The sequence below is a fragment of the Chryseobacterium rhizoplanae genome, assembly GCF_900182655.1.
Lineage (GTDB): Bacteria > Bacteroidota > Bacteroidia > Flavobacteriales > Weeksellaceae > Chryseobacterium > Chryseobacterium rhizoplanae.
In genome coordinates, this window is sequence record NZ_FXTC01000013.1 from 57672 (window position 1) to 115342 (window position 57671).

The 57671-nt window shown below is 37.2% G+C and carries 50 protein-coding genes and 1 tRNA gene (2 of these 51 cut by a window edge); 14 read left to right on the forward strand and 37 right to left on the reverse strand.

Translation table 11 applies throughout. The features are described 5' to 3' along the window. From FN817_RS20875 to FN817_RS20895, 5 genes are all read left to right on the forward strand, one after another. A protein-coding gene (locus FN817_RS20875) for a DUF4919 domain-containing protein (RefSeq protein ID WP_142719621.1) crosses the window boundary here: on the forward strand, positions 1–595 show its 3' portion. The gene continues 80 nt to the left of window position 1, outside the view; the window shows 595 of its 675 coding nt (coding positions 81–675); the start codon falls outside the window, past its left edge; it ends in the stop codon at positions 593–595. A gap of 202 nt (positions 596–797) precedes the next feature. Then, entirely contained in the window at positions 798–1649 is an 852-nt protein-coding gene (locus FN817_RS20880; protein WP_142719622.1) for an alpha/beta fold hydrolase, read from the forward strand. Next, positions 1649–2119, forward strand: a complete 471-nt coding sequence (locus tag FN817_RS20885) for an RNA polymerase sigma factor (protein WP_142719623.1) — start codon at positions 1649–1651, stop codon at positions 2117–2119. The genes FN817_RS20880 and FN817_RS20885 overlap by 1 nt, the downstream gene beginning before the upstream one ends. Continuing rightward, a complete protein-coding gene (locus FN817_RS20890; RefSeq protein ID WP_142719624.1) occupies positions 2109–2702 on the forward strand; it encodes a hypothetical protein in 594 nt (197 codons plus the stop codon). The genes FN817_RS20885 and FN817_RS20890 overlap by 11 nt, the downstream gene beginning before the upstream one ends. Then, a complete protein-coding gene (locus tag FN817_RS20895; protein ID WP_142719625.1) occupies positions 2699–3313 on the forward strand; it encodes a class I SAM-dependent methyltransferase in 615 nt (204 codons plus the stop codon). Before FN817_RS20890 ends, FN817_RS20895 begins: the two co-directional genes overlap by 4 nt. A gap of 69 nt (positions 3314–3382) precedes the next feature. Here FN817_RS20895 and FN817_RS20900 read toward each other — a convergent pair whose 3' ends face one another. Together FN817_RS20900 and truA are read right to left on the reverse strand one after the other, a co-directional pair. Beyond that, the gene (locus tag FN817_RS20900) at positions 3383–5140 is read right to left on the reverse strand and encodes an ABC transporter ATP-binding protein (RefSeq protein ID WP_142719626.1); all 1758 of its coding nucleotides are present in this window, start codon (positions 5138–5140) and stop codon (positions 3383–3385) included. A 265-nt stretch (positions 5141–5405) separates the two neighbouring features. Continuing rightward, the gene (gene truA, locus FN817_RS20905; protein ID WP_228451625.1) at positions 5406–6158 is read right to left on the reverse strand and encodes a tRNA pseudouridine(38-40) synthase TruA; all 753 of its coding nucleotides are present in this window, start codon (positions 6156–6158) and stop codon (positions 5406–5408) included. Between the two features lie 88 nt (positions 6159–6246). Here truA and lpxK point away from each other — a divergent pair, with 88 nt between their 5' ends. The 6 genes from lpxK to FN817_RS20935 all read left to right on the forward strand — a co-directional run bounded on the left by lpxK (position 6247) and on the right by FN817_RS20935 (position 12136). Further along, the gene (gene lpxK, locus FN817_RS20910; RefSeq protein WP_142719627.1) at positions 6247–7272 is read left to right on the forward strand and encodes a tetraacyldisaccharide 4'-kinase; all 1026 of its coding nucleotides are present in this window, start codon (positions 6247–6249) and stop codon (positions 7270–7272) included. Beyond that, positions 7256–8071, forward strand: a complete 816-nt coding sequence (locus tag FN817_RS20915) for a purine-nucleoside phosphorylase (protein ID WP_142719628.1) — start codon at positions 7256–7258, stop codon at positions 8069–8071. Before lpxK ends, FN817_RS20915 begins: the two co-directional genes overlap by 17 nt. Before the next feature lie 209 nt (positions 8072–8280). Next, the gene (locus FN817_RS20920; RefSeq protein WP_047425629.1) at positions 8281–8796 is read left to right on the forward strand and encodes a TlpA family protein disulfide reductase; all 516 of its coding nucleotides are present in this window, start codon (positions 8281–8283) and stop codon (positions 8794–8796) included. An 86-nt stretch (positions 8797–8882) separates the two neighbouring features. After that, complete coding sequence (locus FN817_RS20925) at positions 8883–9338, forward strand: GNAT family N-acetyltransferase (RefSeq protein ID WP_142719629.1); 456 nt, start codon at positions 8883–8885, stop codon at positions 9336–9338. 183 nt (positions 9339–9521) lie between these two features. Continuing rightward, a complete protein-coding gene (gene dinB, locus FN817_RS20930; protein ID WP_047425633.1) occupies positions 9522–10619 on the forward strand; it encodes a DNA polymerase IV in 1098 nt (365 codons plus the stop codon). A 44-nt stretch (positions 10620–10663) separates the two neighbouring features. After that, the gene (locus tag FN817_RS20935; RefSeq protein ID WP_142719630.1) at positions 10664–12136 is read left to right on the forward strand and encodes an alpha-amylase; all 1473 of its coding nucleotides are present in this window, start codon (positions 10664–10666) and stop codon (positions 12134–12136) included. A gap of 456 nt (positions 12137–12592) precedes the next feature. Here FN817_RS20935 and FN817_RS20940 read toward each other — a convergent pair whose 3' ends face one another. Both FN817_RS20940 and FN817_RS20945 read right to left on the reverse strand, forming a co-directional pair. Next, positions 12593–13930 carry a carboxylesterase family protein gene (locus FN817_RS20940; protein WP_142719631.1) on the reverse strand — a complete coding sequence of 446 codons (1338 nt, stop codon included), beginning with the start codon at positions 13928–13930 and terminating at the stop codon, positions 12593–12595. Between the two features lie 505 nt (positions 13931–14435). Further along, positions 14436–15338, reverse strand: coding sequence for a helix-turn-helix domain-containing protein (locus FN817_RS20945; protein WP_142719632.1), 903 nt, complete (start codon positions 15336–15338; stop codon positions 14436–14438). A 245-nt stretch (positions 15339–15583) separates the two neighbouring features. Here FN817_RS20945 and FN817_RS20950 point away from each other — a divergent pair, with 245 nt between their 5' ends. Next, entirely contained in the window at positions 15584–16639 is a 1056-nt protein-coding gene (locus tag FN817_RS20950) for an NAD(P)-dependent alcohol dehydrogenase (RefSeq protein WP_142719633.1), read from the forward strand. A gap of 53 nt (positions 16640–16692) precedes the next feature. Here FN817_RS20950 and FN817_RS20955 read toward each other — a convergent pair whose 3' ends face one another. Beyond that, on the reverse strand, positions 16693–17121 hold the full coding sequence (locus FN817_RS20955) for a winged helix-turn-helix transcriptional regulator (protein ID WP_142719634.1): 429 nt from the start codon (positions 17119–17121) through the stop codon (positions 16693–16695). An 82-nt stretch (positions 17122–17203) separates the two neighbouring features. Here FN817_RS20955 and FN817_RS20960 point away from each other — a divergent pair, with 82 nt between their 5' ends. Then, the gene (locus FN817_RS20960; RefSeq protein WP_142719635.1) at positions 17204–18082 is read left to right on the forward strand and encodes an NAD(P)H-binding protein; all 879 of its coding nucleotides are present in this window, start codon (positions 17204–17206) and stop codon (positions 18080–18082) included. Positions 18083–18166: 84 nt separating this feature from the next. Here FN817_RS20960 and FN817_RS20965 read toward each other — a convergent pair whose 3' ends face one another. The 30 genes from FN817_RS20965 to tuf form a co-directional block, all read right to left on the reverse strand. Continuing rightward, entirely contained in the window at positions 18167–19450 is a 1284-nt protein-coding gene (locus FN817_RS20965; RefSeq protein ID WP_142719636.1) for an alkaline phosphatase family protein, read from the reverse strand. A 107-nt stretch (positions 19451–19557) separates the two neighbouring features. Then, a complete protein-coding gene (locus tag FN817_RS20970; protein WP_142719637.1) occupies positions 19558–20403 on the reverse strand; it encodes a GNAT family N-acetyltransferase in 846 nt (281 codons plus the stop codon). A 22-nt stretch (positions 20404–20425) separates the two neighbouring features. Then, a complete protein-coding gene (locus tag FN817_RS20975; RefSeq protein WP_142719638.1) occupies positions 20426–21031 on the reverse strand; it encodes a GrpB family protein in 606 nt (201 codons plus the stop codon). Between the two features lie 133 nt (positions 21032–21164). Then, entirely contained in the window at positions 21165–21944 is a 780-nt protein-coding gene (locus tag FN817_RS20980; RefSeq protein ID WP_142719639.1) for a T9SS type A sorting domain-containing protein, read from the reverse strand. A gap of 4 nt (positions 21945–21948) precedes the next feature. Beyond that, positions 21949–22473, reverse strand: coding sequence for an ankyrin repeat domain-containing protein (locus tag FN817_RS20985; protein ID WP_142719640.1), 525 nt, complete (start codon positions 22471–22473; stop codon positions 21949–21951). Beyond that, complete coding sequence (locus tag FN817_RS20990) at positions 22470–23015, reverse strand: YceI family protein (protein WP_142719641.1); 546 nt, start codon at positions 23013–23015, stop codon at positions 22470–22472. The genes FN817_RS20985 and FN817_RS20990 overlap by 4 nt, the downstream gene beginning before the upstream one ends. A gap of 10 nt (positions 23016–23025) precedes the next feature. Beyond that, positions 23026–23373, reverse strand: a complete 348-nt coding sequence (locus FN817_RS20995) for a hypothetical protein (RefSeq protein ID WP_228451626.1) — start codon at positions 23371–23373, stop codon at positions 23026–23028. Between the two features lies 1 nt (position 23374). Then, the gene (locus tag FN817_RS21000) at positions 23375–24217 is read right to left on the reverse strand and encodes a DUF5777 family beta-barrel protein (RefSeq protein WP_142719643.1); all 843 of its coding nucleotides are present in this window, start codon (positions 24215–24217) and stop codon (positions 23375–23377) included. Positions 24218–24342: 125 nt separating this feature from the next. Beyond that, complete coding sequence (locus FN817_RS21005; RefSeq protein ID WP_142719644.1) at positions 24343–24993, reverse strand: Crp/Fnr family transcriptional regulator; 651 nt, start codon at positions 24991–24993, stop codon at positions 24343–24345. A 210-nt stretch (positions 24994–25203) separates the two neighbouring features. Continuing rightward, on the reverse strand, positions 25204–27360 hold the full coding sequence (locus FN817_RS21010) for a TonB-dependent receptor (protein ID WP_142719645.1): 2157 nt from the start codon (positions 27358–27360) through the stop codon (positions 25204–25206). A 24-nt stretch (positions 27361–27384) separates the two neighbouring features. Then, positions 27385–27948, reverse strand: a complete 564-nt coding sequence (locus FN817_RS21015) for a hypothetical protein (RefSeq protein WP_142719646.1) — start codon at positions 27946–27948, stop codon at positions 27385–27387. 14 nt (positions 27949–27962) lie between these two features. Further along, positions 27963–28433, reverse strand: coding sequence for a hypothetical protein (locus FN817_RS21020; RefSeq protein ID WP_142719647.1), 471 nt, complete (start codon positions 28431–28433; stop codon positions 27963–27965). A gap of 3 nt (positions 28434–28436) precedes the next feature. Then, on the reverse strand, positions 28437–31271 hold the full coding sequence (locus tag FN817_RS21025) for a T9SS type A sorting domain-containing protein (RefSeq protein WP_142719648.1): 2835 nt from the start codon (positions 31269–31271) through the stop codon (positions 28437–28439). Between the two features lie 255 nt (positions 31272–31526). Beyond that, the gene (locus tag FN817_RS21030; protein WP_002976436.1) at positions 31527–31832 is read right to left on the reverse strand and encodes a DUF3467 domain-containing protein; all 306 of its coding nucleotides are present in this window, start codon (positions 31830–31832) and stop codon (positions 31527–31529) included. Positions 31833–31919: 87 nt separating this feature from the next. Continuing rightward, complete coding sequence (gene rpoC / locus FN817_RS21035) at positions 31920–36185, reverse strand: DNA-directed RNA polymerase subunit beta' (protein ID WP_142719649.1); 4266 nt, start codon at positions 36183–36185, stop codon at positions 31920–31922. Between the two features lie 80 nt (positions 36186–36265). Next, positions 36266–40087 (reverse strand): DNA-directed RNA polymerase subunit beta, encoded by a 3822-nt coding sequence (rpoB, locus tag FN817_RS21040; RefSeq protein ID WP_047425671.1) that lies wholly within the window; start codon positions 40085–40087, stop codon positions 36266–36268. A gap of 442 nt (positions 40088–40529) precedes the next feature. Further along, positions 40530–43127 carry a T9SS type A sorting domain-containing protein gene (locus tag FN817_RS21045; RefSeq protein WP_142719650.1) on the reverse strand — a complete coding sequence of 866 codons (2598 nt, stop codon included), beginning with the start codon at positions 43125–43127 and terminating at the stop codon, positions 40530–40532. A 37-nt stretch (positions 43128–43164) separates the two neighbouring features. Beyond that, positions 43165–44298, reverse strand: coding sequence for a hypothetical protein (locus FN817_RS21050; RefSeq protein WP_142719651.1), 1134 nt, complete (start codon positions 44296–44298; stop codon positions 43165–43167). 130 nt (positions 44299–44428) lie between these two features. Further along, positions 44429–44866, reverse strand: a complete 438-nt coding sequence (locus tag FN817_RS21055; protein WP_142719652.1) for a hypothetical protein — start codon at positions 44864–44866, stop codon at positions 44429–44431. Between the two features lie 325 nt (positions 44867–45191). Beyond that, positions 45192–45557, reverse strand: a complete 366-nt coding sequence (gene rplL / locus FN817_RS21060; protein WP_007845452.1) for a 50S ribosomal protein L7/L12 — start codon at positions 45555–45557, stop codon at positions 45192–45194. A gap of 46 nt (positions 45558–45603) precedes the next feature. Further along, the gene (gene rplJ, locus FN817_RS21065; RefSeq protein ID WP_047379247.1) at positions 45604–46191 is read right to left on the reverse strand and encodes a 50S ribosomal protein L10; all 588 of its coding nucleotides are present in this window, start codon (positions 46189–46191) and stop codon (positions 45604–45606) included. Between the two features lie 17 nt (positions 46192–46208). After that, complete coding sequence (gene rplA / locus FN817_RS21070) at positions 46209–46901, reverse strand: 50S ribosomal protein L1 (RefSeq protein WP_047099699.1); 693 nt, start codon at positions 46899–46901, stop codon at positions 46209–46211. Positions 46902–46912: 11 nt separating this feature from the next. Then, on the reverse strand, positions 46913–47356 hold the full coding sequence (gene rplK, locus FN817_RS21075; RefSeq protein ID WP_047425684.1) for a 50S ribosomal protein L11: 444 nt from the start codon (positions 47354–47356) through the stop codon (positions 46913–46915). A 317-nt stretch (positions 47357–47673) separates the two neighbouring features. Then, positions 47674–48342, reverse strand: a complete 669-nt coding sequence (locus FN817_RS21080) for a hypothetical protein (RefSeq protein ID WP_142719653.1) — start codon at positions 48340–48342, stop codon at positions 47674–47676. Between the two features lie 7 nt (positions 48343–48349). Continuing rightward, positions 48350–48997, reverse strand: coding sequence for a hypothetical protein (locus FN817_RS21085; RefSeq protein ID WP_142719654.1), 648 nt, complete (start codon positions 48995–48997; stop codon positions 48350–48352). 12 nt (positions 48998–49009) lie between these two features. Continuing rightward, positions 49010–49630, reverse strand: coding sequence for a hypothetical protein (locus tag FN817_RS21090; RefSeq protein WP_142719655.1), 621 nt, complete (start codon positions 49628–49630; stop codon positions 49010–49012). 512 nt (positions 49631–50142) lie between these two features. Further along, on the reverse strand, positions 50143–50685 hold the full coding sequence (nusG, locus tag FN817_RS21095) for a transcription termination/antitermination protein NusG (protein WP_047379257.1): 543 nt from the start codon (positions 50683–50685) through the stop codon (positions 50143–50145). Between the two features lie 19 nt (positions 50686–50704). Next, complete coding sequence (secE, locus tag FN817_RS21100; protein WP_045501119.1) at positions 50705–50911, reverse strand: preprotein translocase subunit SecE; 207 nt, start codon at positions 50909–50911, stop codon at positions 50705–50707. 12 nt (positions 50912–50923) lie between these two features. After that, a tRNA-Trp gene (locus FN817_RS21105) sits at positions 50924–50994 on the reverse strand. 54 nt (positions 50995–51048) lie between these two features. Then, on the reverse strand, positions 51049–52260 hold the full coding sequence (gene tuf, locus FN817_RS21110; protein WP_034687396.1) for an elongation factor Tu: 1212 nt from the start codon (positions 52258–52260) through the stop codon (positions 51049–51051). Positions 52261–52584: 324 nt separating this feature from the next. On the opposite strand from tuf, the gene FN817_RS21115 reads away from it, so the two are divergent. After that, complete coding sequence (locus FN817_RS21115; protein WP_142719656.1) at positions 52585–54087, forward strand: DUF4394 domain-containing protein; 1503 nt, start codon at positions 52585–52587, stop codon at positions 54085–54087. A gap of 89 nt (positions 54088–54176) precedes the next feature. Here FN817_RS21115 and FN817_RS21120 read toward each other — a convergent pair whose 3' ends face one another. After that, positions 54177–57275, reverse strand: a complete 3099-nt coding sequence (locus FN817_RS21120; RefSeq protein WP_142719657.1) for an efflux RND transporter permease subunit — start codon at positions 57273–57275, stop codon at positions 54177–54179. Positions 57276–57343: 68 nt separating this feature from the next. Continuing rightward, positions 57344–57671 carry the 3' portion of an efflux RND transporter periplasmic adaptor subunit gene (locus FN817_RS21125; RefSeq protein ID WP_142719658.1) on the reverse strand. The gene runs 758 nt beyond the window's last position, so 328 of the gene's 1086 nt are visible here — the last part of the coding sequence; the start codon falls outside the window, past its right edge; it ends in the stop codon at positions 57344–57346.

Below are 57671 nucleotides of genomic sequence, written 5' to 3' on the forward strand. Positions count from 1 at the left end.
ACCTGATTATTCTTTAATTCAAAAAAATATTGAAGATAAAAACTCGGAATTGTATTATCCGAAGCTTTTAAAAAGATTAAAACAGAATGATACGCTTCTTACAAGCAGTCAATACCGCCATCTTTACTTCGGCTACACCTTTCAAAAAGACTATCAACCCTATAAAACAGGCAAGAAGGCTGAAGAAGTGGCCAAATATTATCGTGGGGAAGGTATTTCACAAAAAGATCTTTCCAAGGGAATCCAGCTGTTTCTGGATGCACTGGATGAAAACCCGCTGGATCTGCGTGCCATGAACTATCTTGCTTATTTATATCATTTAAATAATGATGAGGCTACTGCTGAAAAAATTGCAGGAAATTTTCATGGGTTATTAAATGCTATTCTTACTTCTGGTGACGGATTGAAATGTGAGACAGGATTTCACGTTATTTCTGTCACAGATGAATATGTACTCTTAAACAGGTTTCAAATGGAAACCAAGGCACAAAGCCACAATGGAAAATGCGATTATCAGGAATTTGAAAAAGGTAAATATAAAATTCCGGGGTTTTATTTTGATATCAGCAGGTTTTATGGGAAAATATTAGATTAATTTTTTCAATATTATATTCAAAAATTCACTAAAGTTTATCATTTAAGAATAAATTACTAAAATATTTTCATATAATTTTCCCCTAATGAAAGGGGTTTCGGAGTAAGGAGGAATATTTTTTTCAAAAAAATTTAAAATCTAGTGTAACATTTTTTTGAAGTTCGTCTCTAAAAGGCAAATAAACCTTAAAACTTTAGAAATCATGAAAAAATTTACATTCCTTCTTATCATCATGTTATTTTTCTTAGCGGTATGCAATATTTTCGGTCAGGAAACAGCATATCCGTTTGAAGTAAAGAAAACCGGAAAAGGAAATCAGTCTTTATTATTCATTCCGGGATTTGCCTCTTCCGGAGACGTATGGAACGAAACGACTGCAAAATTTGAAAAAAACTTCACCTGTTATACTTTAACGATGGCAGGATTTGCCGGAACAAAACCACAGGCAGATGCCAGCTTTAAAGACTGGGAAAAAGGAATTGCTGCTTATATAAAGAATAATAAAATTGACAAACCTATTATCATCGGACACAGCATGGGAGGTGGCTTTGCCCTCGCCATTGCCGCAGATTATCCTGAGCTGGTAGGGAAAATCGTTATTGTAGACACACTTCCTTGCCTGGCTGCCATATCTGATCCTAATTTTACCTCTAAAGAAAATAATGACTGTTCCTCTACCATTACTCAATTAACAGCGATGAGTGATGATCAGTTCCGCAAAATGCAGACACAGATGATGCCGCGTCTTCTGGCAGATACTTCTATGCAGGAAACTGTAATCGGCTGGAGCATGAAATCTGACCGAAAAACATTCGCTAAAATGTACTGTGATTTTTCCAATACCGATCTGAGAGATACAATAAAAAATATACAGTGTCCTTCTCTTATCCTTTTGGAATCGTTTTTTACCAACCTGAAACCAACTATCGAAGGTCAGTACAAAAATTTAAAAAATGCCAATATGCAGTATGCTTCAAAAGGATTGCATTTCATTATGTATGATGATAAAGATTGGTACTTTAATCAGCTTACTCACTTTTTATCTTCGAAATAATGGCTTTTGAAGAGATATACGAACTCTACTGGCAAAGGATATTCCGTCTGTGTATGGGATATGTGAATGATACTGACCTCGCCCAGGATCTTGCCCAGGAAACATTTATCATTGTATGGCAGCATCTTCCGAAATTCAGAAATGAATCCAGCGTAGGAACATGGATCTTCAGAATAGCTTCTAATAACTGTCTGCGGCAGATTGAAAAGGAAAAGAAGTTTACAAAAACAGATCTGCCTGTTAATCTGGAAGAAAAAAAGCAGGAATCTATGGAGCCTCAGATACAAATGTTGTATCAGTTTATTTCGGAGCTGCCGGAAACAGACAGAATTATTATTTCATTGGAGCTGGAAGAGGTAAAACAGGCTGAGATAGCACATATCGTAGGACTTTCAGAATCCAACATACGGGTAAAGATTCACAGGATAAAAGAAAAATTAACACAAAAGTTTAGAGAAAATGGATTCTAATATCGATTTCAAAAATATATGGAAGCAGCAAACTTCCAGCAAACCCAATCTGGAAGAGCTTATTGGTAAGTTGAAAAAATTCCGAAATCAAAATCTGCGTAAGCTGATTCTGGCCAATATTGGATTAATCACCACCTCATTATTTATCATTTATATCTGGTATCGTTTCCAGCCTCAGATGATGACTACAAAAATCGGGATTGTGCTTGTCATTCTGGCCATGGTGATGTTCCTTTTTGCTTATAATAAAATGTTTATGGTTTTTTACAAAATTGACCAGACCCAATCGAACAATGAATATCTCCAGAGTTTATATGTGGTAAAAAGTAAGCAGAAATTTATGCAGACCACTATTCTCAACTTATATTTTATTATGCTTTTTCTGGGAATATGCTTTTATATGTATGAATACACTTCAAGAATGACAATAGGCGCAGCGATTCTGACCTATACAGTAACATTAGCATGGATTGCTTTCAATTGGTTTTATTTAAGACCTAAAACAATAAAGAAACAACAGGGGAAACTTGATGAATTAATTAATAAATTTGAAGAAATAAACAATCAATTAAAAGAATCATGAGTTCTTCCGACAACAAAAACCATTGGGAAAACGTATACGAAACCAAAAATCCTGATCAGGTAAGCTGGACCCAGAAAAAGCCACAGACTTCCCTTGACTTTATCAAATCTTCCGGATTGGGAAAAGAGGCCAAGATTATTGATATTGGTGGCGGCGACAGTAACCTTGTTGATTTTCTTCTTGAAGAAGGTTATGAGAATATTACCGTCCTTGATATTTCTGCCAACGCTTTGGAAAAAGCACAGAAAAGACTCGGAAATTTAGCTGATAAAGTAAAATGGATCGCAACCGATATTACTGCTTTCCAACCAACGGAAACTTACGACATCTGGCATGACAGAGCTGCTTTTCACTTCCTGACAACTCCGGAACAGGTTTCAAAATATATTGATATTGCAGAAAGGAATGTAAATAACTTTATGATCCTTGGAACTTTTTCCAAAAACGGACCTACGAAATGCAGTGGATTGGATATTCAACAGTATGATGAGGAATCATTGTATGAAAAATTTGAAAAAAGTTTTACAAAAATAAAGTGTATTACTGAAGATCATATCACCCCTTTTGAAACTGTTCAGAATTTTGTTTTCTGTAGTTTTAAAAAGCATTAATGAATTCTACATATTTAAATAAAAAAGAGAGTCACTGACTCTCTTTTGCTTATTATATTTCCTTATGGATTATGATTCTTTTCCTTCTTCCATTTCCACTTCATGGCGCAGCTGGGCTTTGTAAAGAGTAGAATAATATCCGTTCTTATCCAGAAGCTCAAGGTGCTTCCCTTCTTCTACAATTTTACCATGCTCCATCACAATAATCTTATCTGCTTTCTCAATCGTGGAAAGCCTGTGGGCAATAATAATGGAGGTTCTGTTTTTGGTAATTTTTTCGGTGGCTCTCTGAATCAGCTTTTCACTTTCATGGTCAATGGAGGACGTTGCTTCATCCAGAATTAAAATTTTCGGATCTGATAAATAGGCTCTCAGGAAAGACAGCAATTGTCTCTGGCCTAAAGAGATTGACGAACCTCTTTCGCTCACTACATAATCATATCCGCCAGGAAGCTGCTGGATAAACTGGTCTACCTCAATTTCTCTGGCACCTGCTTTTATTTTATCTAAAGTTATACCGTCATCTCCAAAAGAAAGATTTTCAAAAATACTTCCATGGAAAAGGAAAACATCCTGCAAAACAACTCCGATGTGGCTTCTCAGATTATAAAGCTCATAATCTTTTAAATTCACATCATCAATCAGAATATTTCCGGAGTTGATATCATATAATCTTGTGATCAGACTGATAATGGTAGATTTTCCGGCACCTGTTGCCCCTACAATAGCGACTGTTTCTCCCGGATTTACTTTAAAATCAATTCCTTTCAGAACTTCCTGCTTTTCATCATAGGCAAAATGTACTTTCTGGAATTCAATTTTTCCGGCAAAATGGTCTTTCTTCACCGTACCGTTATTCGGCATTGAATTTTCTTCATCCATTAATCCCAATACTCTTTCTGCTCCCACAATCCCTCGCTGAATATTGTTGAAACGATCTGCAATCTGTCTTAAAGGACGGATCAGCATTGAAATATACTGAATAAATGCAATCACGACTCCGGCACTGATGGTAATATATCCTCCATAGAAAAGGATAAATCCTATGAATAACGAAGAAATAAGTTCTACCACAGGAAAGAACAATGAGAAAATGAATACCGTTCTCAGCAATGCACTTTTCAGGGTAATATTGATGTCATCAAATTTTTTGAATTCAGCTTCCTGTCTGTTGAATACCTGAATGATAGACATTCCTGCCAGTCTTTCCTGAACAAAAGAGTTCTGATTGGCAGTCCAGTTTCTCTCGTCCCCAAAAGCTTTCTTCAGTCTTTTCTGGAAAAATCGCGTAATGACTACCATTAAAGGCAAAATAGCCAGCGTAATGTAACTCAGGTGAACATTGGTACTGAACATCATAACCAATACAAACAGGATTCTCAGAATATCCCCGAAAACCATCAGGAAACCATCCGTATATACAGTGGCAATTGTTTCCACATCTCCTACCGCACGTGTTACCAGCTGTCCTATAGGTGTTTTATCAAAAAATGAAGTCTTGAAATAAATCAGTTTAGCATATAAACGCTCTCTGATATCCCTGATCACATTCTGTGAGATAAAATTTGAAAAATAAACCAGGAAAAAGTTTAAAATCGTTTCAGCAAACACCAATCCTACAAGGATATAGATATGTTTCATCATCAAAGCCTTATCATGAAGCTTTGTAATATCATTATCCACCACCTGCATAGTAAGATATGGCCTGTAAGTAGAAACAATGGAAAGGAATATAGAAATTATAAGCGTAAGGATGAACCATGAACGGAACTTCATTCCGATAAAGAACAGCCTTTTTATAATCCCCCAGGTATCTTGTTTTTTCATTGTACGAATCGAAAGAAAGAATTAAAATAAAAATTCTATGCAAAAATAAGACTTTATAACCGGACTGCCTTTACAACTTTTGCAAATCGTCATAGAAAATTTCAGATACCTACCATTTACAATATGAATATATTAAGCATTCTTTTCTTCGCCTGTTTCTCCATTAATAACATAAGAGCCAAAAACACCATCAACAATAAAACTCTTCAGACAATCTGAAATCTTCTTGAAATTAAACTATTTCTATGATGAATTGATGATAATTTTAAAATTCGTATCCCACATCTACCAGATACAACCCATGTCCTGGGGCTGAAGTTCCGGCAGCGTTGCGGTTTTTATCTTCAATTACTGTACGAAGATCTTCCGGTTTCAGTTTTCCGGTTCCTATTTCTACCATTGTTCCAACGATAGCACGAACCATATTTCTCAAAAACCGGTTAGCTGAAACAGTAAATTTCAGTTCTGAGCCATTCTGCTCCCACTCTGCTTTGTAAATTTTGCAGATATTGGTTTTGTTGTCTGTCTTTAATTTGGCAAAACTGGTAAAATCCTCGTATTCAAAAAGAATTTTGCAGGCTTCATTCATAGCATCAATATCCAGAGTTCTTTTCCAGTGTTGCCAGGCCGATTCCTGAGTGAACGGATTTTTTTCCAGTGAGATATAATACTCATAGGTTCTGTATGTAGCATCAAAACGAGCGTGGAAATCATCTTTTACCGGAAAAATCCTTTTAATGGAAATATCAGGCGGGAGAAAACTGTTCAGTCTGCGTGGAAGCTGATCGTTTACTTCCTTTTCCGTATCAAAATGAGCAAATATTTTTTTGGCATGAACCCCTGTATCGGTTCTTCCTGCACCTGTAGTTTTAATCTCTTCCCTTAAAATTGTGGAAAGTGCTTTTTCCAGTTCTTCCTGTACAGAAATGGCATCCGGCTGTATCTGGTAGCCGAAATAATTCTTTCCGTTGTAAGAAAATTCTATAAAGTATCTCAATGTATTGTAATAACTCCACAAAAATACTTTAATTTAACGAAATATTTGTTGAAAAGTCTTTGAGAATAATATACCAAATGCTTACGAAAATTCCTATTTTTGCAATCGTATGAAAAGATGGTACCTTTATCCTTTTTCCCTTGGTTATCATTTGGTAACGGGTATCCGGAACACAATGTATGATCTGGGAATTTTAAAATCGACAAAATTCAAAACACCGATAATCAATGTCGGGAACCTTTCTGTGGGCGGAAGCGGAAAGTCACCCATGGTGATGTATCTTGCCCAATATCTATCCAAACATTACAGAACCGGAGTACTTTCACGAGGCTATGGAAGGCTGACAAAAGGCTATGAAGTAACCAATTATGAAAGTAATTACAAAATGGTGGGTGATGAGGCGATGCAGCTTTTTGAACGTTTTAAAAATCGTTTTGTTATTGCTGTTTCTGAAGAACGTGTTCCCGGAGCCAAAAAAGTAATTGAAGATATGGACCTTGAGGTTCTGGTATTGGATGATGCCATGCAGCACAGAGCCATCAAGGCAGGATTCAATATTCTGATGACCGATTTTAATGATCCATTTTTTAAGGATTATCTTCTTCCGGCAGGAGATCTGAGAGAATCCAGAACAGGATACAAAAGAGCCAACATCATTATGGTCAGTAAATGTCCTGATGAACTGACTGAGGAAACAAAAAGGTATTATATCTCAAGAATAAGACCTTCTTACGGACAGAAAGTTTTCTTTTCATCCATTGGTTATGACGAAAATGTATACGGAAAAGATAAAATGCTTCCGGATAACAACCTGAATTATTATGATATTTTACTGATCACCGGAATTGCAAATCCAAAACCGCTTCTGGAGCATCTGGCAAAATTTTCAAAAAGGGTAAAACATTTAAAGTTCAGGGATCATCACAATTTCACGGATGATGATATTAAAAAAATCCTTGCCGAGTATAAAAAATTAGGGGAATATAAACTGATATTAACCACAGAGAAAGACTATGTACGTCTGAAAACTTTTGACTATCTTAGAGAAATTGTTTACTACTGGCCTATCAATGTACTGATTGATAAGAAAGAAGAATTCAATCAAATCATCTTAGATTATGTTAGAAAAAATTAAAGAGACCGCAGATTTTATTAAAAATATTATTCAGGAATCCCCTGATTTTGCGGTTGTTTTAGGATCCGGATTGGGGAAATTACAAAATGAAGTAGAACCGATCCATATTTTAGAGTACAAAGACATTCCTCATTTTCCACAAACTACAGTAGCAGGGCATACCGGAAAACTGATTTATGGATTCCTGGAAGGAAAAAAAGTCCTGATGATGAGCGGACGTTTCCATTACTACGAAGGACATTCGATGGAAACTGTAACTTTTCCTGTGAGAGTTTTTCACTTACTGGGTATTCAAAACCTGATTCTTTCCAATGCATGCGGCGGCGTAAATCCTGCTTACAGTGTTGCAGATATTGTTATTCTGAAAGATCACATCAATATGATGCCTGAGCATCCGCTTCGGGGAAAAAATATCGATGAGCTCGGACCACGATTTGTGGATATGAGTGAGCCTTATAACAAAAAAATGATTGCCGCAGCGGAAAAGGCTGCTGCAGATCACCAGATAAAAATCCATCAGGGAGTTTATGTAGCACTACAAGGACCAACTTTTGAAACTCCGGCCGAATACGGCATGATTAAAGCCATCGGCGGGGATATGGTAGGAATGAGTACCGTTCCGGAAGTCATTGTCGCCAAACATATGGGAATGGATGTTTTCTGTGTCTCCGTAATCACGGATCTTGGCGGACCGGATGTAGCTTTTGCCGTTTCTCATGAAGAAGTTTTAAATGCAGCCAATAAGGCAATGCCCAATGTAATTGCCCTTGTGAAAGGCTTGATTAAAAACTACCAGTAAAAATAATCCTAATATTACAACTGAAGACGTAACATTCCCCTCCCGCGGAGGGGTGGCGAAAATTCAAAGAATTTTTGACGGGGTGGTTCCACATTTTCACTCTCCTACCCCATAGAATCCATCAATATTATAAATTTTTCCTAATTCAGCAGAAATCAATCTCAGATTGCAATTCATTGTTTAGATTTGTACAAATGAAATTGTACAAGATGAGAAAGTTGATACTAATTTTTATGATGGGTATTTTTGGGATAAGTTATTCACAAAAAGTTCCTGCCGTTCTTAAAACGGGATTTTCAAAAGAGGCTTTGCAACAGAAACTGGAAGATGAAGAGGGAAAAGCCGTTACCATCCAGCAGATTCTTGATCAGCATAAAGGAAAAGTTTTAGTCATTGATTTTTGGGCGGGATGGTGTAGAGATTGCTTAAAGGCACTTCCAAAAGCCAAGGAACTGGAAGATAACAACAAAAATATTGATTTTGTGTTTTTATCATTAGACCGTTCCAAAGAAGGGTTTGAAAAAAGTCTGGAAAGATTTGAGATGAAAGACAAAGAAAATTATTGGTTTTCCACAGGATGGAAAAATGACTTCAACAATTATGTAGATCTTAACTGGATTCCAAGATATATGGTAATCGATCAGAAATCTTCTATTGCAAAATATTACGCAATATCACCTGAAGATCCTGAACTTCAGCAAACCATAGATCAACTTTTAAAATAACTTTCATTATTTTAATCCAAAAAACATAAAAACTCATTGAAAACCATCGCTTTCAATGAGGTTTAAAATTTCAGATATATAACACCATGATCACAAGAGAAGCCACAGAACAGGATTTAGAGATCCTTTTAGAATTTGAGCAAGGAATTGTTGCTGCAGAAAGACCTTTCAACAGCACACTTATTGAAGGAGAAATTCATTATTATGATTTAAAACATCTTATACAGTCTCCGGATGCGACTGTAATTGTTACCGAAAAGAATGATGAAATAGTTGCATCAGGATATGCCCTTATCAAAAAGTCAGAAAAATATTACAATCAATTTGAGAAGTATTCTTATCTCGGTTTTATGTATGTCAAACCCGAACACAGAGGTAAGGGGATTAATAAAGTGATTACAGATGAGCTTATTTCCTGGTCAAAATCAAGGGGAATCAGTGAGGTAAGACTTGATGTATATGCTCAGAATGAATCTGCCATAAAAGCTTATGAAAAAGCAGGTTTTGAACCTCATCTTCTCACCATGAGACTGAAGGCATAAAAGGCAGGAAGATGGGAGATGGAAGTTGTTTATGTCCTAAGAATAATTTGTGGCTTTTTTAGTCAGTTTTCAATAATTAAGACATAAATTTCCCTATCGTCTTCATTAATTTTCTTCTCCCAGCTTCAGACTTACCTTCTTGAAAATAATTTACCGTCAATAAAGGAATCCATATCTTTGTATATGGATTTTTCTTTGCCCCTTCGTAAAATTATTCATGTGGATATGGACGCATTCTATGCTTCTGTGGAGCAGCATGATAATCCTACATTGAAAGGCAAGCCTATTGCAGTTGGAGGACAGCATCGTGGTGTAGTTGCTGCGGCAAGCTATGAAGCCAGAAAATATGGAGTACGTTCTGCAATGCCCAGCAAGACCGCAAAAGAAAAATGTCCACATCTTATTTTTGTCCCTCCCCGATTTGCCAGATATAAAGAAATTTCAAAAAAAATCCGGGAAATTTTCTATGAATATACTGATCTGGTAGAACCTCTTTCTCTGGATGAAGCCTATCTGGATGTCACCGAAAATAAAAAAGGAATGGAATCTGCCAACCTGATCGCTAAGGAAATCCGTCAGAAAATTTTTGAACAGACAGGATTGACGGCATCTGCAGGAATATCAGTGAATAAGTTTTTGGCTAAAGTAGCTTCTGATATCAATAAACCGAATGGACAAAAAACCATTCATCCTGATAAAATGGAGCATTTCCTGGAAGAACTGCCTGTAGAAAAATTTTATGGAGTTGGGAAAGTTACCGCTAACAAAATGTTTAGTTTAGGAATTTATAAAGGAAAAGATTTAAAGAAAAGATCACTTGAAGATCTGGTAAGACTTTTCGGGAAGTCCGGACAACATTATTACAACGTAGTGCGTGGAATTCATACTTCCGAAGTAAAACCTCATCGGATCCAAAAGAGTGTGGCTGTAGAAAGGACCTTTTTTGAGGACCTTCTGGATGATCAGCAGATCAATGAAAAACTGGAAAGCCTCGGACAGGAACTTCATCAGAGATTACAGAAAAATAATATTCTCGGGAGAACTTTAACGTTAAAAATAAAATATAAGGATTTCTCTCTTTTCACAAGGAGCATCACAAGAGAAGATTATTTCTCATCACCGGAACAATACTTTAATACGGGAAGAAAACTCTGGGAACTCCGCCCTTTTGATAAGGCAGTACGCCTTCTCGGCTTATCCCTCTCCCACCTGAATACGGAAGAAAAAAAACAGGTTTCCGTTCAACTAAAAATCCCGTTTGAGGAATTTGACAGTGAATAGGTCATATTTTTTTGCTAACTTGTATCTACCAAATCAGCAAATTTATGAACCCAACCATGATTCAGTTTTTTCACTGGTACTCTGAAGGAGACGGAAAGTTGTGGAAAGAAGCCGAAAAACAGGCCAGATATTTAGCAAAACTGGGGATTACTTCTGTATGGTTTCCTCCTGCCTACAAAGGGACAAATGGAGGTTACTCTACCGGATATGATGCTTATGATCTCTATGACCTCGGAGAATTTGACCAAAAGGGAACCGTTGCTACAAAATACGGCACTAAAGCCGATTATATAAAAGCCATTAAAGCCTTAAAGAAACAAAATATACAGGTAATTGTAGATATTGTCCTGGGGCATAAAGCCGGTGGTGATGAGCTGGAAAAATTTAAAGTGGTAAAAGTAGATGAAGAGAACAGAGAAAAAGTTATTTCAGATGTCATCGAAATAGAATCATATACCAAATTCACCTTTCCCGGAAGAGGAAAAAAATATTCTGATTTTGAATGGAACTTCACCTGCTTCAGCGGCGTAGATTACGCAGAAGGTATGGAATCCCACATCTATAAAATACAGTCTGAATATGGAGATGACTGGGAAGAAATGATTCACGATGAAAAAGGGAATTACGACTACCTGATGTACAATGATATCGAACACAGAAATCCTTTTGTACGGGAAGAGCTTAACCACTGGGCAAAGTGGTATTTTGACCAGACAGATTTCGATGGAGTGAGACTGGATGCCTTGAAGCATATTTCGTTTGATTTTTATAAAGAATGGCTCACGATGCTTCGTTCCAATTCCGGAAAAAATATTTTTGCCGTAGGGGAATACTGGGCTCCCGGATATCTTCATCTGCTTCAAAAGTATATTGAGGTGACGGAAGGCTGCATGAGCCTTTTCGACAGTTCTCTTCAAAACAATTTTCATAATGCTTCAAAAGAAGGCGGTTCTTATGATCTCCGCAGAATTTTTGATGAAACCCTTACCCAGGCAGATCCGATGCATGCTGTAAGTCTGGTGGCCAATCATGATACCCAGCCGCTTCAGGACCTTGAAGCTCCCGTAGAGTCCTGGTTCAAACCTCTTGCTTATGCTTTGATCTTATTGAGAAAAGATGGATATCCGTGTGTTTTTTATCCTGATTTGTATGGTGCCCATTATATTGATAAAGACTCGGGAGGTCACGACCAGGAAATATTTATGCCGAAAGTGGACGGAATTGAAGAATTATTAAAAGGAAGGAAAGAGCATGCTTATGGTGACCAGCAGGATTATTTTGAGGATGCCAATTGCCTTGGATGGGTTCGTGCAGGTGATGATGAACATTCAGGATGTGCTGTAGTATTAAGTAATAAAGATGCTTACAATAAACCTATGGAAGTAGGACAGCTTTACGCAGGAAAAAAATTTAAAGATCTGTTGAAGCGATTCAAAGAAAAAGTAACCATTGATGAAAACGGATGGGGAAACTTCCCTGTTCCGGCAGGAAATGTAAGTGTTTGGATCCCTGAGTAAGAGCCTTGTCAAGGTTTAAAACCTTGACAAGGCTTTCAATTAGCAATAAATATATCGGCAATTCCAAATATCTGCAGCCCATTCGCAACATTGCCCATCTTCGTTGGAAGTACAGCATACTTTACCCCAATTTAGATCTCCTGCCTTTAGGGTCTTCAGTTGCTCACGTTTAAGTTTTTTTACTTTGAAATCTTTGTTTGTTTTCATAATTATTATTTTTATGGTTTAGTAATTAAATATACATTAAAAATTATAATTATTGCGAATATTTATCACTAACTACTTGATTCAGTATATATAATCCATAGTAAAATCTGAGAATAAATATTGACTGCAGGGGTAAACCACCCGTCAAAAATTCCTTGAATTTTCGACACCCCTCCAGAGGAGGGGAATGTTTGTGTCTCCAGTTGAGATATTTGTTAAAATTAGAAATTTTCTAAGCTTGCTATGCGGTTACATCTTTTTGAGTTCCAGGATTTCCGGTTTTTCGGAGGTATCAGCTATTTTTCCGGTTCTGGCAAATTCTGCCCAGAGTGCCCGCAGCTTTTTACCATTCTCATGAATACGGCTCCAGGGAATATCTTTCAGCAGTTCGGAAGATTTCCAGGCAGATTCATTCCCAAAGATCAAAGGAAGATCAATACAGTGAGGAGCCCCGATATGATTGTCTTTCAGTTTTGAATGAATTCTGAACAGATAAATATTTCCACCAGCGTCAGCCAGATTTTCAGCAAACCGTCTTGCAGGAGTTCCATAGATGAATTCTGTAGTCTTTTCAACAGTTTTATCCATGATTTTTAATCCCAGTCCCTTTCCGAAATATTTATTTAAAGCTTCAGAAGTTTTGAGATAAAAGGCAGTTTCATCATTGTTCAAACCAATCAAAACGTCATATTTCTGTGCATTTTTTTTCCACATCTCTACCGACTCTTCTTCTTTACATAGAGGAAAATATCCGTATTGTGTACCAAAAGGCATTGCTGCTTTCAGACCATATTTTATTACAGAAGGTACCAATGTTTTGTAGCCATCCATCATTTTTAAAACATCAGTTTCATCTTTCAATGCTTCTGTTTTTTTGAGAAATTCTGCGGACATTTTCTGTCTTTGATGACGTAAACCCAAAGGTGCACTCTGGATAATTACACGTTGAAATAAATCCTCTACTCCTTCAGAAATCATTAAATGCGCAATGGCATCACCTCCCGAAGACTGTCCAAAAAGGGTAATATTGTTTTCATCTCCATTGAAATCTGCAATATGGGTTTTTATCCATTTTAATGCTTCGATCATATCCAACAGGCCAAGATTAGCAGGCCTGGTTTCGTCTCCACCTAAAAAGCCAAATAATCCCAATCGATATGAAACAGCAACAACAATGACATGCTGTTCTTTCACCCATTCCGCGGGATCTGCAGTGGCAAGATCACCACAGCCTATTTCATGAGATCCTCCATGAATCCAGACTATAACGGGAAGCTTTTCATTTTCAGAAACTGTTTCAGGACGGGTGATGGAAAGATATTGTGTAGATTCATCAGCTTCAAAGCTTTCAACAGGGGTCGTTCCAATCATTTTTTCCACAAGTGGACTTAAAGCTTGAGGACACACCGGAGTTTTTTCAGGAGCAATAATATCAGATGATGAAAACTTTACAGCAACAGGTTTTTGAAATCTCTCAGAATGGGCATAGCGAATACTTTTAGCCCTGATAATTCCTTCTTCTTTCAATGCTATAATTCTCCCGAAACGGGTATTAAAAATAAAGGTTTCTTGCTGATTTGGTGTCATCTTTGGAAGGTGAAAACTTTTCTCTTTAAATTTAATTATTTAAACACAAATCTCACAAATAAATGCACTAATATTCACAAATAATTATGGTGTCATTCGTGAAAAGATCAGTGTTAATCCGTGTTGAAATCTAAACACGAATGTCACAAATGAGTACACAAATATCCACTAATTTGAATGGTGTTATTTGCGAAAAGATTAGTGTCATTAGTGTTGAAAAAAATCTAAACACGAATATCACAAATGAGTGCACAAATATCCACTAATTTAAATGGTGTTATTTGTGAAAAAATTAGTGTTATTTGTGTTGAAAAAAAATCTAAACACTATCAGTACAAATGAGCTCACTAATATCCACTAATTTGAATGGTGTCATTTGTGAAAAGATTAGTGTTATTAGTGTTGAAAAAAATCTAAACACGAATGTTACAAATGAGCTCACTAATATTCACTAATTTGAATGGTGTTATTTGCGAAAAGATTAGTGTCATTAGTGTTAAAAAAACTAGTTCAGGATTTTATACTCACTTGGAGAAATACCAACTTTAGTTTTAAAGAGCCTTGTAAAATGCTGCGGATATTTGAAACCTAAATCATAGGAAATTTCACTGATTGTTTTTGCCTGATCCAGAATCTGTTCTTTGGCGATTTCAATAAGTTTGTTGTGGATAAATTCCTGCGCAGAAATTCCCAGTTCTTTTTTAATCAGGTCACCGAAATAATTGGCAGACAGGTTCAGTTTTTCTGCAAAATAATTAACCATGGGAAAACCTATATTTTTCGGGTCCTCAGATTTTAAGTAATCATCAACCAGATTTTCAAATTTCCCAATCACTCCCTGGTTGATATGATCTCTGGTAATAAACTGACGGTCATAAAAACGCATGCAGTAATTAAGGAACAGTTCAATATTATTAACAATTAAAGATTTACTGTGTTTATCAATAGCCTGTTCCAGTTCCAGCTTAATATTTTTAAAACAATCCAGTACCACTTCTCTTTCTTTTTCTGAAAGATGGAGTGCTTCATGCACATCATAAGAGAAAAATGAATAGTCTTTCATATTCTTCCCTAAGTTGGTTCCTTTTATTAAGTCAGGATGAAAGATCAGGGCAAAACCTGCAGGCTGAACAAACTTATCTTTATTATAGATTCCATAGGTTTGCCCGGGAGCAATGAAAACCAGTGTCCCTTCCTGATAGTCGTAGCTGTGCTTTCCATACAGCATGTCTCCGCACATTACATCTTTCAGAAAAACGGTATAAAAGCCGAATTTTCTTTTATGCTGGCAGATAAGATCGGATCTGGAAAAATCTATGATGCTTACCAGGGGATGCAGGGTTTCCTGATTGGCCATTTTATTATATTCCGAGACACTGTTATAGATTTCAACCTCCTGATTTTCCATGAAGTATATTTTTATTTCTATTCAAAATTACCACTTTCCTGTGTAACTGAAACAGGGTCTGTAAAATTGGTAGGTAATTCGGTAATCTGTATAAGTCCGGTTTATTGAAAAGTTTCGACTTTTGTATCGTTATGGATTTTCACTCCGAACGGCAGACTTACTTATTGACAACGGATTGTAAAGCAACCAGACCATAACAAATAAAAGACACTATAATTTATCCTAAATAAACTAAATATAAAAAAATGAGTACAATTACAGTAAAAGCTTATGGAGCAGAGTCTACCACGGCAGATCTGAAAGAAATGAATATCGAAAGAAGAGAAATCACTGCAAAAGATGTAGAAATTGAAATTCTATACTGCGGAGTATGTCACTCTGATCTTCATACTGCAAGAAATGACTGGGGCGGGTCTTTGTATCCTGTAGTTCCGGGACATGAAATTGTGGGGAGAATTACCAAAGTAGGAAGCGAAGTTTCCAAATTTAAGGCAGGTGATCTTGCAGCAGTAGGATGCATGGTAGATTCATGCGGACATTGTGACAGCTGCCAACATGATCTGGAACAATATTGCCAGAATGGATTCACAGGGACTTATAACGGAAAAGACAAACATCTTGGTGGCCATACTTTTGGAGGATATTCCCAAAAAGTAGTGGTTGATGAACATTTCGTTTTAAGTGTTCCTGAAAATCTGGATCTGGCAGCAGTAGCACCTCTTCTATGTGCAGGAATCACAACATGGTCTCCGTTAAGACACTGGAATGCTGGTCCGGGTTCAAAAGTAGCTGTTGTAGGATTAGGCGGTTTAGGGCATATGGCTATTAAATTAGCAAAAGGATTGGGAGCTGAAGTTACTTTGTTCTCAAGAACTCCCGGAAAAACGGATGATGCCAAACAGCTTGGAGCAGATCATGTAGTCATTTCTACGGATGATTCTCAAATGGATGCTGTAAGGGGTAAATTTGATCTTATCATTGATACAGTACCTTATGAGCACGACATCAATCCTTATATGCAAACACTTTCTCTGAATGGCACCCTGGTTCTTGTAGGATTCGTAGGTGAATTCCAGGAAACACAAGTAAGCACCAGACCTATGATCTTCCAGCGTCGTTCTGTTGCAGGATCTTTGATCGGAGGTATTGCAGAAACCCAGGAACTGTTAGATTTCTGTGGCAAACATAATATCGTCTCTGATATTGAACTGATTAAAATGCAGGATATCAACAATGCGTATGAAAGAATGCTGAAAAGCGATGTAAAATACCGTTTCGTGATTGATATGCAGTCTTTGTAATTCTTCTGTAAAATAGTAACAGAAACAGGCGCTTCAAATTGAAGCGCCTGTTTTTATTTTTTTAGATTTTGGCTAAATGTATTCTGAGCCTGATTCACAATATATTGGTTTCCTTCAGCATATTTATTATCATTTCTTTCCATATCCTGAAAAGCCCAGGCTGCCATGGCATCAATAACGGGAGCAAGCTCATTGCCTGCTTCACTCAATTTATACGTCACATGAGGCGGCACTACAGGTTTCGCCGTTCTGATAATCAATCCGTCTGTTTCCAGTTGCTTCAGATGCTGAATGAGCATTTTTTCCGTTACGGCAGGAATTGCTTTTTTCAATTCGCTGTATCTTTTTTCTCCGGTGGAAAGATTGAACAGGATAATCGGTTTCCAGAATCCACCGATTCTTTCCATAACATACATTACAGGACAATCCAGTACCGTCTTTCTGTTTTCCTGAATGGTTGAACTTTCTTTGATTGCTGTCATATCTACATACTTTAGGGTAAGTACTTGTATAAAAGTAAGTACAAATATAACTTTGTTCTCAGAAATAAAAAAATATTTACATATGAAAATCGTAATCACAGGATCATTAGGAAATGTAGCTAAACCATTAGCACAACAATTAATTGCCGAAGGGCATACTATTACCGTAGTCAGCAGCAGCGATGCAAGAAAACAGGATATTGAATCCCTTGGAGCAACTCCAGCTATAGGTTCTATCACAGATGCTAACTTTTTGACTCAAACATTTGAAGGCGCAGATGCTGTTTTTGTAATGACTCCTCCGGCTATCAGCCCGGATAAGATTGTTGAAAACACAACTAATGCAGGTAAAAATTATGCTGAAGCTTTAAAAAATGCTAATGTAAAAAGAGCAGTAATGCTAAGCAGCGTAGGAGCAGAATCTCCGGTAGAAAACGGTCCTATTGCAGGTCTTCACAATATTGAAAAAATATATAACGACGTAGAAAATACTTCTTTCACTTTTTTAAGAGCCGGATATTTTTATAATAATTTTTTCAATGATATTCCTTTAATTCAAAATGCAGGAATCATTGGTGCTAATTACCCTGCAAGCATTGAAGTCCCTGTAGTTCACCCGAATGATATTGCCAAAGCAGCAGCCGAAGAGCTGGTAAAAGACGGAAATACCAACAACATCAGATATATTGTAAGTGATGTACGAACAGCTTCTGATTTTGCGAAAGTTTTAGGCACTTCTGTTAACAAACCGGAACTTCCCTGGGTAGAATTCTCTGATGAAGATTCTTTAAACGGAATGCTGCAAGCCGGACTTCCAGAGGATATGGCACATCTGTATGTTGAAATGGGCAGAGGAATAAGAACAGGTGTTGTTCAAAAGGATTTTATTGATCATGGTTCTCCTGTTACAGGAAATGTTAAACTGGAAGATTTTGCTAAAGAGTTTTCTTCTAAATTTTAATTTCTCAGTCAATCTATAAAACCATTTTCGGCGCACCTTTGGTGCGCCGAAAATGGTTTTAATTTCTATTTTTTAATCCTCAGATTATTTTTTTTCTTTCAATGTTTCTTTTAAAACTTTCAGTTTTCCATCAATAGGCTGATCAATTTTTAATCCTAAAACTTCAGCAACCAAAGGATAAACATTGATATTGGCAAATTCTCCGATTGTCAGATTGTTTTTAAACTCAGGGCCCCAGGCAAAGAAAGTCGCTTTCATTTCCGGAACAACTTTAGGGTTGTAGCCATGTTTTCCAACCGATGTTTTCTTTCCTTTTTCCAGGAATATTTTCGGAGCTTTCGGGATCAGAAGAATCTGCCCGATCCTGTTATATCTGTCATCTCTTGTTGCAAAATGTAGGTATTTGGGAAGTTTTTTATCCAGATATACTTCGTAATCGTCAGTTTTATTGGCTTTCAGTTCTTTATAAACTGCTTTTACCTCATCCGGATTCTTAACGTAAACTCTTAACAGGGTTTGAGAATTATAAAAATCAAATCTGTTTTTATCAAAAAGAACAGCCGGAATTTCCAATGGTGTACCACCGTCTACTTTAATCATCCCGTGATCGGAAACAAAAATAAAGTTAACATTTTTTAATCCTAATTCATTTACTTTCTGAACAAGGTCACCAATCGCCTGGTCTATCAAATGAACAGCCGTTTCTGTTTCTTTGGCGTCCGGACCATAATGATGCCCGCTTCCGTCTACTTCAGGGAAATATAATGATATAAAATGAGGTCTTTTATCTTCCGGTAACCTCAGCCAGTTCACTACTTTTTCTACTTTTTCCGAAGGGGTAAATTTTTCATGGTAGGGATAGTAATAAGTAGGTCGCATTCCTCCTGCATCGCTGGCAGACCCTACCCACATTAAAGAAGCCGATACCATTCCCTGTTTTTCCGCAAGTCCCCAAAGTGGTGTTCCTCCATACCAGCTGCCGTCTTCAGCATTTTTCTTGCTGTTCATCGCATATCCTTCTTTTCTTTTATAATCATAAAAAAAGTTATCAATCAAACCATGATGGGAAGGATAAAGCCCGGTAATTAAACTCCAGTGGTTCGGGAAAGTAATACTTGGATAGCTCGGAATCATTGCATCAGATTTTACACCACTATTAGCCAGTTTCAAAAGATGTTCAGCATTATATTTCTGAGCATAATCATAACGGAAACCGTCTGTAGATATCATAATCACATAAGGTTTAGACTGCGCCTCTACACTATTTTGCCTACCCGGGATCACCACCTGGGCTGTATCAATATTGACCTGTTGTGCAAAAGCCGTAAAGGAAATTAGCAGCAGTAAAAAATGGATTCCTCGCTTCATTATTTTAAATTTTCTGCAAAGTTACATCCTATCCTTCTGCCTGAAAAGTTTAAGAGATTAAAAGTATATTAAAAGCGATGATTTTTTTGAATCGAAATTAAAACTCATTAAATAGGTCTTTTCATTTCAAACTGTGACAGCCAATTGTTCAGTCCTGCTTTTTCACTAAGAAATTTACTGGTGTTTTCTGAAGAATCATCTACATTGTTCAATGCTATAGTCTGCCCTCCATTTTTTTTCGAAATGGCATTAAAAAGCATCGTCCCTATTCCCTGATTTCTGAAACTTTTATCCACAGCAAACTGGTATATTTTTTTCGCTGCAGGACCATACACAATATACCCAACAAGCTTCTCTTCAATATAAGCACCCAAAGTTACATAGTTCTCAGGCATAGGCTCCAATACGAAAACGGATCCCTGCCATGAAGGTTCGATATCCCAGAAAGAACGTAATTTTTCCCATTGAAAGCCCTTCAAATCCTTAATAGAAACCTCAGCATTTTCTTTTCCCTGCTTAATGCTACCGTTAAAACAAAGCAGCCTTCGGACAATACTAAAGCCTAAGTTTTCATAGGCCCTTATGGCAGGCTGGTTTCCTTCAATAACCTCAAGCAGTAATGTATTGGCATTTCTTTCTTTTAAAACAGGAATAATAAAATCATACATTTTTCTCACCAATCCTTTACCTCTGCTTTCCGGAACGACTCCTGTTCCTCCGTTATAGATTATCTTTTCTCCATTTTCAACTTTTTCAGACTGAAGAATAAAACCAACCAGTTTTCCGTCTTCAAATGCTCCGGCAGATAAATTCATGTCTAATTTTTCAGCTGCAATTTTTGAGACAAGCACCTCTTTCGTTAAGTGAAAAGGAACAACATAGTCAGAAAATGAATGATTGAATACTGATAGAAGTTCATGAGTTGTAACATTGGTTAAGGTCTTAAATTCCATAAATATTTTAAATTTTACAGTATTACGCTTTATTTTGTTGGTTCAAATACCATTGAATAGCATTACGCTCTTCTTTTTTTATAAATGGATCTTTTTCCTGATTATAATCATTCCCGTCAAACCATTCTTTTTTACTCAGTTCTTCTTTCAGTTTTTGATATTCTTCCTTTACCTCTGGATGGGTACGAAGATAATCTCTGAACGCAATATGACGGGTCCAGTGTTCTGAAGAAGTAGGAATGACGTGAATGTGGGCCATACGAAGGTGATGGTCATGAATCCTTTCCGGAATTTCCTCTTTTGAATAAAAAACCTCAGGAAATCCCAGTTGTTGGGTACTGGCAACAAGTTTAATAAAAAAACGGCGATATGGCATGTCTTCGTTATATGTTTCATAATATACATAATCCCTGCCCGCCAGTAAAGGTGGAATTTTATCCAGTTCTTTTTCATCCTTTACCCCAATCATAATATCAATAACAGGTTTTGCAGATAAACCTTCCACAGATGTGCTGCCAATATGTTCAATTTCCGGATTCAAAAAACCGATATAGTTCTCAAGTTCATTTTTAATGATTTCAAACTGCTTTTTCCAGAAATGATTATATTTTTCAAAGGTAACTTTCATAGGTATCCAAATATTACACAAATATAAAAATTTTATCAGCAATCCCTCTGGAATAAGTACTTAACAAAAAATGATACCCCTGAAAAATCAGGGGTATTCATTACTAATTATTTAGGTGTGTTTTTTCTGAAAATTATTCTTTAATCAGCTTTTCGTAAGATGTAGTTCCATCTTTTAAAGTGATTTCAAAATAATAAGTACCGGATTTTAAATCTCTGACACTGATATTTTCTCCCTCAAGCTTTACAGATCTTACTTTTCTTCCGGCAGATTCATAAATATCAACAGATTTTATTTTATCTGCATTTTTAAAGCTCACTGTTTCTTGAGCCGGGTTTGGATAAAGAACTATTTTCTTATTTTCCGAAGCTGTTTCTTTAGTACCTAAAGTACCAAAATTCAGGGATGTAGTACCACAACTGTTAGAACCGTGATAACCAATCGTAAAATTCGATAATCTACGTCCATAGGTAATGTTTAAAGGGCCTGCAGGAGGAACAGTAAAAACATAGTCATTAGCATCTCCTGTGTTTAAAGCTCTTGTCGCGATTACGGTACGAACACTTCCTGCCACTGTATTAGATGTTACAGTCCAGTTTTGAGTCCCGTCCAAAGGCGGAACCACTCCTTGTCCATTAAATGTTCTGTCACTTAAATTAGTCCCATCAAAAATGACAACGTCTTTCCCTATATCATCCATATTCGTTGTATTGAAAGCCATTCCCAGCCATCCCGTAGAAGGCCCGATAAGGGTAAGGGTAACTAAAGAAGGGGTAAGGTCAATCTTAACTGAATAAGCCAAATCTGCTCCTCCCGGTGTGGAAAAAAGAGGTACAGTTCCTGTCGAATATTGACTTTTTACCTGAAAAAAAGCAAAAAATCCGATCAATAATAATGTAGTTTTTAATTTCATATGATCAATTTTTTAATAAGTTAATAATATCTTGATTTTTAGTAAATAATGCATATTCAAAAACAGTTTTCCCTTGTTTATCTGATAATGTCTTATTTGCTTTATTCTTTAGCAGCAGTTCTACCATTTCTTTATTTTGTGACTGGACAGCATATATTAATGGTGTTACTCCACTGCTGCTTGCCACATTGGGATCAGCTTTGTTCGCTAATAATTTCTGAGTAAGATTTTTATCTCCTTTAAAAACAGAAGCCGTTAAAGCTGTTCCTTCTCCACTTGCGTAATTCATATTTTTAACGTGAGTAATTAAAAATTCTGCAACAGGGATATTTCCTCTGTAACAAGCTAAAATAAGGGGAGAGAATCCGTTTTCGTTCACCTGATTAATAACATCCGGGTTTTGTTTCATCAGCTCCTGTACTTCAGGAACTGTTCCGCTTCTGGCAATATCAAATATTGATTTTGCCTTTTCCTGAGCAGATATGAATGAGCTCAGAAATAGTCCTAAAATTAAGATGACATTTCTCATTGTTTTACCATTACATAGTTGTATTCGATGTTGACATTTTCTGCCACTTTCTTGGTAACCATTTTAGGGATGGTCACTTTATAATCTGCAGGTTTGGCCATAAAACCACCCTGCATATAGATTTTACCATCTTTTGCATATAATGTGGCTGAAGAAGCTACCGCTTTGTCTACACCATGAAAGTTAAGCGTTCCCTGAACGGTATATTTCTGAGGACTGGCCGTAAGTTTTGTTTTATCAAAGTTGACAATTTTCCCTTTGAAGGTTGTTTTTGGATATTTTGCAGATTCAGCATAACTTTCATTGAAATGCTCTTCCATTAATTTGGTTTTAAAGTGAAAGTTTTTAACGGTAGAAACGGATGCCATTTCGCCGTTATCTGCGTTCAGAATCACAATATTATTGTCATCCTGTGCAAAAATATCATCAAACAGAGGTACTGACGCTTCAAAAGTTACTTTTCCCGTCTTAGAACTGTATTTTTGTGCTGAAGCATACCCGGTAGAAAGCAGTAATACGCTTAATAATGCTAATTTTTTCATATCAATTTTTTTAATTTTCATTTAACCCGTCAGCTTTCCACTTTATGAAAATATTGATCTGAGCTGCAGACAAAGATCCTCCCTGAGGCATTTTACCGGGATCACCATTAGGTCTTTGGATGCGGTCCAGAATTCCGTCTATATTATTTTTTACCTGATCATAAGTAACGAGAGGTTTATAGCCAGTGGCAGAATGACAGCCAATGCAATTATTATCCACAATGGGTTTTACATCTGCTGTATATTTTACAGGTGCAGTGATAGGTGTATTATCAGAAATCTCTTCATAAGTTCTGCTGTCACACGCAGTCAGTATGATTGCTGACGACACTATCAATAAGGATGTTAGCTTTTTCATATTAAAAAACTCTATAAAGATTAAACCCAAAGAAAATATGTCCCTTTCCCCATGCTCCTGTGGCATTGGTAAGATATCCGATATCAGAATTAATCTGGGAGTTCGTGAGTAAAAGCTGGAACACATGTCCTCCGGTTTCTATATCTACTCCTAATGATAATGGGTTTTTATAAAAACTGTGATCGTCGAAATTCACAAAGTATTCTGCATTCACAGAAACTCTTTTGGAAATTTTATAGCGGCCTCCCAAACCTGCCAAAAACTGATTTTTGTTTTCAATGGTAGGTTCATAAAGATTTTTATGAACAAAGGAAGGCGTAAGCTGTAATGAAAGTTTATCGTTGAACCTTCTTGAGATCAATGCCTGCGTAAGATAAGAAAGCCTGTCACTGAATTTAAGATGTGGATAATTATCTTTATCAAGCTCAGTATTGGCACCCATTACATTGTAGCCCACAATATCTACCGGAAAGTTTTCATTTTGTCTTACCAGCCTGTATTTTACGGCTCCTTCAAACGTTTTCATATTCGTTTCTCTGGAAAGACTTACGGAAACAGCGTCTGAGATACCATAGATAACCCCTAACTTGGTTGAGGCTTGATCCAGACCGAAAAAGTCTTTAAACCCAGCGCTTATATCTCCAAATCTGTGGGCAACAATGATGTACCATTCTTTTTTAGCAGCGAGTTTTGTGGATTGTCCTGTTACAATCTGAAGGGCTTTAAAGGCGGGTTGTGAAGTTTCTGTGTTGGTTTTCACCGTGTCAATATCCTTCAGCAGATCTTCCTGTGCAAAGACAAGACCTGAAGAAAATACTGACAAAAATAAGAGAGTTTTCGTCATATACAATTTGAATTAAATTATGATATAACAAACTTATCGAGTTCTCAATTCAAAAACAGGTGATAAAAGTCACCATCCAAATTGTTTTTATCAATGATGGAAATAAACTTTTCAAACAATTGAAATTAGACTATCCTAACATTTTCATTTACAGGAACTTTTATTCCTTCTTTAGTCTGCACAATTTCTCCCTCGCTTTCAATTTTTTTCAAAACTCTGCTTACCACTTCCCTAGAGGTTCCCAAACTATTGGCAATTTCACGATGGGTGATCTTAATAGGATTGTTTCCGGTGGATGAAATCTGCTGTTTGATATAGTTCAGGACTCTTTTATCCAGCCTGTGGAACACCGCATCATTCACCATATTCATCACTTCTGAAAATCTACGGTCATATTCATGATAAAACAACTTGTTGATTTCCGGGAATCTGATCAGCCAATCATGCATTACGGAAACGGGAATAAGAATAGCTTCCGAGTCTTCTTCCGCAATGGCATACACTCTGCTCACATAGTCTGTAAGAATAGATGAGAAGGTCATGAGGCAGCTATCTTTGGGCTTAATATAGTAGTAGATAAGTTCTCTTCCATCATTAAGGGTAAAAACCCTGATAGAGCCTTTGATAAGGAAAGGGACAAACTTATTTTTCTGCCCTTCTCTTATGATCTCAGTTTTTGCTTTTATATCAATGGCAACAGCATGTTTTTCCAGCTCAGCTAAAAAATCAGCACCCAGAAAGCCAAATTTACTTACAGCGAACGCGTTATCAATCATATCCTATATTTTCTACTTTTTCTTAAACAAAGATATAAAATTGATGTATGGTTATTATATATTTTTATGTTATTAAATAAAATTAACAATTCATAAAGTTCAACATTTATTTATCCTGCCTTACAGTAATCATCATAAAAAATACTCTAATAAATCAGAGTATTTTTATTTTATTCAGAATAATACCATGCAATGGGGCTATTTTACATTTCAGAATCTGTATTTAACATTGAATCCATAAAAGAAATAAGCTTTACCAGGCCCGGGATTAAGATCCGTAGCCACTCCTTTAGGATAACCGCTGCCTGCATCAGAATCATTGATGCTGTTCCCTAAGAATAGAAATGTATAGTTGATCTGGTTTGTAAGATTATTTCCCATTACATATACATCCAGATCAAGCTTGTTGAAAGATTTTTTAAATCCTAATTTTGAATTAAGCAATCCAAAACCTTTTACCAGATTTGTATTGTTAAAATCGGAATAAACATTTCCCAGATAATTATAGGTATTCACAAGATAGAATCCCGGTTTGGTAAAAATATCCAACCCGACAGCGTATTTATTCCTTGGAACTCCTACCACCGATTTATGATCATAAGTTTCTTTTCTTCCTCCCACTATAGTTGTAAAATCTTTATACTTCGCATCATAATAAGAAAGGTTTACAAATGGAACAATTCTTTCAATAAAAGAATTGTCTGTTCTGTACTGATACCCTACGCTAAACTCAAATCCCGTATTTTTTTGGCTTCCGGTATTGGTCCAGTAAGTTTGCCCCGGGACAATACTTCCAGGAATTACTAACTGTGTAAGCTTATCAGAATAGTCTATTCTGAATGCGGAAATACGGTAATCTAATTTTGTATTCAGTAAAAGCCCATGGACACTGAAGTCAAACATTTTTGCACGTTCTGGTTTCAGATCATCATTTACGGTATTGGTTGCTGTTATAAAAGAAGAAGCTGCCGTAGGAGAATTGTATCCTTCACTATAGCTTAGATTAAAGATCTGATGTTTCCATTCTTTCTGCAGTGCAAAGTGAGGAGTGTATGCCATGTCATATTTCTTGTTGAAAGACTGGTCCTTTCGGCCGGCAATCAAACCTGGCAATGCAAAAAGATCTTTCCTGTCATAATTGGTTCTATTCCCACTTACACCAGCCAACAATGTAAGTCCCCAAGGTTTATACGTAAGATAATCGATCACAAAATAGGTGGATTGATTGTTATTGTATTTAAAATACGATGCTCCACTCATCCCAGTTGTTTGTAAAGGCTCTGTTTCAGAACCGGTAAACCGATAACTCGATGTAGTAGATACAGAGTTTTGTATTTCGGTTCCAAAATCTAAACGGTTTTCAAAGTCTTTAAATTCATTCTTCAAAGTAAAAGTGGAACGCAATCCTACATTGGGAGAACTTGTCACCCCATATGCTCCGGCTGAAACACTTTCCGTGTTTGCGTTGTAATAAAACAGGGTTGTATAATTTCTTAAGTTTGAAGTAAGACTTACGGTATTACTCAATCCTACTCTTGTAGATTTTATTTTAGTCCCCGAATTTTTTCGAATATAAGCAGGATTTCCATTATCAATACCTGCATAATAGTCATCATATGAAATCTGTCCTGAAGTGTGTTCATAGGAATAAGCCTGGCTTGCAAAGAAACTTAACTGATCTTTTTTGCTCAACTTCACCGTACCATTTACATTGAAGAAATTTTTCAAACCTCCTCCATTTGGTCTGTATCCATCTGTTTCAAGATGTCCATAAGCAGCACTTACTGAATAATTATCATCAGCAACATTCAACTGTGTCCTTGACTGAAAAGTTTTGAAAGCACCAAACATTGCATTTTCTGAAACCGATGCTCCTTTTGTAAAATCCGGACGTGTGTAGAAACGTACAGCTCCACCTACGCCACCTCCATACATCGTTGCTGCCGGACCTTTGATCACCTCAACATTGGTTACATAAGCAAAATCCACATCATCCAGAATGGTTATCCCTTCAGCATTTGTTAAAGGCATATTGTTCCAATACGCTTTTACGCCCCAGTTATTAAATTTCTGATCATTTCCATACCCTCTCAAAACGAGTCTCTGACCTCCGAAATTGGTTCGTTTATCTACCTGAAGCCCTGGCATTGTAGATAAAGTCTGATCTATTGCTGCGGGGTTATTTCTGTTAAGATCTTCTTCAGAAAGAGTTTCTACAGATTGCGCGTGTCTTTTGAATTCAGCTCGTTCCTGTTTAATTTTTTTTCTCCCAAGGATATTGACTTCATCAATTGATCCTTCCTGTGTTTGTTGAGCATGTGCAATAGTACAGCCTAACAAAGCTACTATGCCTATATATTTTTTCATTATTTAAATTTGTTACCATTAATATTATATTCGCTTTATTATAAAGCTCATTTCCGGTGGAGGAAAAATAATGGATAAATAATGAGTGTTTTTCTTTTGATTATGATATTTTGAAATGGCTTCTAAGAAATGATTTGTAAAAAGACAGAATTCTTTTTTATCAAAAACGGCAAAGGAACCTGGAGTCTTAAGTATGCTTTTGTTTTGACCGGGAAGATCAATCTGCAGCTTTAAGCAAGTTTTTTTAAAAGCAAGTTTTTTTGAAAAGTCCAGTAAAGAATTGATGATGATATCTTTTTTATCAATATAACAGAGAAAATATTTCTTCCCATTCACTACACTGATCCGGATAATATCATAAGAAAATCCATGAAGTGTAAATTCTTTTTCTTCTTTCCATTCTGCTTCAGTAAGATCCTTTTCGGTAAAACAGATCGTTTCAGATTTTCTGAAATTACTCTTTGCAATACTATATTGTGTCTTTTCATACAGTTCTCTTTTAACATGAGAAACTACAGAATACACCACATTGCTGAATAATATGATTACCGGAATACACAGAAAAATAAAAAGTAGTTTTTTATTCAAAGAATGAAAGATATTTAAGGGGCAGGTTCTTCAGATGATTCTGCAGGAGTAAATTTTGAAATATTTATTTTGTAAAGTGTTTGAGATCCTTTTATAGTGTACTCTATCCAGTTATCTTTTGGATCTAATTTTTGAGGAACAGGATTTTCTACAGGTGCACCACCCGGCATCTGATCAGCAGTCTTTAAATCTTCATTATTTTTATAAGCAAGATTGCCTCTTATCATTATTGTACTGCCTGTATTATTTTGAATAAATGGAATGGTATTTCCTTCCGCTCTAAAAGCTTTTACAGTGACAACACTATTATTTTTCTTCTTCAGTTTCACAGTGTACACGGCTCCTCTTACTCCGGCTCTTCCTCCTATCCACTCTGATTTTTCAGCAGAGATCACAGATACTGTCTTATCCTGAGATAAAGAGGATACCGGCATCCCGCAGGAAGCCAGCATCCAAAATAATATTAAATATATTTGATTATTCATTTTCTAATCATCATCACCTCCGGTACGTCCTAATACAAGGAAGTTACCACTATATACGATTTGACCTTTAGACTCGGCTTTCAAAATATAATTTCCAGGTACAAGCTTTTGTCCGAACTCTTCATCAGACTTTACATTTTTCTTACTGTATACCAATCTTCCTGAGCCATCCACAATGCTTATATCCACACTACTATATTTAGCAGCATCAAATCTCAGATGAGAAATTCCCTTGGAAGGGTTCGGATATATAATGTTCATATCCTTTTTAGATTTAGTTTCAGCTGTTGATAAAGCAGGTACTGTATTCTGGGTTGTCCATGCTCCTCTACCATATGTAGAAACCAATACTGTTTTGGTAACTGGTCTGTAATCTAAATTGGTAATTCTCACATTTCCTATATTGCCGGTTACTGAAGCCCATTCAGGCGTTGTTGCTAGGAAATTGGTAGTTCCCCAAACTCCCATTTCAGTTCCTACCAGCACTTCGTTTGGGTTGTCAGGATTTCTTAATACAGTTCTTACAGGCATGTCAGGAAGATTCCCTTCTTTGTTCTGCCATGTAGTTCCTCCATCTGTAGAGTAGAAAACACTGGTAAGGTTATAATTGGAGAAGGTTACAATAATTTCATTTTCGTTGGCACCAAATTCTATGTCAGAAACAGTTCCTGTTATTGGTGATGTCAATAAGGTTGCTGCGTATGCTGTGGTGTTGGCATTTGTCACTTTAAATATTCTCCCCAGGTTGGTTCCTACAAAAAGTGTTGTAGAAGCGGTTGTATAAGGAGATACTTTCATCCATGAAATCTGTTCGTTTGTTTGTGCGGTTCCTACTGTCACCACATTATTGGTAAAAGATGTCGCTGATGCAGAAAGTCCGCTTGTTCTGAAAAGTGTAAGTCCGGAACGGTAAGAATAAAATACATCATTGGTTCTGTCTAAAGCGATTTCATTTACGAAGTGCCCCATGTTCCTGTTAGCACTAGTAACAAGATAATATGTACTATTAGTCAATAAATAATGGCTGTTGTAAACATAACTTGCAATTTCATAATTATCCTGATCGTCATACTCGGTATACATACCGTCTCCACCTGTAGCAGATTGGCTTGTAAGGAAGTTATTAGCCTGTGGTACTCCATATAACCACCATGAGCCATTATCCTGTGCACCTGCCAGTAATTCTTCATTGGCCGGTGTTTTTATCGGATTCAGCATGGCAGAGTAAAACTGCGTTACATTATATCTGGTATTTCTAGGGGAAAACCCACCAACAGTACCAATATTAGCTTTATTGGCCGCATAATAGATCCCTCCATCATTTCCAAACATCATTTGTCCTGTTGCGTAATTATTGTAAGGATTGAATACGATTTCATGCTGGTCAGCATGTACCTGTGAAACCTGCAAAGCAGCCATATTATTGTTATTTGACCACTTTGATATCTGTGTCCAGCTTGTTCCTCCATTGGTAGATTTATGCAGATCAATACCTCCTATATACAAGGTATTATCGTCCAGAGGATCTGTTGCAATGATCAGGTCATAGAAAGATTGCCCTCTTGTAAAGTCATTAGCAGGAATACTCGTATCTGTTGCAGTAGGCAGCGCCAAAACAGGCGCAGCATCATTTGTTGCCTGCCAGGTTGTTCCACCATCTGCAGATTTTGCTATTCTGATAGGTTCTGCAGAAGATGCCCCCTGCATAAATGCATATATTTTGTTGGCATCTGTTCTTGAAAGAGTAAAGTTGACTCTCGAACCACTGCTTCCTACATTGTATACCTGATTAAAAGTATTTCCGTCTGTGGATTTAAAAATTCGCCCTCCGGAATCTATATTAGAGAATCTGGAAGATCTGGTAGACACCCATACTGCATTATCTGCCCCAATTTCTATCTGTTGGATAGAATATCCTGTTGTGCTGGTTACGCCGGTAGTTGTATTAAGAGCCAGTAAGCTGTTATTTTTTGTAAATGTTGTTCCACCATCTGTAGACTTATACAATCCAGCCTGGCTTAATCCCTGCCATCCGTCATTAAATGTAATTCCTACATAAGCACCGCTTACTCCGGCATATACTTCTGAAACGCCATTATTATTTCTTACTTTGATATCATTAATATAGAAGTTACCATTTCTTACCCCGGAAGAAGAATAGGTAACAGGAATGGTAAAAATCTGCGTCCATGTTGTACCGCCATTAGTTGATTTCCATATCCCTGATCCTACAGCATCAGCAGTTGGAGCTTCTCCTGTTCCTACGTAAAAAATTTGCGGATTGTTTGGGTCATAAGTAATACTTGAAATGGAGGTATTCGCCCAGAATGTACTTAATGGCTGCCATTCATTGGCTGCTACTGAAGGGTCCTGATTTACCCAAAGCCCTCCTGAAACACTTCCTGCAAAAACTCTTTTCCCTGTAGGATCATTGGGATCATACATAATTGCCCTTGTTCTTCCTCCTACACTATATGGCCCTCTTTCAATCCAGGGTTCGTCTATTATTTTACCTGTAGCAGAGGTATTGTGATTCGAAATAAAAGACATAGGTTGTGAAGGTTGATATTTACCTGTTAAGATATCCTCGTTTACCTTTGCCAGCCCTTCAAAGTTGGTTCTCCCTGTTACAGGATCCATTGTTCTTTTGTAATCCTCTTCATTGTATAAATTAGGAGGTATTCCTGCTGCTTTTGCATTTTTATGAGCCTTTTTAAGATCTTTTTCATATTTAGCATACAGCTCCTGCAAATGCTTTTGATTTTCCTTAAGTGTACTTTGCTTTTGTGCGTACACATTCATGCAGAGTAGAACCGCTGCAATAGGGTAGATTTTCATTCCATTCAATTTTTTACAAATTTAACCAAGCAGAATGATAATTTTTAACTAATTTAAATTAATTTTTATTAATTTATAATGATAATTAACAAAAATATTTCAATTTTATTATTCGTATTTTTTTAGTATATTTTTAAAATAAAATTACGAATAATAAAAAAAAGATAAAAAAGGAACCAATTAGTGAATTATATAACTCAAAAAAAAATACCCCGGCAAAAACCAGGGTATTCTTTATTTTATGTAAAAGAAATCTTACGCTTGAACGTTGTTTCCTCCTAATACGAAAGGCTCAACTTCTTTGATTTCTCCGAACTGCTGCTCGTAGTTAGCGATGTTCTGCTGAAGAGCGTTTAATACTCTTTTAGCGTGAAGTGGAGCAAGAATAACTCTTGATCTTACTTTAGCTTGCTGAACACCTGGCATCAACTGAATAAAGTCTACTACAAATTCAGATGGAGAGTGGTTTACTAAAGCCAGGTTAGCATAGATACCAGCAGCTACCATTTCGTTTAATTCGATGTTGATGTTTCCGTCTTGTGGATTTTGATTGTTGTCCATTGTTATAAATTATGTTTTTAAAATTCGAAATTTGAGATTGTGAAAATATAAAAATAATTTCAAATCCCAAATTTCAAATCATTAATTTTAGTTAAGGTCTTCGAATTCTTTCTTAGAACCTACAATAACGTTCTGATACTCTTTAAGACCTGTACCTGCAGGGATTCTGTGACCTACAATTACATTTTCTTTAAGACCGTTAAGATCGTCTACTTTACCAGCAACCGCTGCTTCGTTAAGAACTTTAGTTGTTTCCTGGAACGATGCTGCAGACATGAATGACTTAGTCTGAAGGGCAGCTCTTGTAATACCTTGCAGTACAGGAGTTGCTGTAGCAGGAAGAGCTTCTCTTACTTCTACCAATGCTAAATCTTCACGCTTCAACTTAGAGTTTTCATCTCTTAATTCTCTTGCAGTAATCATCTGACCTGGCATGAATTCTTTAGAATCACCAGCATCTACTACTACTTTAAGACCGAATACTCTGTTGTTTTCTTCCAAGAAATCATACTTGTGCTCAAGAGCTCCTTCAAGGAATTGAGTATCACCTCCATCTACGATAGATACTTTCGTCATCATCTGTCTTACGATAATTTCGAAGTGCTTGTCGTCGATTTTTACCCCCTGTAGACGGTAAACTTCCTGAATCTCATTTACCAAGTATTCCTGAACTGCTGTTGGGCCTTTAATTCTTAAGATATCTTCCGGCGTAATAGAACCGTCAGAAAGCGGAGAACCTGCTCTTACGAAGTCATTCTCCTGTACTAAGATCTGGTTTGATAATTTAACTAAATAAATTTTTCTTTCTCCAGTTTTAGCTTCAACAATAAGTTCACGGTTACCTCTCTTAATTTTTCCGTAAGAAACTACCCCGTCGATTTCAGTAACAACCGCTGGGTTTGAAGGGTTTCTAGCTTCGAATAATTCGGTAACTCTCGGAAGACCTCCGGTGATATCCCCTGCTTTCGCAGATTTTCTTGGGATTTTGATTAAGACTTTACCAGCCTTAATTTTTTCACCATCGTTAACCATTAAGTGGGCTCCTACCGGTAAGTTGTAAGCTTTCTGCTCAACACCTTTAGAGTCTACCACCTTCAAGGTAGGTACGGCTTTCTTATTTCTGGATTCAGAGATTACTTTCTCTTCGAATCCTGTTTGTTCGTCAATTTCAAGTTGGAATGAAATACCCTGGATAATATCCTCGTATTCTACCTTACCTGAAGTTTCAGCAATAATTACCGCGTTATATGGATCCCATCTACAGATTGTATCCCCTTTCTTCACTTTATCACCTGGTTTTACAGCTAATATAGATCCGTAAGGTACGTTAGCTACCATTAATGGAGTTCTAAGCTCATTATCAGCAACTAATCTGAATTCTGTTGAACGGGAAACGACAACCTCAGCTGTATTACCGTTTTCATCTTCAGAAGTAATCGTTCTTACTTCATCCATTTCAACGATACCATCTCTTCTTGCAACGATAGACGGGTTTTCTGATACGTTTCCTGCAGTACCCCCTTGGTGGAAGGTTCTCAACGTAAGCTGAGTACCAGGTTCCCCAATTGACTGTGCTGCAATTACACCTACCGCTTCACCCATGTGGATCACTTTACCTGTTGCTAAGTTTCTTCCGTAACATTTAGCACAGATACCTTTCTTAGCTTCACAAGTTAATGGTGAACGAACCTCAACTGATTCTAATCCAGCTTCTTCGATTCTTTTCGCCAATGCTTCAATGATCACCTGATCTGCGCTTGCAATAAGCTCGTCAGTTTCAGGATCGTAAATATTATGTAGCGATACTCTACCTAAGATTCTTTCAGAGATTTTTTCAACGATCTCATCATTTTTCTTAAGTGCAGTAACTTCTGTACCTCTCAGCGTTCCACAGTCATCTTCTGTAACGATAACGTCCTGTGCAACGTCTACCAATCTTCTCGTTAAGTAACCAGCATCAGCTGTCTTAAGAGCGGTATCCGCAAGACCTTTACGGGCACCGTGGGTAGAGATAAAGTACTCTAGAATTGAAAGACCTTCCTTAAAGTTGGCAAGAATCGGGTTTTCGATGATCTCCGCTCCGGTAGAACCGGCTTTCTGCGGTTTTGCCATCAAACCTCTCATCCCTGATAACTGACGGATCTGTTCTTTAGAACCCCTCGCTCCAGAGTCAAGCATCATATATACAGAGTTGAAACCACCTTGGTCAGTTTTCATTCTGCTCATGATCATTTCAGTTAATCCTGCGTTGGTGTTTGTCCAAACGTCGATTACCTGGTTATAACGTTCTGTATCGGTAATTAGACCCATGTTATAGTTAGCTCTAATTTCGTCTACAGTTTCAATGGAAGAAGCAATCATCTGCTTTTTCTCAACAGGAACTACAATATCCCCAAGTGAGAATGAAAGACCTCCTTTGAATGCGTTTGAATATCCTAAGTCTTTCATTGCATCAAGGAACTTCACAGTGGTAGGGAAATCTGTATCAGCAAGGATCTTACCGATAACGTTTCTCAATGATTTCTTCGTAAGAAGTTCATTGATATATCCTACCTGCTTAGGTACAATCTGGTTGAATAAAATTCTACCTACAGAAGTTTCGATCAATCTTGTTACTATTACTCCATCTTCTTTAACAGGTAGTCTACATCTTACCTTAGCATTTAAAGAAACTCTACCTTCAGCATAAGCGATTTCCGCTTCCTCAGGAGAATAGAATGCAAGACCTTCTCCTTTTACTTTCATATCTTCTGTAGAGCTCAATTCTTTAGTCATGAAATAAAGACCAAGAACCATGTCCTGAGAAGGTACTGTAATCGGAGAACCGTTTGCAGGGTTCAAAATGTTTTGAGAACCTAACATCAATAACTGAGCTTCAAGGATTGCCTCTGGTCCTAACGGTAAGTGCACCGCCATCTGGTCACCATCGAAATCGGCGTTGAATGCTGTTGTTACCAACGGGTGTAGCTGGATTGCCTTACCTTCGATCATCTTAGGTTGGAAAGCCTGGATACCCAGTCTGTGAAGCGTAGGTGCTCTGTTCAATAGAACAGGGTGACCTTTCATCACGTTTTCAAGGATATCGTAAACTACCGGTTCTTTTCTATCAATAATTCTCTTTGCAGATTTTACAGTTTTTACAATCCCTCTTTCAATTAGTTTTCTAATGATAAACGGTTTGTAAAGTTCAGCTGCCATATCTTTAGGAATACCACATTCGTGAAGCTGTAAGTTTGGACCTACAACAATTACGGAACGCGCAGAGTAATCTACCCTTTTCCCTAGTAAGTTCTGACGGAAACGACCCTGCTTACCTTTCAATGAATCAGAAAGTGATTTCAATGGTCTGTTTGATTCAGATTTTACTGCAGAAGATTTTCTTGTGTTATCGAATAATGAATCTACTGATTCCTGAAGCATACGCTTCTCGTTTCTCAAGATTACTTCAGGAGCTTTGATCTCCAATAATCTCTTCAAACGGTTATTTCTGATAATTACTCTTCTATAAAGGTCATTCAAGTCAGAAGTTGCGAAACGTCCTCCATCCAATGGAACCAATGGTCTTAATTCTGGTGGGATAACAGGAAGTACACGCATGATCATCCACTCTGGTCTGTTGATCATTCTTGTATTAGCACCTCTCAATGCTTCTACAACATTCAATCTTTTCAGAGCTTCTGTTCTTCTTTGTTTTGAACCTTCGTTGTGAGCTTTGTGTCTCAAGTCGAAAGACAATGCATCAAGATCGATTCTTTTTAACAGATCTTCCACAGCTTCAGCACCCATTCTGGCGATGAATTTGTTTGGATCAGAATCATCAAGATACTGATTTTCTACAGGAAGAGTTTCCATAATATCAAGGTACTCTTCTTCTGTAAGGAATTCCATATTTTCGAAATCGGAACCATCTAATTTTTTAGCAATACCCTGCTGAATCACTACATATCTTTCGTAGTAGATGATCATATCTAATTTCTTAGAAGGGATTCCTAAAAGGTATCCGATTTTGTTTGGCAATGAACGGAAGTACCAGATATGAGCAATAGGAACAACCAAACCAATGTGTCCGATTCTTTCTCTTCTTACTTTTTTCTCAGTAACTTCTACACCACAACGGTCACAAACGATCCCTTTGTAACGAATTCTCTTGTATTTACCACAAGCACATTCGTAATCTTTTACAGGACCAAAGATTTTCTCACAGAATAATCCGTCTCTTTCAGGTTTGTGAGTTCTGTAGTTAATAGTTTCCGGTTTTAAAACCTCCCCTCTTGAGTCTTGTAAAATAGACTCCGGTGAAGCTAAACCGATGGTTATTTTATTAAATCTACTTGTTTTATTTTTATTTGACATTTTTTAGATTTTAGATTTTGGATTATAAATTTTGGATAGAATTCTGAACGGGTTCAAAATTCAACAGGCAAAATTTAAAATTATTCCTCAAGTCTTACATCAAGTCCAAGTCCTTGTAACTCGTGAAGTAATACATTGAATGATTCCGGAATACCTGGTTCAGGCATAGATTCACCTTTTGCAATTGCTTCATAAGTTTTTGCTCTACCAATCACGTCATCCGACTTCACAGTCAGGATTTCTCTCAGGATATTGGATGCACCGAATGCTTCAAGTGCCCAAACCTCCATCTCTCCGAATCTCTGACCCCCGAACTGAGCTTTACCTCCTAACGGCTGCTGAGTAATCAATGAGTAAGGCCCAATAGAACGTGCGTGCATCTTATCATCAACCATGTGTCCTAGTTTCAACATGTAAATGATACCTACTGTCGCAGCCTGAGTAAATCTTTCTCCGGTACCACCATCATAAAGGTGAGTGTGACCGAATTTAGGAAGACCTGCTTTCTCTGTATATTCAGTAATCTGATCCAGAGTAGCTCCATCAAAGATTGGTGTAGCGAACTTCATTCCCAGTTTCTGACCAGCCCATCCAAGAACGGTTTCATAGATCTGACCGATGTTCATACGAGAAGGTACCCCTAGTGGATTCAATACGATATCTACTGGTGTTCCATCTTCTAAGAACGGCATATCTTCTTCACGAACGATTCTTGAAACGATACCTTTGTTACCATGACGTCCTGCCATCTTATCTCCTACATTCAGTTTACGTTTCTTAGCGATGTAAACTTTAGCCAACTTCATGATCCCTGCCGGAAGCTCATCTCCGATTGAAATTGCAAATTTCTCACGGTTTTTAACTCCTTGGATGTCGTTATATTTGATTTTGTAATTGTGAATTAATTGTTTGATCAATTCATTTTTGTCAGCGTCAACTGTCCAGTCTGCACCACTAACGTTTACATAATCTTCAACTGAAGTTAATAACTTGTGAGTAAATTTCACACCTTTACCGATGATTTCTTCGTCAAGGTCATTTTGTACCCCTTGAGAAGTTTTACCGCTTACCAGTGTATTTAATTTTTCAATTAAAGTATTTCTCAACTCGTCAAATTTAGCCTTGTAAGTGTTTTCAATTTCTTCAAGTCTAAGTTTTTCTTCAGTTCTTTTCTTTTTGTCTTTAATGTTTCTGGAGAACAATTTCTTGTTGATAACAACTCCTCTTAATGAAGAGTCAGCTTTTAATGATGCATCTTTTACATCACCAGCTTTATCACCGAAGATTGCTCTAAGAAGTTTTTCTTCAGGAGTCGGGTCAGATTCACCTTTTGGAGTAATTTTACCAATCATGATATCTCCAGGCTTCACTTCAGCACCGATTCTTATCATACCGTTCTCGTCAAGATCTTTAGTAGCTTCTTCAGATACGTTTGGAATATCTGCTGTAAGCTCTTCCATACCTAATTTGGTATCACGAACTTCAAGAGAATACTCATCTACGTGGATTGAAGTAAACCAGTCTTCACGTACAACTTTTTCGTTGATTACGATTGCATCCTCGAAGTTGTACCCTTTCCAAGGCATGAACGCTACCACTAAGTTTCTACCAAGAGCCAATTCTCCTTTTTCAGTAGCATAACCGTCGCAAAGTACCTGTCCTTTTTCCACTACATCACCTACTCTTACGTTTGGTCTTAGGGTAATTGTTGTACTCTGGTTGGTTTTTCTGAACTTAGTAAGTTTGTATGTTTTAGTAGCAGACTCGAATTGTACTAAATCTTCGTCTTCACTTCTTTCATATTTAATAACGATTCTGTCAGCATCTACGTACTCTACAGTACCTGTACCTTCAGCGTTAATTAAGATTCTTGAATCTCTTGCAACCTGCTGCTCAAGCCCTGTACCAACGATTGGAGCCTGTGGCTTCAATAGAGGAACGGCCTGACGCATCATGTTAGATCCCATCAATGCACGGTTCGCATCATCATGCTCCAGGAAAGGAATCAATGAAGCGGAAATACCTGAGATCTGGTTTGGAGCTACGTCGATAAGGTTCACCTGAGCAGGCTCCACTACCGGATAATCACCATCCAATCTTGCAATAATTCTGTCTGTTAAGAAGTCTCCGTTATCACTCAATTCAACGTTTGCCTGAGCAATTACTTTATCTTCTTCATCTTCTGCATTTAAGTAAATAGGGTCAGCGTTAAGATCAATCTTACCACCTTCTACTTTTCTATATGGAGTTTCGATGAAACCAAGGTTGTTGATTTTCGCATAGATCCCCAGAGATGAAATCAAACCGATGTTTGGTCCTTCCGGAGTTTCAATCGGACAAATTCTTCCGTAGTGAGTATGGTGAACGTCACGAACCTCGAAACCTGCTCTTTCTCTTGATAAACCACCAGGCCCTAGTGCAGATAATCTTCTCTTGTGAGTGATCTCTGATAACGGGTTGGTTTGGTCCATGAACTGAGAAAGCTGGTTGGTACCAAAGAATGAGTTGATTACAGATGTTAATGTCTTCGCATTTACAAGGTCAAGCGGCGTAAAGATTTCGTTATCTCTAACGTTCATTCTTTCCTTGATTGTTCTTGCAATTCTTGAAAGACCTACTCCGAACTGTCCTGCTAACTGCTCACCAACAGTTTTAATTCTTCTGTTTGATAAGTGGTCAATATCATCAACCTCAGCTTTAGAGTTTACCAATTCGATTAAGTGTCTTACGATCGCAATGATATCTTCTTTTGTAAGAACCTCAGTTGTTGTAGGAATGTTAAGACCTAACTTTTTGTTCAATCTGTAACGTCCAACTTCACCTAAAGAGTATCTCTGCTCAGAGAAGAATAATTTTTCAATGATTCCTCTTGCCGTTTCCTCATCTGGCGGATCTGCGTTTCTTAACTGACGATAAATATACTCTACCGCTTCTTTTTCAGAGTTAGTAGGGTCTTTTTGTAATGTATTCTGGATGATAGAGAATTCGTTGCTGTTTTCTTTGTGAATCAGGATTGATTTCACACCAGCATCCAGGATAAGATCTAAGTGTTCTTTTTCAAGGATTGTTTCTCTATCCAGGATGATTTCGTTTCTTTCAATAGAAACTACCTCACCTGTATCTTCGTCTACGAAATCTTCGAACCAGGTGTTCAATACTCTCGCAGCCAATGTTCTCCCTTCCACTTTTTTAAGGGCAGCTTTAGAAACTTTCACTTCTTCCGCAAGGTCGAAGATCTGAAGGATATCTTTATCAGATTCGTATCCGATAGCTCTTAATAAAGTTGTTAATGGTAATTTTTTCTTACGGTCGATATACGCGTACATCACGCTGTTGATATCGGTTGTAAATTCCATCCAAGATCCTTTGAAAGGGATAATTCTTGAATAGTAAAGTTTGGTCCCGTTCGCGTGGTAAGTTTGCCCGAAGAATACACCAGGTGAACGGTGAAGCTGCGTAACAATAACTCTCTCAGCACCGTTGATGATGAAAGAACCACTTGGCGTCATATAAGGAACCGGACCTAAATATACATCCTGAACCACTGTCTGGAAATCTTCGTGTTCCGGGTCAGTACAATACAATTTAAGTCTAGCTTTTAGAGGAACTGAATAAGTAAGTCCTCTTTCCACACACTCATCAATTGAATAACGTGGAGAATCTACCAGGTAGTCTAAGAATTCTAATACGAATTGGTTTCTAGAATCCGTAATTGGGAAATTCTCTTGGAAAGTCTTGTAAAGAGCTTCTGTCTTTCTGGCTTCAGGAAGTGTATCAAGCTGGAAAAATTCTCTGAAAGACTCAATTTGGATATCCAAAAAGTCCGGAGTGATGATTTTTCCTTTCGCTGATGAGAAATTAATTCTCGGATTTCCTTGAGTTGTTGATTTTGTTTTACTCATAAAACTTTTAAGAAAGGGTTAAAAAATATTTTGATTCATTAAAAAATATCAGAAAAAGAACAAAAAACAAGGTAAAAGTAAAAGGTAAAAGTGTTTTTGGCGCTCACAGAAGACCTCAGGACTCTTTTAACTATGCACTTGGCTCTTTCTAACTGCAACACTGGTATATCTTTTCACAGTGTAATGCAAAATATTTTTATTACTTTTGAGGCAGCATTACCGCAATATCTACATATACGAAATCCCTCTCACGTTTCCACAATGAAAGAGTTGATTTTCAGTATTTTATAAATTTACAAACAATTTTTCGCGCCAAAAGAAGGGCAAAGATACAAAAATCTATCCACAATAACAAATAAATCATCTCATTTTGAGACTCTTAAAAACAAGAGAGGCTGCTCAAATATGAGCAACCCCTCCACAACACAAGCTAATCTTATGACTATTTCACAATAACCTTATAAGATTTTATTTTTGATTTGGTTTCTATTTTAATGATATAAACTCCTGTAGGAAGTGAAGATGTATCAATACCGGTATTGGCATTAAACTTATCTGCCTTAATTACCTGTCCCTGTGCTGAGAACAGAGTATACACTCCTTCTTCTGCAGAGGTAATTCTAAGATTTTCTCCTGCTTTTACGGGGTTTGGATATACTTTCACATCATTGGCAGCATCATCAATTTCCGCAGCTGTGGTTTTTGCAGCAGTTTTAGAAGCATTTTTCAACAATGAAGCATATGGTGAAAGCGGAGAATCAGGAGAACCTCTTTTCACCAGGTCAGTATCTACAACAGCCTGAATACCGTCTTTATCCTGATCATTAATTGTAGAGATAAATCCACCTCCTAAAGTATCCAGATTACCCTTTCCGATCTGATAAAGGTCAAGATCAGAACCATTGGAAGTGATATCCAGGAAGTCCGGTTTATCATCTCCATCTGTATTTTTAACTGCATATTTCAATATTCCTGAGTCCGGTGATGTTTCCAGAATATCAGCGATACCGTTTTTACCTACCGGAACATTGGCATCAATAACTCCGTTGTGATCTGCATCAATCTGGTTGATGACTGATGTTGGAATTCCTGATTCAAATAAGTCTAAGATACCATCGTTATCAGAATCAAGGTCCAGATAATTCGGAACCGAATCTCCCAATACCGGCGTCAACAGGATATCTCCTTCATTATCATCATCCTGGAATTTTCCATTTTTATCAAAATCTTCCACAGCATCAGGAATACCATCGTTATCAGAATCCAGATCACAAGCATCCACAATACCATCTCCGTCTGTATCCAGTGCAGGAGATTTATCATTTACGGCTGTACATCCTTCTGCACAATCAGGAATTCCGTTTCCGTTGTTATCTATATTATCATCTCCTCCCTGACATTGATCGAAACAGTTTGGAACACCATCGTTATCATCATCTCTGCTCGCAAAAGCATTATAGATATAATAATTCTGAGGGAAACGAACCGCAGTTCCGCTGTTGAATGTAATTTTAATACGGTTGAATGGCTTTGTTGCTTTTCCTCCAACATAGAATTTATTTGAATTTGTTGTGAAGAAGTTTCCGCTGATAAGACTTCCTGAGCTTGTAAAGGTATCTGTCAGGGTATTTCCATTGTATAAGGTCACGGTAATATTTTCCAGAACACTTACTCCAAGAAGATTTCCTGCTTTTTCTACAGTAAACCCGGCCATCGTATTGACAGGAAGCACAGTATTGCTGCTTACCGTTGCAAAGGCTGAAAAAATACTAAGAAAAGACGCTGCCGGAACAGTAGCCGTTGCATAATTAGACGGATTATTATCTACAATAGCTCCCGGATTGGTCATCTTTGCTAAAATAAGACCAAGGAATCCCGGACCTGATGTCCATGAAGTTCCGGTTACCAAATTTCCAGGTACCGCAGAACCACTTGTCTGGATTTTATCGTCACATTCGCAAGAAACTGGTTCTTCAAAAGCATAGTAAACTTTTAAAGCTCCTAAATTAAATCCAACTGTCTGCGTAATTTTTAATCGTACTTCATTGAAAGGCTTAGTAGTCGTTAATGTAACTTTCTGCTTTCCTGAACCGAATCCCAACACTTTTATATTAATCAGACCACCTCCGTCAGACAACTGTTTTGAATCCTGAAGCTGGCCGTAAAGATAAGTTTCTATTGTAATATTCTTCAAAAACTCAGCACTTAACAGTTTCCCCTGATCATCCGGTTCTATTACAAAACCTGTCCTGTTACCAGCAGGATATACCTGATTTTTATCAAGAACCCCAACTGAATAAGACCCCAGTAATCCGACCGGAAGAACTATTGACCCGTAAGAGTTTTTATTTCCATCTCCAATTCTTTCTTTATTCTGAACATAAGAGAGCGGAGCCAGGAAACTGCTGCTTCCGGATACATTCCCGTCAACACCGCTTCCTGCAATGATATCATCACAAATACCATTATTGTCGGTAGGCACTTTTGCCGGATCAAATGCAAAGGCATAATACACATTCATAGCACTGAATACGGAAAGAACATTGGTTTGATACAATCTTGCTTCATCAAATTCTTTTGAAGTTTTAAAATGCAGGAATATCCTGTTTTTGCTTCCTCCGAATGCCGGAACTGACAAAAGAGTACTGTTGGTAGTGGTCTCCTGAAGAACACCATTTTTATAAGTACTGATCCGCAAAGAACTCAAAAGATCTATGGTAATAAAACTCGTTCCAAGATCCACATTGAATCCGGTAATATATCCTGCCGGATAGGTTGTATTTTTATTCTTCACAGAGATTCCGTTTCCACTTAACAGGGAGGCGAAATTCCCCATGCTTACGCTGTTGTCAAGGCTTGCGTCCACCACCGGATTCATGCTTCCGTTATAACATGCCAGGCAGATCCCTGAATTGTTGACAGGTTTTGCCTCTACACCCATCCCACGGATCGGTTCATAGCCCTGCTGCGCAAATACTATTGCTGACATCATCAGTGTCATAAGCATCGCAGCTAACTTTTCGAATAATTTTCTGGTCATTTTTATTTTTTTAAGGTTTGTGTTTATTTATATTGAATTAGTAAAGTGCTTTCCAGTTAGTTCCATTACAACCTTCATGTACTCTGGCAGTTGTATTATATCGGATTGCACCTTCCTCAGCAGTAGAACAACTTGCATTAACACCTGAAGCGATTCCTTTCATCTGAATGGCAGCACCTGTAGCTGTAGCTGCAGTAGGAGTCATATTGATTCCTAATATGGTGTCTGTTCCGTTATTTTTATTGAAGAAAGCGTGTTGTTTGTTGGCATAAACCATCTGTCCAGCTGCTGCCTGACCTGAAAATCCAATTGCAAAAGCTTCTGTACCAGTGGCTGTATTCGCTGAACCGACAGCAATATTGTTCAATGATGTTGTATTCCCGCTTCCGATAGCAATTCCGCCACTGTTGATATGATTGTTCCCAACTGTGAGTCCTGTGAGCCCTGTTACGGTATTAAGGTTTCCAAATACCAAATTATTAGGTCCTGTAGCATTGTTGGTATTCCCTATTACTTTAGCACCATTATTTGCTGTATTTCCCATTCCGATAGCAACAGCGAGAAAATTCCCCTGTGCAGAGACAGTGTTGTCTTTTCCCAATGCAATATTAGAAGAGGTACTGTTGGTAAGAATATTATTGGATCCCCAAGTGAATGACGCGTAAGGACCCGTTGCAGAATTGGAATTTCCACCTTGCAGGGTTCCATTCGTATCTAATATCCCTTTTACATTTTTCTGAGTAGCCAAAACCAAATTCTGACCATCATTTGTTCCTAAATAATTTCCGCTGCCAATATCAGTTCCTAAGGTTGCCGTTGTTGCTGTTGTACCAGAATTTCCTACTGTACGCCAGCTTCCGCTTATGCTTAGCCATTTGGCACCATCAAAATAATAATACCCTGGTGAAACCACATCAATGGTCTGCCCGGACGGCGTAGCTTCAGCTGGGGTAACGTACACTATGGCTCCTGTTTGAGCTGTTGTATAGTTTTTAGCTTTTAATTGCACCCCTGTAAGCCTGGGAGCAATCACGCCATCAAGTTTACCGGGGTTTGAAGGTGAGCCTACTATATCAAAGGTTGCCTGAGGTTGCCCGGTATTAATCCCAACCTGTGCTAATGCAGGCAAACCAAATGATAAAAGAGCGATAGTAAATAATCTGTTTTTCATGTCTGATGATATTTGCTGTTTTTTATGAATATGTGTTTTTTTGAAAGGCCAATTCCCGGGTATTCTCATTCAATAATAAATGAAAATAACAGACAATGCTGTGAGAAAGTGTATAAGATTGTTAGAAATATTAGGAGATAAAAGAATGGATTAATTTATCAGGAATTTTAATAATAAACTTAAAGCCATCAACAAGTTTACAAGGATTGACACAGAACTTGCGGGCTGCATTATTAAATGTCAGGAAAATATATTCTTTGCAGACAGCGTATGAAAAAGCCCATACAGAGGCAAATCTTATATTCCTCAGTAGAAATAACTGAAGAGCGTTATTCTTAAAAAAAGAAAAATTATACTGATGGCTATTGCAATAGAATGCAAAAACTTCATTTTGAACAGCAGACAATTTGTTTGCAGTCTTCAAATCATTTTCTGCTTCAGACAAATAAACTGAAACATCAGCTAAACATCGCTGGGGATGATTATTTATAACTGCGCAATAAGATAATTCAGTCTTACCTATTGTGCCGGTTATAAACTTAGCGTTTAATTTTCCTACAGCCGCCATAAGCAACAGAAGTGTAATCTTGTGGCCGTAGGAAAGAAAATAATTTCTATCCAATTATGTTGTGTTTTTTCGGTACAAATATAATATATTTTTAACCAAAACAATATTTTATTAGTAAAAAACTAAACAAAATTAACAAATAGTAAAATAGAAATAAAATATTATGTTAATTGTTATTAAATAAATAACCATATTAAAATATAACAAAGAAACATCCAATAATATTCAAATACTATTATAAAATAACATACACATTTACAAAGATTTACATACAAAAAGAGCCCGGGCAAATGCCCGGGCTCCTATATTTATAATAAAATTGAGATTATTTCAATTCTACTTCAGCACCAGCTTCTTCTAATTGCTTCTTAAGAGCTTCAGCTTCGTCTTTAGAGATACCAGTTTTGATTGGAGCAGGAGCACCATCTACGATATCTTTAGCTTCTTTAAGACCAGCACCAGTTAAATCTTTTACTAATTTAACGATAGCTAATTTAGAAGCACCTGCAGACTTAAGAATTACGTCGAATTCAGTTTTTTCTTCAGCAGCTTCTCCACCACCTGCAGCAACTACTACAGCAGCAGCAGCTGGCTCAATTCCGTACTCATCCTTAAGGATAGTTGCTAATTCGTTTACGTCTTTTACTGTTAAGTTTACTAGCGTTTCAGCTAAATTTTTTAAATCTGACATTGTTGTAATGTTTTTGTTGATTATTTATTTAATTTTTTGAGTGTAATTATTCAGCACTTGTTTCTTCAGTGCTTTCTGCAGCAGCTTCAGGAGCTTCAGCAGGAGTTTCTTCTACCGCAGGAGCAGCAGCTTCTTCAGCTTTAGCTTCTACAGTTTCAGGTTTATTTTGAAGAGCAGAAACAACTCTTTGAATTGGAGATTGAAGTAATCCAATGATTTCTCCGATCATTTCCTCTCTAGACTTGATGTTAGCAAGTGCAGATAAGTTTTCGTCTCCAACGTAGAAAGTTTCCTGAACAAAAGCAGACTTTAAAGCTGGCTTTTCTTCTTTCTTTCTGAAACCTTGGATTAATTTAGCTGGACCGTTTGCAGTCTCAGAAATCATTAATGCAGAGTTTCCTTTAAAAGTCTGGAACATTTCAGAGTAATCTACTCCTTCAATCTGCTCCATTGCTTTTTGTAAAAGTGTATTTTTCACCACTTTCACTTTGATATTTTGCTTGAAAGCCTGTCTTCTGAATTCTGAAGACTTCGCAGCGTTCAAACCGTCTAGATCTGCTACGTATACTACTTTTGCATCCTGAAGCAAGTCTTTGATCTCTTGTATTGCTACAACTTTTTGGTCTTTTGTCATTGTCTTAAGGATTTATATTAGTTAACAGATTTAGTATCGATTGCAATACCAGGGCTCATTGTAGAAGACAAATAAATGCTTTTTACATAAGTTCCTTTAGCAGCAGTTGGCTTCATTTTGATCAATGTAGAGATCAATTCCTGCGCATTTTCTTTGATCTTAGCAGCATCGAAAGATACTTTACCAATACCAGCGTGGATGATACCATACTTGTCTACTTTGAAATCAATTTTACCTGCTTTCACTTCAGTTACCGCTTTACCAATTTCCATTGTTACAGTTCCTGATTTAGGGTTTGGCATTAAACCTCTTGGACCTAATACTCTACCTAATGGACCTAATTTACCCATTACAGCTGGCATAGTAACGATAACGTCAACATCTGTCCAACCTTCTTTGATTTTTTGTAAATATTCGTCAAGACCTACATAATCAGCACCAGCAGCTTTAGCTTCTGCTTCTTTATCTGGAGTTACAAGAGCTAATACTTTAACATCTTTACCAGTACCGTGAGGAAGAGATACAACACCTCTTACCATTTGGTTTGCTTTTCTTGGGTCTACCCCTAATCTTACAGCGATATCTACAGAAGCATCAAACTTTGTAGTGTTCACCTCCTTTACAAGAGCTGAACCTTCTTCAAGGTTATAGATTCTTCCTTTTTCTACTTTGCTTAAAGCTTCCTTTTGCTTTTTAGTTAATTTTGCCATTTCTTTAAGTTTTAAGCGTTAGTTGGTTTAGTTCCTGTTACTCTTAATCCCATAGATCTAGCAGTACCTGCAACCATAGAAACTGCAGAGTCTGTTGTAAAACAGTTAAGATCCGCCATTTTATCTTCAGCGATTTTCTTTACTTGTTCCCAAGTTACAGAACCTACTTTGTTTCTGTTTGGTTCACCAGAACCTCCCTTGATCTTAGCTGCATCCATTAACTGGATTGCTGCAGGTGGAGTTTTAATAACGAATTCAAAAGATTTGTCTTCGTATACTGTAATTACTACAGGTAAAACTTGCCCTGGCTTATCTTGGGTTCTTCCGTTAAATTGCTTACAAAACTCCATGATGTTCACACCTGCAGAACCCAATGCTGGACCTACTGGTGGAGAAGGGTTAGCTGCGCCACCTTTCACCTGAAGCTTTACCATTTTAAAGACTTTCTTAGCCATTGTTTGTTTTTTAAATTTGAATAATTAATGAGTTTGGAAGCATTTATTATTCAGTAGGTTATGCACTCACATAACAATAAACCTACTTTTTGGACTGCAAAAGTATAAAATATTTTTGAAATAGCAAACGGAAATTGCTGATTTTTAAAAAGTTTTAAAAAAATAATTGAGATACAGAATTATTTTCCCGGATCCTCTTTTGCAATATCCCCTTTCAAGAGGAATTTTGAAATACATCTCATTCGGTAAACCTTTTAGCCAAAAAAAGAAGAACATACATTTGCTCTTCTTTTTTTATTTATAGACTCAAAGAATTACTAAAAACCTGATGGTTTGGTAATTGTTTGGGTAGAACCATTATTCCCGCCAAGATCAGCAGTAACATCACTGATATTTTGTTTTGTAATCAACCTTCTGTAAGCCATAAGATAAAGATCTACCGTAAAGTTGTTATAGTTTCTTGACGGACTGGATGAGTTCACAGCAATAATTCTACTGTCTGTAAATCTTGCTCTGATATGCCATGTTCCGTTACTTTTGAAGGCTACAACATCAGGTGAGCCCTGTTTGTTATCATTAATACCGTTGTCGCCATAATCAAGCATCACATTGGTATTCCCGTCATTCAGTTTGAATGAGTAGTTATGAAGCACAACCAGAAAGTTATTCGCATCAATTTTGGTATCATAATCCGTGATTCCTGTTCCGGATACTCCTGTAAGAGTAAGTTTAAGATAATTAAATAACCCACTGCTTTCCAAAGCCGGATCATACAGCTGCAAACCATTTTGTGAAGTTGCTAAGAAACTACCTCCTGTCATGGTAGGCTCACCCGGATTTCTAAGATATAAAGAATTCGTGTATGTTTTTCCGTTAACGTCAAGTGTTTCTGTAGGATTAGCTGTGTTTATCCCTACTTTTCCTATTTGGGCATTCAAGAATATCCCCAGACACATGATTATTGTGATATAAATTTTTCTTTTCATAGTTTTTTTATTGAAGCCCTAGAGGCGTGTTGGTTGATACTCCCGAATAAGCTGGCGAAGCAGATGCTGAAACTGAACCATTGAAAGTTCCCCAGTCTTTAACTAATGACTTTTCAAAAACATTCAGGGTAAGTGTCCATGTTCCATTTTGGGATGAAACGGTACCGGCTCCTTTAAAGCTTAAATTAATCGCATGATAATTTTTACCCCCACTTGCTATCTGAGTAACTTCAGTAGAATAAGAACCATATGATTTTGGGTTAGTCGTCGTATTAGCTGCCGACACCGCTCCTGTAAAAACGGCACCTGTAATGGCCACAACATATTTACTTACATCTAATCCTGTATTGAGATTCACTACTTCATCCTGTCTCACATTTTTCAATACAATATTATACATATTTACAGGGGCTACATTACGGAGCGATATATCCAACAGCTTTACCTTACCTACCGGTGAAGTATCTTTTGAACGGGTAAGAAGAAGATAGTTTCCGCTTGCCTTCGTATTTTCAGTATCTATTAAATAGGACTCTACCAATGTTTCTCCTTCAACATCGAGAGTTCCTTTGGGTGTGCTAGTATTAATTCCAACTTGTGCATTAATGCTTAAAGCAGCAAAACCCGTAAAGAGTATCGCAATAATTTTTTTCATAAAGTATTTGTTTTATTGAATTAATGGAGCTGCAGCAGCACCCGTTGTTGAAGCATTAAGGCTTTGTGTAGAATTAAAATCTTTGGCATAGGATCTGTCAAATACCAGCAAATTCAGTGTCCAGACTCCTGTAGGAAAAGACGCATCCGGAGAAAAGCCCTGATAATCTGCTTTAAGCTTCCATGTTCCTCCTGCAGAATAAGCAAAAATCTGAGGTACCGGTGTAAGCCAATCTGCAGAAAAAGTTCTTGTAGGTTGTGTAAATCCAAAGGAAGAAATTACCACCAAAAATTTACTAGAGTTGATCTTTGTGTCAAATTGATTTACCCAATCCTTGTCTGAAGGATCACAGGTAATTTTAAATTGAATAAGGTTAATAGGTGCCGGAGAATTGGGTACAAAGGAATCGTTGTACGCCGTAATTTTGTTTTCCGGAGCTGGAGATTTGATAATGAAAGTGTAATTCTCATCCGCTTTCAATTTCTCCATAGGTTGCTTGAAAACAACTCCTGATGTCTTCATTGTACCGTTCACGGTAAGTTCTTTTTCTGGTTTCGCAGTATTGATACCAACCTGCGCACTCGCGAGTACGGACGTACCCACAAGAATGACCATCGAAATAATTTTTGTCATTGAGTTATGTGTTTATAAGGCTTGTGTTTTAAATAGCTAATCCAAACTTTATATTTTTAGTTAAAAACATAAAATTACCATACACCTGTAAAGAGTGTATGAAATACAAAAAACATAAAATTTATGGATTACTTAACAGCTTGGTTGCAAGAACTATGCCATCTGAAAATAAATTAAAGAATTGGAAGAAAATTTAAAGCAAAAAATTTTCAAAATAAAGCAATTAAATTAAAAAATTTCATTGTAGAAGAAATCAACAAAATGTCTGTAGTAAAAGACAATACCATAATTTTTTATGGCTACTATATATAATTTTACACCATTGTCGTTCTGACGAAAGAAGAATTTCATGTAAACCGTGGATTCTTTATTTCATTGCGTTACATTCAGAATGACAAAGTCATAATAAAAAGATAGCAACATTAATGTAAAATTGTATATAATTAATAAAGTATAATAAAAGCAAAAAGACCGCTTAATAGCAGTCTTTTTTATATTTTTATAAGTAATTGTTATACTTTTTCTACTTGCATGTAGCTTAGCTCCATTGGAGTTTTTCTACCGAAGATCAGTACAGAAACTTCAATTTTCTTTTTGTCTTCAAGAATCTTCTCAACCGTACCATTGAATCCGTTGAAAGGTCCATCGATTACTTTAACGTTTTCACCTACTACGTAAGGAATTTCAACATCGCTTGCAAATTCTGAAAGTTCATCCATTCTTCCAAGCATTCTGTTAACCTCTGATTTTCTCATTGGAACAGGATCTCCTCCTTTAGTTAAACTTAAGAAAGAAATAACTCCAGGAATATTCTTGATAACGTGAGGAATTTCTCCCATCAGATCAGCTTCAATCATCAAGTATCCAGGGTAATAAGGTCTTTCTTTAGGAACTTTTTTTCCGTTTCTAATTTGAATTACCTTTTCCATAGGAATAACCACTTGAGTAACGTACTGATCAAACCCTAGACGTTTGATTTCTGTCTCAATATAGTTTTTCACTTTATTTTCCTGTCCGCTGATTGCTTTCAGCACATACCATTTCAATTCGCTCATTATGGGAAAATACTTTTAATTAATTGAACAAGTTGATTAGCATTCCAATGATGTTGCTGATTGATTTAGAAAACAATTCATCAACTCCAAAAGTAAATAGAGCCAGAATCACTGTCGCAATAGTCACTACAATAGTAGATGACTGAAGGTCAGCCCACTTTGGCCATTCAACTTTATGTCTGAATTCGTTATAAGAACCTTTTAAAAAATCGACAAATGAACTCATAATTTATATTTGCACGGGCACAAGGATTCGAACCCTGATCAACGGTTTTGGAGACCGGTATCCTACCATTGGACGATGCCCGTAGATAAAAAGCTTCCGAGAGTTTCCTTTCGGAAGCTTTATTTATTTTAAGATGATTAGTCTAAGATTTCAGTAACCTGACCTGAACCAACTGTTCTACCTCCTTCTCTGATCGCAAATCTAAGACCTACGTTAAGAGCGATTGGTTGTAACAATTCTACAGTGATCTCTAAGTTATCACCAGGCATTACCATTTCTACACCTTCTGGTAAGAAGATCTCACCTGTAACGTCAGTAGTTCTTACGTAGAACTGAGGACGGTATTTGTTGTGGAATGGAGTGTGACGTCCACCTTCTTCTTTAGAAAGGATATAAACAGAAGCCTTGAATTTTTTGTGTGGCTTAACTGAATCTTTCTTAGCGATAACCATACCTCTCTTGATGTCAGTTTTTTCAATACCTCTCAACAATAGACCTACGTTATCTCCAGCTTCACCTCTATCTAGGATCTTTCTGAACATCTCAACTCCTGTAATAGTAGAAGTTAATTTCTCGTCACCCATACCTACGATATCAACTGGATCACCAGTGTTGATAACACCAGCCTCGATTCTACCAGTTGCTACAGTACCTCTACCTGTAATAGAGAATACGTCTTCGATTGGCATCAAGAATGGCTTTTCAGTATCTCTTGGTGGTTGCTCGATCCAAGTATCAACAGCATCCATCAATTCTTCAACGCTCTTGAACCACTTATCTTCTGTGTTAGCAGGAGAAGCAGTAGCTGCAGTAAGAGCTCCTAGTGCAGAACCTTGAATTACTGGAGAGTTGTCTCCGTCAAATTCGTAAGTAGATAATAAGTCTCTAAGCTCCATTTCAACAAGCTCTAATAACTCTGGATCATCTACCATGTCAACTTTGTTCATGAAAACAACGATTCTTGGTACGTTTACCTGACGGCAAAGTAGGATATGTTCTCTAGTCTGAGGCATAGGACCGTCAGTTGCAGCACATACTACGATAGCTCCATCCATTTGAGCAGCACCAGTTACCATGTTCTTAACATAGTCGGCGTGACCTGGACAGTCAACGTGAGCATAGTGTCTTTTTTCAGTTTCGTATTCGATGTGAGCAGTATTGATAGTAATACCTCTTTCTTTTTCTTCTGGAGCAGAGTCAATTGCAGAGAAGTCTTTTTTCTCAGCAAGACCTTTGCTAGCTAATACAGCAGAAATAGCAGCTGTAAGAGTAGTTTTACCATGGTCAACGTGACCAATAGTACCAATGTTCAAGTGTGGTTTGTTACGATTAAACGTTTCCTTTGCCATGATTTAAAATTATTTATTTATTGTTTTTCAAATTTTCGGTGTGCAAATATAATGAATTTTTAAATACCAAAAACTTTTTATTAAAAAAACTTTCAATATTCTCATCCAGTGAAGGACAAACCTTATATTTAACGTATTGAGACTGCAAATTTACAAATTTTTCCGAATAGAAAAAATCCTTAGAAACGTTTTATTAAAAATATAAAGTATCTTACTAGTTATGAATACAATATACAGATAAAAAAATACGGGCAGTTATCTCCATCCGTAAATCCAACTTTATTTTTTTCTCGTAAATATAAAACAACAACTAAAATTACTATTATGAGAAAACTATTACACATGTATTTAGCCCTGTTTGCTATTATAACATTATTTTCATGCGACAATTCGGATGAAAACAACATGCCTGAAAATATGACATCTCAAGGTCCAGATCTTATGGTATACGGAATAACCGCTATGAATGAACTTGTTTATTTTAATTCCAACAATCCTAAAACTTTCACCTCAAAAACAGCAGTAACCGGCCTTGTATCAGGAGAGAAATTATTAAGTATAGATTTCAGACCTGCGACCGGGGAATTGTATGCATTATCAAATGCCAGCAAATTATATATTATCAATACCTCCAATGCTTCAGCAAGAGCGGTAAGCTCTACAGTATTTTCTCCTATGATTTCAGGAACAATAGCTTCTATTGATTTCAACCCTACTGTTGACAGGATTCGTTTGGTGAGTAATACCGGACAAAACCTTCGTTTACATCCGGAAACCGGGGCTGTTGCTGCTACTGACATCAATATTAACGGAACAGCAAACCCTTCCATAACTGGAGTAGCATATACCAACAGTAAAGCTGGTGCTTCCACTACTGCTTTATTTGACATAGATCCGGCTTTGGGAAAATTATACAAACAAGACCCACCCAACAACGGAACTTTAGTGGAGGTTGGAAGCTTGGGAACTACTTTTACAGGACAGTCTGCGTTTGATATTAGATACGATAACAGCACTGCATTATTAGCTTTCAATGATAAATTGCATGTTCTGGATCTGAATAATGGTAAAACGACTCCGATAGGAACTCTTCAGCAGGCAGTCATTGATATTGCCATTCCTACAGAACCGACAGCTTATGCCATTGACAATTCAAATAATCTTCAAATTTTTAATCCAAACAATCCCATACCTGTTTCTAAAACCGTGACCGGTTTACAAAGCGGTGAGAATATTTTAGGAATAGATTTCAGACCGGTCAACGGGCAATTATATGCTTTGGGAAGCTCAAGCAGAATTTATACTATTAATTTAGGGACAGGTGCTGCTACAGCGGTCGGCACTTCTCCTTTTTCAACTTTACTTTCCGGAACGGATTTCGGATTTGACTTCAATCCAACAGTTGACAGAATAAGAGTAGTAAGTAATACTGGGCAGAATCTCCGACTTAATCCTAACGACGGAACAATAGCTGCCGTAGATATTGCATTAAATCCGGCAAGTCCAATGATAAGCGCCGCCGCATATACGAACAACTTTGCAGGAGCCACTTCTACTACCTTGTTTGTCATTGACCATAATACAGATAAATTATATCAGCAAAACCCTCCCAATAACGGAACTTTAGCAGAGACAGGTTCTTTAGGTATTAATATTACCAATGCTAATGGTTTTGATATTGGAAGTATGAGCCAAAAAGCCTATTTAATGGCATCGGTAGGTTCCTCTACAAAAATTTACTCTATAAATACCACAACAGGAGCTGCAACTTCAGTTTCCGACTATCCGAATACGGTAAAAGCTTTTACCATAGGATTAGGATTTTAAACTCATCATATTTTATTTCAATAATGGAGAAGCGCGGAAAACAAAGTTTTCCGCGCTTCTGACTAATATAAATGAAAGATAATCTAAATTTAAATATGGCTGAGCTTTTTGGTCCTGTTGAATATCCAGAAAATAATTGGAAAAATAAGCAGTGTAAGCACAGTGGCTGTAATAAGCCCTCCAATAATGACAATCGCCAGAGGTTTTTGAGATTCTGAGCCGATCCCTGTAGACAATGCTGCAGGCATAAGACCAATAGAGGCCATAAGTGCAGTCATAATTACGGGTCTGGTTCTGGATTTCACTCCGTTTAATATTGCGGAATCTATATCGAGACCATCTTTCACATTCTGATGAAATTCTGTGATAAGAATTACCCCATTCTGAATACAAATTCCCAGGAGAGCAATCATCCCTACTCCGGCAGAAATTCCAAAATTGATTCCGGTAACATGTAAAGCAATAATCCCTCCTATTAAAGCAAAAGGTACGTTGGCCAGTACCAACAGAGAATCCTTCATATTTCCAAACAGAATAAACAAAAGGAAGAAAATCATCACAATACTTACGGGTACCACCTGTGCCAATCTGTGAGAGGCCCTCTGCTGGTTTTCAAACTGCCCGGTCCATCCTACGGAATAGCCATCAGGAAGCTCAATAGTCTCAACTTTTTTCTGGGCATCGGCAATGGTGCTTCCCAAATCTCTGTCACGGATGGAAAATTTAACCCCGATATATCGTTTGATATTGTCTCTGTAAATAAATGCTGCCCCATTATCTTTTACAATGGTACTTATTTCTTTTAAAGGAATTTTTGCTCCGTCCTGGGTAGGAACCATCAAAGCGGCAATATCGTTTTCATTGGTCCTGTATTCCTGTGAATAACGCAGACGGATCGGGAATTTTCTTTCACCGTCAAACATTTCTGAAGCGGTTTTCCCTCCAAAAGCCATTTCCAATACGGCCTGTGCATCTGCCGGCATTACTCCATAAGCAGCCATTTTATCTCTATCCAGTACAACGCTTACTTCCGGCTGACCGATGTTTTTAATAATTCCGGGGTCTTTTACCCCTTCTACATCTTTAATTTTTAAGAGAACTTCATTGGCTATTTTATCCAGAGTTTCCAGATTATCACCATAGATTTTAATTCCGTTTTCTGCTTTAAAACCTGCTACTGCTTCCGCTACATTATCTGAAATCGGCTGGGAATAATTGAAAGTAATTCCCTGATAACTTCTGAGCTTTTTATCAATTTCATTGATCAATTCATCATAGGTAATCTTACGTTTCCATTCTTCTCTTGGCTTAAGGTTAACAGCAAATTGTACAAATCCAAATCCATTGGGGTCTGTTCCGTCATTACTTCTTCCCGTCTGTGCCAGAACATCTGTGACTTCTGAAAAGCTCATAATGTCTTTCTTTAAAAGGTCTGCTGTTTTCAGAGATTCTTTTAATGATGAGCTCATCGGCATTTCGGCAGTGATCCACAATGAACCTTCATTCAACTGAGGCAGGAATTCTGTTCCTAAAAATTTACCCGAAAATAAAGTGAGTGCAAGAAAAGATATGGCAACAATCATACTCGTTTTTTTATGCTTAAATGTTAAATTAAAGCCTTTCAAAACGATTCTATCCCAGAAATTAACAAACGGATTATTTTTCTCTTTTACATTTTTATTTAAAAGAATATGTGAAAGAACAGGAACCAGCGTTAAGGTAAATATTAATGCTCCAATTAATGCAAATCCCAGTGTAAAAGCCAAAGGAGAGAACATTTTCCCCTCTACTTTCTGAAATGAGAAGATAGGAATCAGGGAAGTAATGATGATCAATTTTGAAAAGAAGATTGCTTTTCCCAATCCTGTTCCGGTTTGTTTGATCCAACCTCCTTTTGCCAGTTTATTAAACTTTTCCGTTCCATATCGGTGCGCCTTATGATCGAGCATTACAAAGAGTCCTTCTACCATGACGACGGCTCCGTCTATGATGATTCCGAAGTCTACAGCTCCTAATGAAAGCAGGTTAGCACTCATCCCGGCCAGTTTTAGGCATAAAAATGCAAAGAGTAAGGATAGAGGAATAATGATGGAAACAATCAGCGTTGTTCTCCAGTCGGCCATAAAGATTAAAACGATTACCGTTACCAGCACAATTCCTTCAATAAGGTTGTGCATTACAGTGTGGGTGGTAAAATCCATCAGATTGTCACGGTCATAGAAAGTAACCATTTTGACATCTTTTGGAAGGATTTTTTCGTTCAGCTCTTTAATTTTAGCCTTTACTCCTACCAAAACCTCTCTTGGATTTTCTCCTTTTCTCATCACAACAATTCCTTCTACCGTATCGTCGTGATGATTCAGGGCAGCCTGTCCTACTCTGGGCATGGAACTTTCATGAACCTCAGCAACATTTTTTACCAAAACAGGGTTTCCACTGTCATTCTGAATGGTAATATTTCCTATATCGGCCACAGATTTCACCAAACCAATCCCTCTTACAACGTAGGCCTGACCGTTTTTTTCAATGACATCACCTCCTACATTCAGGTTACTCTTGGTGACAGCATCATATACCTGAAGCGGAGTCAGATTATATTTATCCAATGCTCTCGGATCAATGCTTAATTCAAAAACTTTATCCTGGCCTCCGAAAACGTTGATATCAGCTACACCTGGCACTCCTCTTAATGCACGGTCTATGACCCAATTTTGAAGGGTAAGTAACGCTCTTGAATCTTTTGTTTTACTTTCCAGCGTATATCTGAAAATCTCACCGGTTGGCCCGTAGGGTGGCTGTACTTCAGGATCTACCTCATCAGGAAGGCTAATGGTTCTTAATTGGTTATTGACCTGATTTCTGGCAAAAGTATCGTCCACCCCATCGTCAAACAGAATTTTAACAATGGAAAGACCAAACATTGTGGTACTTCTCACGCTTGTTTTCTTCTGAACCGGGCTCATCGCCAATTCGATGGGTGTAGTGACAAAACGTTCTACTTCTTCTGCACTGCGCCCATTCCATTGGGTAATGATGACAATCTGGGTATTGGTAACATCCGGAAAAGCTTCAATAGGCATATTTTTGAAACTTATAAAACCGGAGATGGCTAAAATCGCTACCCAGATAAAGGTAAATGCTTTATTTTTTAATGAAAAAGCGATTATATTTTTTATGAATTTATTCATGATAGATAAATTGATGACCTAAAAAAGCCGTTAAAGAAAAACATCAATATTCTTAATGGTTAATAAGACTAGCTGTTCAGTGAACGGTATATCAGCAGCTGGTTATTGGTAATCACTTCTTCTCCTTCTTTTAGGCCGTCTGCTATATAAGTAACATCTCCTACTTGTTTTAACACTTTAATTTCTCTCACCTTCACATCTGTTCTTGATTTAAAAATCACCACAAAACTTTTGTTATCATCAAAAATCACTGCTTTGGATGGAACAGTCAGCATCGTATTGCTCTCCAGACTGGAAACTTTTATCGTTGCTTTACTGTCCGGAATAAGAAGCCCATTAGCATTATCCAATACCACTCTTGCCTGCATAGCATTGGTCTGCGGATCAATAATCTTG

What these genes read in the sequence shown, in the direction of transcription:
- FN817_RS21085 (WP_142719654.1), bottom strand. Translation starts at nt 48,997, where the DNA reads ATGAAAAAAATTATTGCGATACTCTTTACGGGTTTTGCTGCTTTAAGC.
- FN817_RS20975 (WP_142719638.1), bottom strand. Translation starts at nt 21,031, where the DNA reads ATGAAAGTTACCTTTGAAAAATATAATCATTTCTGGAAAAAGCAGTTT.
- FN817_RS21005 (WP_142719644.1), bottom strand. Translation starts at nt 24,993, where the DNA reads ATGATTGATAACGCGTTCGCTGTAAGTAAATTTGGCTTTCTGGGTGCT.
- FN817_RS20965 (WP_142719636.1), bottom strand. Translation starts at nt 19,450, where the DNA reads ATGAAGCGAGGAATCCATTTTTTACTGCTGCTAATTTCCTTTACGGCT.
- FN817_RS20915 (WP_142719628.1), top strand. Translation starts at nt 7,256, where the DNA reads ATGTTAGAAAAAATTAAAGAGACCGCAGATTTTATTAAAAATATTATT.
- FN817_RS20890 (WP_142719624.1), top strand. Translation starts at nt 2,109, where the DNA reads ATGGATTCTAATATCGATTTCAAAAATATATGGAAGCAGCAAACTTCC.
- FN817_RS20920 (WP_047425629.1), top strand. Translation starts at nt 8,281, where the DNA reads ATGAGAAAGTTGATACTAATTTTTATGATGGGTATTTTTGGGATAAGT.
- rpoB (WP_047425671.1), bottom strand. Translation starts at nt 40,087, where the DNA reads ATGAGTAAAACAAAATCAACAACTCAAGGAAATCCGAGAATTAATTTC.
- rplA (WP_047099699.1), bottom strand. Translation starts at nt 46,901, where the DNA reads ATGGCAAAATTAACTAAAAAGCAAAAGGAAGCTTTAAGCAAAGTAGAA.
- FN817_RS20960 (WP_142719635.1), top strand. Translation starts at nt 17,204, where the DNA reads ATGAAAATCGTAATCACAGGATCATTAGGAAATGTAGCTAAACCATTA.
- FN817_RS20940 (WP_142719631.1), bottom strand. Translation starts at nt 13,930, where the DNA reads ATGACACCAAATCAGCAAGAAACCTTTATTTTTAATACCCGTTTCGGG.
- FN817_RS20955 (WP_142719634.1), bottom strand. Translation starts at nt 17,121, where the DNA reads ATGACAGCAATCAAAGAAAGTTCAACCATTCAGGAAAACAGAAAGACG.
- FN817_RS21115 (WP_142719656.1), top strand. Translation starts at nt 52,585, where the DNA reads ATGAGAAAACTATTACACATGTATTTAGCCCTGTTTGCTATTATAACA.
- FN817_RS21000 (WP_142719643.1), bottom strand. Translation starts at nt 24,217, where the DNA reads ATGACGAAAACTCTCTTATTTTTGTCAGTATTTTCTTCAGGTCTTGTC.
- secE (WP_045501119.1), bottom strand. Translation starts at nt 50,911, where the DNA reads ATGAGTTCATTTGTCGATTTTTTAAAAGGTTCTTATAACGAATTCAGA.
- FN817_RS20985 (WP_142719640.1), bottom strand. Translation starts at nt 22,473, where the DNA reads ATGAGAAATGTCATCTTAATTTTAGGACTATTTCTGAGCTCATTCATA.
- nusG (WP_047379257.1), bottom strand. Translation starts at nt 50,685, where the DNA reads ATGAGCGAATTGAAATGGTATGTGCTGAAAGCAATCAGCGGACAGGAA.
- rpoC (WP_142719649.1), bottom strand. Translation starts at nt 36,185, where the DNA reads ATGTCAAATAAAAATAAAACAAGTAGATTTAATAAAATAACCATCGGT.
- FN817_RS20935 (WP_142719630.1), top strand. Translation starts at nt 10,664, where the DNA reads ATGAACCCAACCATGATTCAGTTTTTTCACTGGTACTCTGAAGGAGAC.
- rplL (WP_007845452.1), bottom strand. Translation starts at nt 45,557, where the DNA reads ATGTCAGATTTAAAAAATTTAGCTGAAACGCTAGTAAACTTAACAGTA.
- FN817_RS20880 (WP_142719622.1), top strand. Translation starts at nt 798, where the DNA reads ATGAAAAAATTTACATTCCTTCTTATCATCATGTTATTTTTCTTAGCG.
- FN817_RS21025 (WP_142719648.1), bottom strand. Translation starts at nt 31,271, where the DNA reads ATGAAAATCTACCCTATTGCAGCGGTTCTACTCTGCATGAATGTGTAC.
- FN817_RS21045 (WP_142719650.1), bottom strand. Translation starts at nt 43,127, where the DNA reads ATGACCAGAAAATTATTCGAAAAGTTAGCTGCGATGCTTATGACACTG.
- dinB (WP_047425633.1), top strand. Translation starts at nt 9,522, where the DNA reads ATGGATTTTTCTTTGCCCCTTCGTAAAATTATTCATGTGGATATGGAC.
- tuf (WP_034687396.1), bottom strand. Translation starts at nt 52,260, where the DNA reads ATGGCAAAGGAAACGTTTAATCGTAACAAACCACACTTGAACATTGGT.
- FN817_RS21050 (WP_142719651.1), bottom strand. Translation starts at nt 44,298, where the DNA reads ATGAAAAACAGATTATTTACTATCGCTCTTTTATCATTTGGTTTGCCT.
- FN817_RS21080 (WP_142719653.1), bottom strand. Translation starts at nt 48,342, where the DNA reads ATGAAAAGAAAAATTTATATCACAATAATCATGTGTCTGGGGATATTC.
- rplJ (WP_047379247.1), bottom strand. Translation starts at nt 46,191, where the DNA reads ATGACAAAAGACCAAAAAGTTGTAGCAATACAAGAGATCAAAGACTTG.
- FN817_RS21010 (WP_142719645.1), bottom strand. Translation starts at nt 27,360, where the DNA reads ATGAAAAAATATATAGGCATAGTAGCTTTGTTAGGCTGTACTATTGCA.
- FN817_RS20900 (WP_142719626.1), bottom strand. Translation starts at nt 5,140, where the DNA reads ATGAAAAAACAAGATACCTGGGGGATTATAAAAAGGCTGTTCTTTATC.
- FN817_RS20995 (WP_228451626.1), bottom strand. Translation starts at nt 23,373, where the DNA reads ATGAAAAAGCTAACATCCTTATTGATAGTGTCGTCAGCAATCATACTG.
- FN817_RS20945 (WP_142719632.1), bottom strand. Translation starts at nt 15,338, where the DNA reads ATGGAAAATCAGGAGGTTGAAATCTATAACAGTGTCTCGGAATATAAT.
- lpxK (WP_142719627.1), top strand. Translation starts at nt 6,247, where the DNA reads ATGAAAAGATGGTACCTTTATCCTTTTTCCCTTGGTTATCATTTGGTA.
- FN817_RS20925 (WP_142719629.1), top strand. Translation starts at nt 8,883, where the DNA reads ATGATCACAAGAGAAGCCACAGAACAGGATTTAGAGATCCTTTTAGAA.
- FN817_RS20990 (WP_142719641.1), bottom strand. Translation starts at nt 23,015, where the DNA reads ATGAAAAAATTAGCATTATTAAGCGTATTACTGCTTTCTACCGGGTAT.
- FN817_RS21055 (WP_142719652.1), bottom strand. Translation starts at nt 44,866, where the DNA reads ATGGCGGCTGTAGGAAAATTAAACGCTAAGTTTATAACCGGCACAATA.
- FN817_RS20980 (WP_142719639.1), bottom strand. Translation starts at nt 21,944, where the DNA reads ATGAAATTAAAAACTACATTATTATTGATCGGATTTTTTGCTTTTTTT.
- FN817_RS21020 (WP_142719647.1), bottom strand. Translation starts at nt 28,433, where the DNA reads ATGAATAATCAAATATATTTAATATTATTTTGGATGCTGGCTTCCTGC.
- FN817_RS21120 (WP_142719657.1), bottom strand. Translation starts at nt 57,275, where the DNA reads ATGAATAAATTCATAAAAAATATAATCGCTTTTTCATTAAAAAATAAA.
- FN817_RS20885 (WP_142719623.1), top strand. Translation starts at nt 1,649, where the DNA reads ATGGCTTTTGAAGAGATATACGAACTCTACTGGCAAAGGATATTCCGT.
- FN817_RS21090 (WP_142719655.1), bottom strand. Translation starts at nt 49,630, where the DNA reads ATGACAAAAATTATTTCGATGGTCATTCTTGTGGGTACGTCCGTACTC.
- FN817_RS21030 (WP_002976436.1), bottom strand. Translation starts at nt 31,832, where the DNA reads ATGGACAACAATCAAAATCCACAAGACGGAAACATCAACATCGAATTA.
- FN817_RS20950 (WP_142719633.1), top strand. Translation starts at nt 15,584, where the DNA reads ATGAGTACAATTACAGTAAAAGCTTATGGAGCAGAGTCTACCACGGCA.
- rplK (WP_047425684.1), bottom strand. Translation starts at nt 47,356, where the DNA reads ATGGCTAAGAAAGTCTTTAAAATGGTAAAGCTTCAGGTGAAAGGTGGC.
- FN817_RS20970 (WP_142719637.1), bottom strand. Translation starts at nt 20,403, where the DNA reads ATGGAATTTAAGACCTTAACCAATGTTACAACTCATGAACTTCTATCA.
- FN817_RS20895 (WP_142719625.1), top strand. Translation starts at nt 2,699, where the DNA reads ATGAGTTCTTCCGACAACAAAAACCATTGGGAAAACGTATACGAAACC.